This is a genomic window from Nocardia sp. CWNU-33, from assembly GCF_046764895.1.
Classification (GTDB): Bacteria; Actinomycetota; Actinomycetes; order Mycobacteriales; family Mycobacteriaceae; genus Nocardia.
Genome location: NZ_JBKOQN010000040.1, coordinates 1 through 54,957 on the forward strand (window position 1 = coordinate 1; position 54,957 = coordinate 54,957).

Annotated in this window: 54 protein-coding genes and 1 pseudogene; 24 read left to right on the forward strand and 31 right to left on the reverse strand. The window is 65.3% G+C overall.

The annotated features are described in order from the left end of the window. Together ACLMAL_RS33825 and ACLMAL_RS33830 are read left to right on the forward strand one after the other, a co-directional pair. Positions 1-505, forward strand: a 505-nt coding sequence (locus ACLMAL_RS33825) for a hypothetical protein (protein WP_412002787.1), incomplete at its 5' end; no start/stop codon positions are given. Continuing rightward, complete coding sequence (locus ACLMAL_RS33830; RefSeq protein WP_412002788.1) at positions 502-1,839, forward strand: hypothetical protein; 1,338 nt, start codon at positions 502-504, stop codon at positions 1,837-1,839. The genes ACLMAL_RS33825 and ACLMAL_RS33830, both read left to right, overlap by 4 nt. Positions 1,840-1,883: 44 nt before the next feature. Here ACLMAL_RS33830 and ACLMAL_RS33835 read toward each other — a convergent pair whose 3' ends face one another. Then, positions 1,884-2,189 (reverse strand): hypothetical protein, encoded by a 306-nt coding sequence (locus tag ACLMAL_RS33835; RefSeq protein ID WP_328399402.1) that lies wholly within the window; start codon positions 2,187-2,189, stop codon positions 1,884-1,886. 322 nt (positions 2,190-2,511) lie between these two features. Between ACLMAL_RS33835 and ACLMAL_RS33840 the strand changes: the two genes are divergently transcribed. Beyond that, positions 2,512-2,808: a hypothetical protein gene (locus ACLMAL_RS33840; protein WP_328399400.1), complete on the forward strand. Its 297-nt coding sequence runs from the start codon at positions 2,512-2,514 to the stop codon at positions 2,806-2,808. 58 nt (positions 2,809-2,866) lie between these two features. Here ACLMAL_RS33840 and ACLMAL_RS33845 read toward each other — a convergent pair whose 3' ends face one another. Next, on the reverse strand, positions 2,867-3,544 hold the full coding sequence (locus ACLMAL_RS33845) for a GNAT family N-acetyltransferase (protein ID WP_412002789.1): 678 nt from the start codon (positions 3,542-3,544) through the stop codon (positions 2,867-2,869). A gap of 62 nt (positions 3,545-3,606) precedes the next feature. Here ACLMAL_RS33845 and ACLMAL_RS33850 point away from each other — a divergent pair, with 62 nt between their 5' ends. The 6 genes from ACLMAL_RS33850 to eutC all read left to right on the forward strand — a co-directional run bounded on the left by ACLMAL_RS33850 (position 3,607) and on the right by eutC (position 10,743). After that, the gene (locus tag ACLMAL_RS33850; protein ID WP_412002790.1) at positions 3,607-4,914 is read left to right on the forward strand and encodes a transcriptional regulator; all 1,308 of its coding nucleotides are present in this window, start codon (positions 3,607-3,609) and stop codon (positions 4,912-4,914) included. Between the two features lie 92 nt (positions 4,915-5,006). Then, entirely contained in the window at positions 5,007-6,530 is a 1,524-nt protein-coding gene (gene adh / locus ACLMAL_RS33855; RefSeq protein WP_328399394.1) for an aldehyde dehydrogenase, read from the forward strand. Beyond that, entirely contained in the window at positions 6,530-7,087 is a 558-nt protein-coding gene (locus tag ACLMAL_RS33860) for a DUF779 domain-containing protein (RefSeq protein WP_412002791.1), read from the forward strand. The genes adh and ACLMAL_RS33860 overlap by 1 nt, the downstream gene beginning before the upstream one ends. 25 nt (positions 7,088-7,112) lie before the next feature. Further along, positions 7,113-8,546, forward strand: a complete 1,434-nt coding sequence (eat, locus tag ACLMAL_RS33865; protein WP_328399390.1) for an ethanolamine permease — start codon at positions 7,113-7,115, stop codon at positions 8,544-8,546. Then, positions 8,543-9,955: an ethanolamine ammonia-lyase subunit EutB gene (locus tag ACLMAL_RS33870; protein ID WP_412002792.1), complete on the forward strand. Its 1,413-nt coding sequence runs from the start codon at positions 8,543-8,545 to the stop codon at positions 9,953-9,955. The genes eat and ACLMAL_RS33870 overlap by 4 nt, the downstream gene beginning before the upstream one ends. Then, on the forward strand, positions 9,952-10,743 hold the full coding sequence (gene eutC / locus ACLMAL_RS33875; protein WP_412002793.1) for an ethanolamine ammonia-lyase subunit EutC: 792 nt from the start codon (positions 9,952-9,954) through the stop codon (positions 10,741-10,743). Before ACLMAL_RS33870 ends, eutC begins: the two co-directional genes overlap by 4 nt. A gap of 772 nt (positions 10,744-11,515) precedes the next feature. On the opposite strand, the gene ACLMAL_RS33880 is transcribed toward eutC, so the two are convergent. The 3 genes from ACLMAL_RS33880 to ACLMAL_RS33890 form a co-directional block, all read right to left on the reverse strand. Continuing rightward, the gene (locus tag ACLMAL_RS33880; RefSeq protein ID WP_328412425.1) at positions 11,516-11,710 is read right to left on the reverse strand and encodes a hypothetical protein; all 195 of its coding nucleotides are present in this window, start codon (positions 11,708-11,710) and stop codon (positions 11,516-11,518) included. 578 nt (positions 11,711-12,288) lie between these two features. Beyond that, the gene (locus ACLMAL_RS33885; protein WP_412002794.1) at positions 12,289-13,014 is read right to left on the reverse strand and encodes a hypothetical protein; all 726 of its coding nucleotides are present in this window, start codon (positions 13,012-13,014) and stop codon (positions 12,289-12,291) included. Between the two features lie 84 nt (positions 13,015-13,098). After that, positions 13,099-13,476 carry a PepSY domain-containing protein gene (locus ACLMAL_RS33890; protein ID WP_412002795.1) on the reverse strand — a complete coding sequence of 126 codons (378 nt, stop codon included), beginning with the start codon at positions 13,474-13,476 and terminating at the stop codon, positions 13,099-13,101. Between the two features lie 120 nt (positions 13,477-13,596). Here ACLMAL_RS33890 and ACLMAL_RS33895 point away from each other — a divergent pair, with 120 nt between their 5' ends. Further along, positions 13,597-14,274 carry a response regulator transcription factor gene (locus ACLMAL_RS33895; RefSeq protein ID WP_328412419.1) on the forward strand — a complete coding sequence of 226 codons (678 nt, stop codon included), beginning with the start codon at positions 13,597-13,599 and terminating at the stop codon, positions 14,272-14,274. Beyond that, the gene (locus ACLMAL_RS33900) at positions 14,267-15,706 is read left to right on the forward strand and encodes a sensor histidine kinase (protein ID WP_412002796.1); all 1,440 of its coding nucleotides are present in this window, start codon (positions 14,267-14,269) and stop codon (positions 15,704-15,706) included. The genes ACLMAL_RS33895 and ACLMAL_RS33900 overlap by 8 nt, the downstream gene beginning before the upstream one ends. 83 nt (positions 15,707-15,789) lie before the next feature. Here the strand turns inward: ACLMAL_RS33900 and ACLMAL_RS33905 are convergent, their stop codons facing one another. The 5 genes from ACLMAL_RS33905 to ACLMAL_RS33925 form a co-directional block, all read right to left on the reverse strand. Continuing rightward, complete coding sequence (locus tag ACLMAL_RS33905) at positions 15,790-16,182, reverse strand: rhodanese-like domain-containing protein (RefSeq protein ID WP_412002797.1); 393 nt, start codon at positions 16,180-16,182, stop codon at positions 15,790-15,792. Continuing rightward, complete coding sequence (locus ACLMAL_RS33910) at positions 16,179-16,703, reverse strand: cysteine dioxygenase family protein (protein ID WP_328412413.1); 525 nt, start codon at positions 16,701-16,703, stop codon at positions 16,179-16,181. The genes ACLMAL_RS33905 and ACLMAL_RS33910 overlap by 4 nt, the downstream gene beginning before the upstream one ends. Before the next feature lie 541 nt (positions 16,704-17,244). After that, entirely contained in the window at positions 17,245-18,210 is a 966-nt protein-coding gene (locus tag ACLMAL_RS33915; RefSeq protein WP_412002798.1) for an alpha/beta hydrolase, read from the reverse strand. A gap of 55 nt (positions 18,211-18,265) precedes the next feature. Further along, complete coding sequence (locus ACLMAL_RS33920) at positions 18,266-18,982, reverse strand: alpha/beta fold hydrolase (RefSeq protein WP_412002799.1); 717 nt, start codon at positions 18,980-18,982, stop codon at positions 18,266-18,268. Between the two features lie 109 nt (positions 18,983-19,091). Beyond that, positions 19,092-20,108, reverse strand: a complete 1,017-nt coding sequence (locus ACLMAL_RS33925; RefSeq protein WP_412002829.1) for a GlxA family transcriptional regulator — start codon at positions 20,106-20,108, stop codon at positions 19,092-19,094. A 78-nt stretch (positions 20,109-20,186) separates the two neighbouring features. Between ACLMAL_RS33925 and ACLMAL_RS33930 the strand changes: the two genes are divergently transcribed. Then, positions 20,187-20,801, forward strand: a complete 615-nt coding sequence (locus ACLMAL_RS33930) for a TetR/AcrR family transcriptional regulator (RefSeq protein WP_412002800.1) — start codon at positions 20,187-20,189, stop codon at positions 20,799-20,801. A 4-nt stretch (positions 20,802-20,805) separates the two neighbouring features. Here the strand turns inward: ACLMAL_RS33930 and ACLMAL_RS33935 are convergent, their stop codons facing one another. Continuing rightward, positions 20,806-21,702 carry a LysR family transcriptional regulator gene (locus ACLMAL_RS33935; protein ID WP_412002801.1) on the reverse strand — a complete coding sequence of 299 codons (897 nt, stop codon included), beginning with the start codon at positions 21,700-21,702 and terminating at the stop codon, positions 20,806-20,808. Positions 21,703-21,949: 247 nt separating this feature from the next. Between ACLMAL_RS33935 and ACLMAL_RS33940 the strand changes: the two genes are divergently transcribed. Both ACLMAL_RS33940 and katG read left to right on the forward strand, forming a co-directional pair. Beyond that, entirely contained in the window at positions 21,950-22,366 is a 417-nt protein-coding gene (locus ACLMAL_RS33940) for a Fur family transcriptional regulator (protein WP_412002830.1), read from the forward strand. A 37-nt stretch (positions 22,367-22,403) separates the two neighbouring features. After that, positions 22,404-24,635 (forward strand): catalase/peroxidase HPI, encoded by a 2,232-nt coding sequence (gene katG / locus ACLMAL_RS33945; protein ID WP_412002802.1) that lies wholly within the window; start codon positions 22,404-22,406, stop codon positions 24,633-24,635. A 221-nt stretch (positions 24,636-24,856) separates the two neighbouring features. Here katG and ACLMAL_RS33950 read toward each other — a convergent pair whose 3' ends face one another. From ACLMAL_RS33950 to ACLMAL_RS33960, 3 genes are read right to left on the reverse strand one after another with little or no spacing between them, the layout of a single operon-like run. Further along, complete coding sequence (locus tag ACLMAL_RS33950; RefSeq protein WP_412002803.1) at positions 24,857-25,597, reverse strand: helix-turn-helix domain-containing protein; 741 nt, start codon at positions 25,595-25,597, stop codon at positions 24,857-24,859. A gap of 29 nt (positions 25,598-25,626) precedes the next feature. After that, complete coding sequence (locus ACLMAL_RS33955) at positions 25,627-25,992, reverse strand: DUF4345 domain-containing protein (protein WP_412002804.1); 366 nt, start codon at positions 25,990-25,992, stop codon at positions 25,627-25,629. Next, complete coding sequence (locus tag ACLMAL_RS33960) at positions 25,992-26,396, reverse strand: hypothetical protein (RefSeq protein ID WP_412002805.1); 405 nt, start codon at positions 26,394-26,396, stop codon at positions 25,992-25,994. The genes ACLMAL_RS33955 and ACLMAL_RS33960 overlap by 1 nt, the downstream gene beginning before the upstream one ends. Before the next feature lie 173 nt (positions 26,397-26,569). Between ACLMAL_RS33960 and ACLMAL_RS33965 the strand changes: the two genes are divergently transcribed. Next, positions 26,570-27,535 (forward strand): CPBP family intramembrane glutamic endopeptidase, encoded by a 966-nt coding sequence (locus ACLMAL_RS33965; protein WP_412002806.1) that lies wholly within the window; start codon positions 26,570-26,572, stop codon positions 27,533-27,535. A gap of 24 nt (positions 27,536-27,559) precedes the next feature. On the opposite strand, the gene ACLMAL_RS33970 is transcribed toward ACLMAL_RS33965, so the two are convergent. After that, a complete protein-coding gene (locus ACLMAL_RS33970) occupies positions 27,560-28,210 on the reverse strand; it encodes a TetR/AcrR family transcriptional regulator (RefSeq protein WP_412002807.1) in 651 nt (216 codons plus the stop codon). A gap of 167 nt (positions 28,211-28,377) precedes the next feature. Between ACLMAL_RS33970 and ACLMAL_RS33975 the strand changes: the two genes are divergently transcribed. The 3 genes from ACLMAL_RS33975 to msrA all read left to right on the forward strand — a co-directional run bounded on the left by ACLMAL_RS33975 (position 28,378) and on the right by msrA (position 30,597). Continuing rightward, complete coding sequence (locus tag ACLMAL_RS33975; protein WP_412002808.1) at positions 28,378-29,397, forward strand: crotonase/enoyl-CoA hydratase family protein; 1,020 nt, start codon at positions 28,378-28,380, stop codon at positions 29,395-29,397. Positions 29,398-29,629: 232 nt separating this feature from the next. Beyond that, positions 29,630-30,085: a peptide-methionine (R)-S-oxide reductase MsrB gene (gene msrB, locus ACLMAL_RS33980; RefSeq protein ID WP_412002809.1), complete on the forward strand. Its 456-nt coding sequence runs from the start codon at positions 29,630-29,632 to the stop codon at positions 30,083-30,085. 44 nt (positions 30,086-30,129) lie between these two features. Further along, positions 30,130-30,597, forward strand: a complete 468-nt coding sequence (gene msrA, locus ACLMAL_RS33985; protein WP_406239463.1) for a peptide-methionine (S)-S-oxide reductase MsrA — start codon at positions 30,130-30,132, stop codon at positions 30,595-30,597. Between the two features lie 105 nt (positions 30,598-30,702). Here the strand turns inward: msrA and ACLMAL_RS33990 are convergent, their stop codons facing one another. The 5 genes from ACLMAL_RS33990 to arsM form a co-directional block, all read right to left on the reverse strand. Further along, positions 30,703-31,179, reverse strand: a complete 477-nt coding sequence (locus tag ACLMAL_RS33990) for a hypothetical protein (RefSeq protein ID WP_412002810.1) — start codon at positions 31,177-31,179, stop codon at positions 30,703-30,705. A gap of 57 nt (positions 31,180-31,236) precedes the next feature. After that, positions 31,237-31,659, reverse strand: a complete 423-nt coding sequence (locus ACLMAL_RS33995; RefSeq protein WP_412002811.1) for a hypothetical protein — start codon at positions 31,657-31,659, stop codon at positions 31,237-31,239. A 424-nt stretch (positions 31,660-32,083) separates the two neighbouring features. After that, the gene (locus ACLMAL_RS34000; RefSeq protein WP_412002812.1) at positions 32,084-32,239 is read right to left on the reverse strand and encodes a hypothetical protein; all 156 of its coding nucleotides are present in this window, start codon (positions 32,237-32,239) and stop codon (positions 32,084-32,086) included. A gap of 265 nt (positions 32,240-32,504) precedes the next feature. Beyond that, complete coding sequence (locus tag ACLMAL_RS34005) at positions 32,505-32,999, reverse strand: hypothetical protein (RefSeq protein ID WP_412002813.1); 495 nt, start codon at positions 32,997-32,999, stop codon at positions 32,505-32,507. 248 nt (positions 33,000-33,247) lie between these two features. Further along, on the reverse strand, positions 33,248-34,114 hold the full coding sequence (arsM, locus tag ACLMAL_RS34010; protein WP_412002814.1) for an arsenite methyltransferase: 867 nt from the start codon (positions 34,112-34,114) through the stop codon (positions 33,248-33,250). Between the two features lie 115 nt (positions 34,115-34,229). Here arsM and ACLMAL_RS34015 point away from each other — a divergent pair, with 115 nt between their 5' ends. The 4 genes from ACLMAL_RS34015 to ACLMAL_RS34030 all read left to right on the forward strand — a co-directional run bounded on the left by ACLMAL_RS34015 (position 34,230) and on the right by ACLMAL_RS34030 (position 37,223). Beyond that, complete coding sequence (locus ACLMAL_RS34015) at positions 34,230-34,604, forward strand: metalloregulator ArsR/SmtB family transcription factor (protein WP_412002815.1); 375 nt, start codon at positions 34,230-34,232, stop codon at positions 34,602-34,604. Continuing rightward, positions 34,601-35,344, forward strand: a complete 744-nt coding sequence (locus ACLMAL_RS34020) for an aquaporin (protein WP_412002816.1) — start codon at positions 34,601-34,603, stop codon at positions 35,342-35,344. The genes ACLMAL_RS34015 and ACLMAL_RS34020 overlap by 4 nt, the downstream gene beginning before the upstream one ends. 16 nt (positions 35,345-35,360) lie before the next feature. Continuing rightward, positions 35,361-35,765 carry an arsenate reductase ArsC gene (locus tag ACLMAL_RS34025; protein WP_412002817.1) on the forward strand — a complete coding sequence of 135 codons (405 nt, stop codon included), beginning with the start codon at positions 35,361-35,363 and terminating at the stop codon, positions 35,763-35,765. A gap of 261 nt (positions 35,766-36,026) precedes the next feature. Further along, the gene (locus ACLMAL_RS34030) at positions 36,027-37,223 is read left to right on the forward strand and encodes a glycosyltransferase (protein WP_412002818.1); all 1,197 of its coding nucleotides are present in this window, start codon (positions 36,027-36,029) and stop codon (positions 37,221-37,223) included. Positions 37,224-37,525: 302 nt separating this feature from the next. On the opposite strand, the gene ACLMAL_RS34035 is transcribed toward ACLMAL_RS34030, so the two are convergent. The 4 genes from ACLMAL_RS34035 to ACLMAL_RS34050 form a co-directional block, all read right to left on the reverse strand. Further along, positions 37,526-39,091 carry an APC family permease gene (locus tag ACLMAL_RS34035; protein WP_412002819.1) on the reverse strand — a complete coding sequence of 522 codons (1,566 nt, stop codon included), beginning with the start codon at positions 39,089-39,091 and terminating at the stop codon, positions 37,526-37,528. Positions 39,092-39,371: 280 nt separating this feature from the next. Next, positions 39,372-39,947 (reverse strand): TetR/AcrR family transcriptional regulator, encoded by a 576-nt coding sequence (locus tag ACLMAL_RS34040; protein WP_412002820.1) that lies wholly within the window; start codon positions 39,945-39,947, stop codon positions 39,372-39,374. Positions 39,948-40,046: 99 nt separating this feature from the next. Next, on the reverse strand, positions 40,047-41,063 hold the full coding sequence (locus ACLMAL_RS34045) for an agmatine/peptidylarginine deiminase (RefSeq protein WP_412002821.1): 1,017 nt from the start codon (positions 41,061-41,063) through the stop codon (positions 40,047-40,049). After that, on the reverse strand, positions 41,060-42,040 hold the full coding sequence (locus tag ACLMAL_RS34050) for a nitrilase-related carbon-nitrogen hydrolase (protein ID WP_412002822.1): 981 nt from the start codon (positions 42,038-42,040) through the stop codon (positions 41,060-41,062). Before ACLMAL_RS34050 ends, ACLMAL_RS34045 begins: the two co-directional genes overlap by 4 nt. A gap of 768 nt (positions 42,041-42,808) precedes the next feature. Here ACLMAL_RS34050 and ACLMAL_RS34055 point away from each other — a divergent pair. Beyond that, the gene (locus ACLMAL_RS34055; protein ID WP_412002823.1) at positions 42,809-43,438 is read left to right on the forward strand and encodes a hypothetical protein; all 630 of its coding nucleotides are present in this window, start codon (positions 42,809-42,811) and stop codon (positions 43,436-43,438) included. Positions 43,439-43,589: 151 nt separating this feature from the next. Here ACLMAL_RS34055 and ACLMAL_RS34060 read toward each other — a convergent pair whose 3' ends face one another. From ACLMAL_RS34060 to ACLMAL_RS34070, 3 genes are all read right to left on the reverse strand, one after another. Next, positions 43,590-44,762: an alkane 1-monooxygenase gene (locus ACLMAL_RS34060; RefSeq protein WP_412002831.1), complete on the reverse strand. Its 1,173-nt coding sequence runs from the start codon at positions 44,760-44,762 to the stop codon at positions 43,590-43,592. Positions 44,763-45,419: 657 nt separating this feature from the next. Beyond that, the gene (locus tag ACLMAL_RS34065; protein WP_412002824.1) at positions 45,420-46,709 is read right to left on the reverse strand and encodes a lipase family protein; all 1,290 of its coding nucleotides are present in this window, start codon (positions 46,707-46,709) and stop codon (positions 45,420-45,422) included. 247 nt (positions 46,710-46,956) lie between these two features. Further along, complete coding sequence (locus ACLMAL_RS34070) at positions 46,957-48,420, reverse strand: MDR family MFS transporter (protein WP_412002825.1); 1,464 nt, start codon at positions 48,418-48,420, stop codon at positions 46,957-46,959. Between the two features lie 789 nt (positions 48,421-49,209). Between ACLMAL_RS34070 and ACLMAL_RS34075 the strand changes: the two genes are divergently transcribed. Further along, positions 49,210-50,628 carry an MFS transporter gene (locus tag ACLMAL_RS34075; RefSeq protein ID WP_412002826.1) on the forward strand — a complete coding sequence of 473 codons (1,419 nt, stop codon included), beginning with the start codon at positions 49,210-49,212 and terminating at the stop codon, positions 50,626-50,628. A gap of 252 nt (positions 50,629-50,880) precedes the next feature. On the opposite strand, the gene ACLMAL_RS34080 is transcribed toward ACLMAL_RS34075, so the two are convergent. From ACLMAL_RS34080 to ACLMAL_RS34095, 4 genes and pseudogenes are all read right to left on the reverse strand, one after another. Next, positions 50,881-51,621 (reverse strand): polysaccharide deacetylase family protein, encoded by a 741-nt coding sequence (locus ACLMAL_RS34080; RefSeq protein ID WP_412002827.1) that lies wholly within the window; start codon positions 51,619-51,621, stop codon positions 50,881-50,883. A gap of 69 nt (positions 51,622-51,690) precedes the next feature. After that, the gene (locus ACLMAL_RS34085; RefSeq protein WP_412002828.1) at positions 51,691-52,584 is read right to left on the reverse strand and encodes a zinc-binding dehydrogenase; all 894 of its coding nucleotides are present in this window, start codon (positions 52,582-52,584) and stop codon (positions 51,691-51,693) included. 779 nt (positions 52,585-53,363) lie between these two features. Continuing rightward, positions 53,364-54,269, reverse strand: coding sequence for an alpha/beta hydrolase (locus ACLMAL_RS34090; RefSeq protein WP_328412350.1), 906 nt, complete (start codon positions 54,267-54,269; stop codon positions 53,364-53,366). A 110-nt stretch (positions 54,270-54,379) separates the two neighbouring features. Beyond that, a pseudogene (locus ACLMAL_RS34095) lies at positions 54,380-54,957 on the reverse strand (L-asparagine permease); the annotation flags it as partial.

Sequence of the window (54,957 nt, forward strand, 5' to 3'; positions counted from 1 at the left end):
TCCAGAACGGCAGGGCGGCCACTCCTTCGAAACCACCCAGCGGCAAGAACTGATCAGCCACACCCCGCCGCCCTGGGCATTCAAGGCACCCGGCCCTGAACACCTACAACCTTATGGAGAACTGATGCGCGACGCCGGAGAAATGCTTGCCGCGATCATTGCCGGGTCGGCGATCGTCGCCGCTTGTTCGACGACTCCCGATCCGGACCGAGCGTCACCGGCCGTGCCCCCTGACGCAGAGGTCGGCATCGCGGTGCGAATCGCCGGAGGGACGGTCACTCCCACGAACACGCGGACCGAAGCGAGGGTGTTTCAGCCGATCGTCCTTCGCGTCGACAGCGACACCACCGAGGAACTGCATGTGCACTCCGAGCCGGGCTACACCTTTCCTGTCGAACCCCGGGCCGGGCAGGAATTCCGATTCACGGTCGTTGTGCCCGGTCGTGTCGAGGTGGAACTGCACCATGCCGGTAAGACCGTGACCACGCTGCTGATTCGCCAGTGACACCGCTGGCGCACGGTATCGACGGCGCAGCCGATCTGCCGATTCCGTTGTCCTACGCACTGATCGGCGCCGCGTGGACGCTGACGTTCTCGTTCGCGGTGCTGCTGGTGGTGTGGCGGCGGCCCCGGCTGGACCCGCACTCACCCGGCGTGCTGTTGCCCACCATCGTCGGGTCGGTGGTCGATTCTCGGGTGGTTCGGGCACTGATCGCGGTGGCGAGCGTTGGTGCCGCGAGCGTGGTCGGACTGATCGTGGTATCGGGTTCGCCTTCGCCGCACCGCAATCCGGTCCCCGGTGTGGTGTACATCTACCTGTGGGTCGGGGTGATGCTGGCGTCACTGCTGCTCGGGCCGGTCTGGAAGGTGATCTCACCAGTGCGGGCAGTGCACCGGTTCGGCTGTCGAATATCGGGTCGCAGTCCTGAAGACGGCTTCTTCGGGTACCCGTCGTCGTGGGGATGCCGGCCTGCGGTGCTGGGATTGTTCACCTTCGTCTGGCTGGAACTTGCGACACCCGATCCCGGTTCGGTTGCGGCCGTTGGCTGGTGGCTGCTCGGGTATGTGCTGATCACGGGCGCGGGTACTGTTCTTTTCGGCACGGTGTGGGCCGAGCGCGCCGACCCCTTCGAGGTCTACAGCAGTTTGCTGGCCCGACTCGGCCCGCTGGGACGCCGCCGTCCGTCGGGCGCTCTGGTCTTGCGCGCACCGCTGAACAACCTGGCCGGGACCCCGGTGCTGCCCGGGTCCGTTGCGCTTGCGGCGACGCTGTTGGGTTCCACTGCCTTCGACAGCCTCTCCGCGCTGCCCGCCTGGCGGAATCTCCGCGACTCGCTCGGCGGCGATTCGGTGGTGGTTGCCACGATGATTCGCACAGTCGGACTGCTTACCGTAATCCTGGTCGTGGGAACAGTTTTCAGCCTGGCGGCCCGCGCGACCGGCGGTCTCGACCGCGTCGAGCGGGCTCGGCTGCCCGGCCTGCTCGCCCACAGCATCACACCGATCATCGCGGGCTACGTGATCGCGCACTACCTGACCTTTCTAGTCGAGAAAGGTCAGAACACGCTGTTGCTCTTCGAAGATCCGTGGCAGCGTGGCTGGAACCTGCTCGGGCTCGCGGGCCACCGCGTGCACTACGTGCTGTCGAACCATCCCTCCGTGCTGGCCACCACCAAGGTGCTCGCTGTCCTCACCGGTCACGTACTCGGCGTCACCGCCGCCCACGACCGCTGCCTGCGCCTGCTACCGCCCGCCCATCGCGCTACCGGCCAGCTCGCCCTCATGCTGACAATGGTCGGATTCACCTTCACCGGGTTGTATCTGCTGTTCGGCGGATGAATCGACCGCGGGACCGGTAGACGCACTACCGAAATGGTCGTTGTTCAGCCCTCGATGGTCCAGACCTTGGCCGCCGCTTCCCCGGTGAGCTTCGCGAGCAGTACGCATCGCGGAATCGTCTGGCCGGCAAAATGATCGAGCGACGGCACCACCACATGGTGCGCGTCGGCCCGCTTGAGCTCCTGCGTGAGCTCGGCGAACGCGGTACCGTCACCTGAAGTCGATTCATGGAACGTTGCGGCGAAGCAGAGGCCCGCCTCGCGGGCGAGGGTGCTCATTGCATCCTCTAGCTCTGCACTGCGACCATCGGCCAAATCTTCACGCAAGTACCCATAGATCAACGCCTCCACCCGAACCTCCGTTGGATTGGATCGGTGTTCTTTTGGTATGGAACACCCCGCCTTCCGTGGCGTACGGTACTCCTGCAAGGACAGATGTACTTGCAAAAGCAATATGGCGACCTTCCCACACCGACATCCAGTATTGCGAACTCCACACTGCGAATGCAGCTGTCAACCCGCGGACACCTGGATGCCCTGGCCCGCCCTCGGCGACGCTACGGTGCTTGGCTATTGGGCCGCACACCACTTGCCGAAACGATTTATCACGATATCGACGAACCTCCGCCGATTCGAGCTGACTCGAGTTCACTTCTGGCTATCCTCATGCGCCATGGACGAGATCGAACTGCAACCGCCGACAGTCGCGTCCCCACGCCACACGGGACTCATCGTGGATGTCGCCGACGTCGGCCTCGGCAACCCAATGGCCGCAACGGGCGAACCGACCCGCCCTTACATTCGCTGCACCGACAGCACCCTGCTACAGCTGCCCGAACAACTGCACGACTGGGCGATCACCGTCATCGCAACCACCCACGCCCACTTGGCCACTCGTCATCCGACGATGTTCCCCCGCCAGATCGAGTTCGGCGTCCTCGACGGCGCCATGTACGCCGAACTGCTATAGACACCCGCCGACCGCGCGCGGCAGGCAGAGGCACGTGCCGGTGGCAGGATGGGAGCGGTCAGGATCCTTGGAGCCGAGGTGCCTGCTCCCATTCATGGTTCAGCATCGCGTAGACCGCGGTATCGCTCCACTCGTTCTTGGACCACAGGTCTTGCGCATGCAAAGCTTCGCGACGCATTCCGATCCGCTCCAGAACACGGGCGGAGGCATGATTGCGCGCATCCAGCCTTGCGGTAATACGGTGCAACGACAGCCCTTCGAACCCCAATCGCAAGAGCACGCTCGCCGCCTCGGTGGCATAACCGCGCCCTGCCGCATCCGGCGAAAACACGAATCCGATCTCACCGGTGCGGTTCTCGGCATCACGCCAGAACAAGACGACATCGCCGAGCAGCCGACCGGACGTCGCCTCCTCGACGCACAGATTGAGCGCCTGACCGACTTCGGTGAGCTCAGTTCTGGCCCACACCCCCGAGACCCGCTCGGCCACCTCGACGCGAGACATCGGTTCGTACGGCAAATACCGACAGACTTCGGGCCGAGACTTATACGCATGCATGTCGTCGATGTCCGCGACGGTTGCCGGTCGAAGTAGGAGTCGCTCGGTCACTATCGGGTAGTCCGGTTGCAGCACGCCTTCCGACCCTAGCGGCCGCCGACCTTCGGCGGCGCCGCCACCGCGATTCACAAGCGGCTTGTGTACAGGTCGTGCATCGGTCCGCCCCAACTCCGTCACCCCTGAATAAACGATATGTGACCAGCGTTACAGTGGTTGCGAGCAAACACGAAGGAAACCGATTGAACACAGCAGCGCGCGGCAACCCCTGGGTCGCCGTCAGACCGGATGACGACCTCACGCAGTTGGCGCAACGAGTGTCGTCCGCGCACCGCTCCTTCCTCGAAGGCGTCGACCGTCCGCCGACGCCACGCCCCGATGGCGGCTCGGTGCGTCCGGTGGTTCTCGATTCCTGGCGGCGCAGCCGCAACAACGGTGTGAACCCGGACGGCTTCGGCGATGCGGTGGATCTCGACGGTCTGGAACTGCAGCGGTATCGGGCCGCGCATCCGACGGCGCTCATCCGGCCGGTGGTGCGAAAACTGCTGGTCGAGGACGCCGCCGAGGCCGGACTGCTCGTGGCGATCAGTGACGCCGAGGGCCGATTGCTCTGGGTCGAGGGCGATTCGAGGGTCAAGGACCGGGCCCTTGCGATGAACTTCGTGGAGGGCGCGGACTGGAGTGAGGACAGGGTCGGCACCAATGCCCCTGGTACCGCACTCGCCCTCGATCACCACGTGCAGATCTTCGGGGCCGAACACTTCAGCCGCGTCGCGCACGAGTGGAGCTGCTCGGCCGCCCCCGTGCACGATCCGCTCACCGGCCAAATCATCGGAGCCATCGACATCACCGGCGGCCCGCGCGTCGCCGCGGTGGAGGCATTGTCGCTGATCAGGGCAACTGTGCTGGCCGCGGAATCCGAGCTGCGGTTGCACCTGCTCAACTCGCCCAAGCCGCTCGATGCGGCGACGCCGCGACTGCGGGTGCTCGGCTCGGACCGTCCGTCGCTGACCCGTGACGGTGAGCGCATCCGGATGTCGCAGCGGCATGCCGAGATCCTGTTGCTGCTGGCCGACCACCCGGAGGGACTGAGCGCCGACCACCTCGCGATGCTGCTCGACGAATCGGAGCTGGATCCGGTGACGGTGCGGGCGGAGCTGTCCCGAGTGCGAAAGCTATTGGGCGCCAACGGTCTCGCCTCGCGACCGTATCGACTACTGATGGAGCTCGACACCGATGTCGACGAGGTCCGACGGGCACTCGCGCGCGGCGATACGACGGCGGCGTTGCGCGCCTATCCGGGCCCGATCCTGCCCCGCTCGCTGGCGCCCGGCATCACCGAGCGGCGCGCCGAGTTGCGTGGTCGACTGCGTGCCGCCCTGCTGACGGCGGGTGATCGCAGGCTGCTCGGCCGGTGGACCAGTTCGGTCGACGGGCGCGACGACGTTGCCGCGTGGACCGCCTACCTCGCTTCCCTCGACCGCCAGTCCTCGATGTATGCCCAGGTCAAATCCCAGCTGACGCTGCTCGACCACAAATTGGGCATTTGACCAGTTTTTTGCAACTGTCGTGCAACATGGACGCTCGTAGTGTTCCGGGTCACACCTGCCGCAGGAAATGTCACAAGACCGAGGAGCATTCGATGACCGTCTTCGCCCGCCCAGGAACGCCCGACGCCGCCATGTCGTTCCAGGCCCGCTACGACAACTGGATCGGCGGCGAATGGGTAGCGCCCGTCAAGGGGCAATACTTCGAGAATCCGACACCGGTCACGGGTCAGCCGTTCTGCGAGGTCGCCCGCGGCACCGCCGAGGACATCGAACTCGCCCTCGATGCCGCCCACGCCGCCGCGCCGGCCTGGGGCAAGACCTCGGTTGCCGAACGCGCGATCATCCTCAACAAGATCGCCGACCGGATGGAACAGCACCTCGAGGCGATCGCCCTCGCGGAGACCTGGGACAACGGCAAGCCGATCCGCGAAACCCTGGCCGCCGACATCCCGCTCGCGATCGACCACTTCCGCTACTTCGCCGGCGCCATCCGCGCCCAGGAGGGCTCGCTGTCGGAGATCGATGTCGACACGGTCGCCTACCACTTCCACGAGCCGCTCGGCGTGGTCGGCCAGATCATTCCGTGGAACTTCCCGATTCTGATGGCCACCTGGAAGCTCGCACCCGCCCTCGCCGCGGGTAATGCCGTCGTCCTCAAGCCTGCCGAGCAGACCCCGGCCTCGATCCTGTTCCTGATCAGCCTCATCGGCGATCTGCTGCCGCCCGGCGTCCTCAATATCGTCAACGGCTTCGGCGTCGAGGCGGGCAAACCACTGGCATCGAGCCCGCGGATCAAGAAGATCGCATTCACCGGCGAGACCACCACCGGCCGCCTGATCATGCAGTACGCCTCCCAGAATCTGATTCCGGTCACCCTGGAGCTCGGCGGCAAGAGCCCGAACATCTTCTTCTCCGATGTGCTCGCCGCGAATGACGACTACCAGGACAAGGCCCTGGAAGGCTTCACCATGTTCGCGCTCAATCAGGGCGAGGTCTGCACCTGCCCGTCGCGCGCACTTATCCAGGCCGATATCTACGACGAATTCCTGGCCTCGGCCGTGGTGCGCACCAAGGCTGTGCGGCAGGGCGATCCGCTCGACACCGAGACCATGATCGGCGCGCAGGCCAGCAACGATCAGCTCGAAAAGATCCTTTCCTACATCGAGATCGGCAAGGGCGAGGGCGCCACACTGCTCACCGGCGGCGAGCGCGCCGACCTCGGCGGCGACCTGTCCGGCGGCTACTACGTGCAGCCAACGGTCTTCGCGGGACACAACGCGATGCGGATCTTCCAGGAAGAAATCTTCGGCCCCGTCGTCTCGGTCACCTCGTTCGCCGACTACGACGACGCCATCAAGATCGCCAACGACACCCTCTATGGACTCGGCGCGGGTGTGTGGTCGCGCGACGGCGCGGTGGCCTACCGGGCCGGCCGCGACATCCAGGCCGGGCGGGTGTGGACCAATACCTACCATCAGTACCCCGCGCACGCGGCGTTCGGCGGCTACAAGCAGTCCGGGATCGGCCGCGAGAACCACCACATGATGCTCGACCACTACCAGCAGACGAAGAACCTCTTGGTCGGCTACGCGTCGAAGGCGCAAGGCTTCTTCTGATGGTCGATGCCGCTGCGGCAATCCCCCGGCGGGTGCGTGCCACCGCGGCGGCGATGGATCTGCTCCGTCGCCTCCGCGGTCTGCACGGGCCGCTGATGCTGCACCAGTCCGGCGGCTGCTGTGACGGCTCGGCTCCGATGTGCTATCCCGCAGGCGAATTCGTGGTCGGCGACCGCGATGTGTTGCTCGGACTGCTGGATCTGCGGTTGCTGGTGGACGAACTGCCCGACACTGCGCCCGAACCGGACGATATCGCGCCGGTGTGGATCTCGGGCCCGCAGTTCGCCGCCTGGCAGCACACCCAGCTCGTCCTCGACGTCGTGCCGGGACGTGGTTCCGGATTCAGCCTGGAATCGCCGGAAGGGTTCCGATTCCTCAGTCGCGGAAGAGTTTTCGAGCAAGCCGAACTGCTCGCGCTGGCCACGGTCGACACTGTGACCGGCGCGGGCTGGGAGCGCGGCGAGCGTCCCGCACCACCAACCCAACCCCAGGTCGTCGCCGAAGCGGCCGATGCCTGCCCTGTTCCCGGCCGCGGAACATCCCAGAACACCCTGTGATTCATCCAGCAAGAAGGAGGTCGCAATGGCGATCCCCACCAATAAGCCCACCCACGAGGACTTCCACACCGAGGACAGTGCCTACCTCGCGAAGCGAACCCTGAAGTCGGGGTCCGCGGGCTGGTTACTCCTCGCCGGTCTCGGCATCAGCTACGTGATCTCCGGCGACTACGCCGGCTGGAACAACGGCCTGGCGCAAGGCGGTTTCGGCGGACTGCTCATCGCCACCGTGGTAATCGCAGGCATGTACCTGGCCATGGTGCTCGGCATGGCCGAGATGTCCTCGGCGTTGCCCGCCGCGGGTGGCGGCTACACCTTCGCCCGGCGCGCGCTCGGGCCATGGGGCGGCTTCGCCACCGGCGCAGCCGTTCTCATCGAGTACGCCATCGCGCCCGCCGCCATCGCGACGTTCATCGGCGCCTATGTCGAATCGCTGAACCTGTTCGGCATCACCGACGGCTGGTGGGTCTATCTGGCGGTGTATGCGTTGTTCATCGGCATTCATCTCACCGGTGCCGGTGAGGCGCTGAAGGCGATGTTCGTCATCACCGCGATCGCGTTGGTCGGTTTGGCTGTCTTCGCGGTGTCGGCCTGGGGATTGTTCGACGCGGGAAAGCTGACCGACATCCCGGCCGATCCCGCGGCTGTGGGCAGTTCGTCGTTCCTGCCGTTCGGATACTTCGGGATCTGGGCCGCGGTCCCCTTCGCGATCTGGTTCTTCCTGGCCGTCGAGGGTGTGCCGCTGGCTGCCGAAGAAGCGCGGGAGCCGGAGAAGAACGTGCCCAAGGGCATCATCATCAGCATGCTGGTGCTGATCGTCACCGGCGCGGCCGTACTCTTCCTCGCCACCGGCGCGCTCGGCGCCGAGGCGATTTCGACCTCGGGCAACCCGCTGGTCGAGGCGCTCGGCGATTCCGGCGCCGCCAAGCTCGTCAACTACATCGGTCTGGCCGGATTGGTCGCAAGCTTCTTCTCGATCGTCTATGCCTACTCGCGCCAGACCTTCGCGCTCTCGCGGGCCGGATACCTGCCGACGAGCCTGTCGGTCACCAACGCGCGCAAAGCGCCGATGCTCGCGCTGATCGTGCCCGGCATCATCGGATTCGCACTCTCGCTGACCGGTGAGGGCGCGATGCTGCTGAACATGGCCGTCTTCGGCGCGGCGGTGAGCTACGTGCTCATGATGATCAGCCATATCGTGCTGCGCGTCCGCGAGCCGAACATGCCGCGGCCCTACCGCACCCCGGGCGGCATTCTCACCACGGCCTTCGCCCTCGTGATCGCCTGCGCCGCCGTCATCGCCACCTTCCTCGTCGACCGCACGGCCGCGACCTGGACCCTGCTCGCCTTCGCCGGGTTCATGGCCTACTTCGGCCTCTACAGTCGCCATCACCTGGTCGCCAACTCGCCCGACGAGGAGTTCGCCGCCCTGGCCAAGGCGGAGGAGGAGCTCGAATGACGATCTATCACCAGCAGATCGGCGGCGCCAACTACACCTTCGACAGCCTTGTCGAATTGATGGCCAAGGCGACGCCGCGGCGTGGCGGCGACGAATTGGCCGGCTGCGCGGCGGCATCCGACGCCGAGCGGGCGGCCGCGCAGTGGGCGCTGGCGGAGGTGCCGCTCGAATGGTTCCTCCGCGAACTCTTGGTGCCCTACGAAGACGACGAGGTCACCCGGCTGATCATCGACTCGCACGATCGCGTTGCCTTCCAGGCGATCTCGCATCTGACCGTCGGCGGCCTGCGGGACTGGCTGATGGAGACATCGGCCCGCGATGACGCCGCCACCAGGCTGCGTGCGGTGTCCCCGGGGCTGACACCGGAAATGGTGGCCGCGGTCAGCAAGATCATGCGCAATCAGGACCTCATCGCGGTCGCCCGTGCCGCCGAGGTGACGGCGGGCTTCCGCACGACGATCGGGCTGCCCGGACGACTGAGCACCCGCTTGCAACCCAACCATCCGACCGACGACCCGCGCGGTATCGCCGCCGCAACCCTCGATGGCCTACTGCTCGGCTGCGGCGACGCCGTGATCGGCATCAATCCGGCAACCGATTCGCCGCATGCCACCGCGGATCTGCTGCACCTGCTCGACGAGATCCGGCAGCGCTTCGCCATTCCGACCCAGTCGTGTGTGCTCTCGCATGTGACCACCACGATCGAGCTGATCGAGCAGGGCGTTCCGGTGGATCTGGTCTTCCAATCCATCGCGGGCACCGAAGGTGCGAATACCGGCTTCGGGGTGAACATCTCGCTGCTGCGCGAAGGCAACGAAGCGGGGCGATCGCTGCATCGCGGCACCGTCGGCGACAACGTGATGTACCTGGAAACCGGGCAGGGATCGGCGTTGTCCGCGGGCGCGCACCTGGGCACCGGCGGCAAACCCGTCGACCAGCAGACCCTGGAGGCCCGCGCCTACGCGGTGGCAAGAGACCTGCAGCCGCTCTTGGTGAATACGGTCGTCGGCTTCATCGGCCCCGAATATCTCTACGACGGCAAACAGATCATCCGGGCCGGTCTCGAAGACCACTTCTGCGGCAAATTGCTCGGCCTGCCCATGGGCGTCGACGTCTGCTACACCAACCACGCCGAAGCAGACCAGGACGACATGGACACCCTGCTCACCCTCCTGGGTGCGGCCGGAGCGGCGTTCGTCATCGCAGTGCCCGGCGCCGACGACGTGATGCTCGGCTACCAGAGCCTCAGCTTCCACGACGCCCTGTACGCGCGGCGGGTACTGGGCCTGCGGGCCGCGCCGGAATTCGAGACGTGGCTGCAAGGACTCGGCATGGCCGATGCGGCGGGCCGGATACTTCCGGTCGAAATCGCCTCCTCCCCGCTGCGCGAATTGACCGGAGCGCTATGAGCATCGAGCGCAGACACCAAGCGCCACAAGACTTCTGGGACACGCTGCGCCCGAGCACGCAGTCCAGGATCGGTTTGGGCCGGGTCGGCGATGCGCTGCCGACCGCGAGTGTGCTCGAATTCCGCTCGGCCCATGCCGCGGCCCGCGACGCGGTACACCTGCCACTCGACGTGTCCGCCTTGGCAACTCGGGTCGAAGCCGTCGGCCTCGGCGCCCCCGTGACCGTCGGCAGCCGGGCCACCTCCCGACCCGAATACCTGCGCCGCCCCGACCTCGGCCGACTCCCCGCCGACCTGACCGCTGTCCCCCACACCGGTGCCGACCTCGGCTTCGTCCTCGGCGACGGACTGTCCCCACGCGCGCTCATGGACCACGGCGCACCGCTACTTGCCGCCCTCGCGGAAGAACTCGCCGACAGCTATTCGATCGCGCCTCCGGTCATTGCCACCCAAGCCCGCGTCGCCCTCGGCGATCACATCGCCACCGCGATGGGCGTGCGCACCCTGGTCGTGCTCATCGGCGAACGCCCGGGCCTCTCGGTGGCCGACAGCCTCGGCATCTACCTCACCCACCTGCCGAAGCCCGGCCGGACCGACGCCGACCGCAACTGCATCTCCAATATTCATCCGCCCGAAGGCCTCGGCTACCACCAGGCGGCAAAGGTGGTGTCCAGCTTGATCTCCGGCGCACGGAAGCTGGGCAGATCCGGCGTGGACCTCAAGGACACCTCCCGCACCGAAGAGCTGGTTTCCACCGCGGTGCTGACGATTCCGGGGCCGGTCGAATAACACGTTGAATAATCGACGACAATTGTGTGCCAACCGTTTGACGGCTCCGCCTCGCAGTGCGGTGATAGTGGTATTCCTGCAGCCCGCCGCCGCGAGAATGACGGCATCGCACTCCAGCGAGGTACGTACGTATACCGACCGATCCGGGAGCCCTCATGTTCGGCCGCAGCCACGTCGTCGGCCACAAGAACCGTCAACGCGAACTGTGACCTGCGGCTCGGCGACCCGGCAGGCAGGGTAATCCATTCGGGCCTCTTAGCGCGGCCGCCCGTGGGTCTTGCCATCGACTACCTACGCAACACAGAGGGAGCACATACGGCGAGCTACCGATGCGCAACGTCGGCCGCTCGGCCATGCTCATCATGTCGACCGACGCAGTCCGCAGGCCGTGTGGCAACTATCCACCCGCACTATTGATCATTCAGGAAGTACCTCAGATGACCGAACAATCGGTGCAAATAAGGCCCGTTCGCCCGTGTGGCATTGCGGTAGATCGCATCGGCGCAAAGAGCGCAGCGACCAGAGGTCGGCCTGGTCGGAACACACAGGGCAAAGTCAGTCTGGTCGATGTCGCCATGGAGTGCGGGATCGCGGCCATTCAGCAACGGATTGCCGATCTACGTTCCGACGGCCATTACACGGCAGCGCTGTGTATCGAGCGAGAACTCGCTCAGTTGCTGCCGGACTCGCTGCCGTGATGCCCTGAGGGTCGCAGTGCAGGGCTGACTCGTCCACCGCGAGCAAGCAGTTGCGGTCATGTCGAGTCGCTGACTCAATCCCACAGCCGCGAGCAGGGGAGCTCAGGCAGCACGGCGGAGATGTCGCTATCGATGGTCACCTGCAGTGCGGGTGACCATTTCGCCAGTGCCGCAGTGAAATTGCGAGCCTGCTCCACGGTCGCTCGGAACGCGAGGGCCAGCGCTCCGGATCCGATCCGGAGGCGGCATTCGACGGGTTGCTTCTTCATGGTGCTCTCCGGGTGATCGAAGGTCGGATGCGCGCAGACAGACCGTCTGGCCGAGCCTGCCGAAGAGGCGGACGAACGGTGCGGCCCACACCATGGGCCTCGAGCTGCCTGAAGTCCTTCATCGCATCGCCTTCCTCTCATCTCTGATCCTTCGATTGTGGCCTGGGCAGGGAGCATGTCTGTCGGGGCAGACTGAGTTCATGGCAGCAATTCCGCCCACCCTTCGTGGACATTGGCATGACGCCCTACCGCTATTGGGGTGTATGCAGGCTGACCAACCCGATGAACGCGAACCTGCGGCGCCTGGGTGACGTGGCTGGGCGGTCTACTGCCCAGCCAAAGGGGCAAGCCGAACCGACGGAACGTCCGCGGCACTACATCCGAGAGCACCCCACCGACGATCGGCAGGTTGCTCAGCCACTCCAAGCTTCACGCGATGGCGGCGACGGTGTCACGGCCAGTCTCACCTACCAGGACACGCTGCCGGTGCCGAGACCCGTACCGCACGGTCTCGGCACTGGCGCCAGACCGTCACAACCCTGGTCATAGCGCCGGAAATCCCGGTTACACGCGCTGGATCACCTATTTTCTCTGGTCGGGTCATTCGCCTGGAAAGGGGAATTTATCGTGGTGAAGTATTGGACAATCGCACCGACGGCAATAGGGGCCGTGACGAGAAGTTGACCGGCGAGGGTGCCGAGTGCGCCCACCGCAATGATGCCGCCGATACAGCCGACGGCGGCAGCGGGGATGAACGGCCCGAACATGCCGATGATGGTGGCAGCGGCCACGGTCGCACCGGCGATGCCACCGAGTACACAGCCGACGATACCGCCGCCGACACCGCCGACCGTGGTGCCGATGGCGGCACCCGTCGCAATAGTGTCCTTCAGCCGAGTGAAGGCCGCGACTTCACGTTCGTACGGCGTTCGCCACAGCGCCTGGTCTTCGAAGGGGAGGGCAACCGGCTGGTAATTCGCATGCTCGATGTCGAATTGCGGCGTGAACGTTGCTGTCCGGCCCTCGATTACGGCGGCAATGGGAAACACGAAATCGTCGACGCGGAACTCCAGCGGAGTGCCTGCGAGAACGGTTCCGTCGACTGCTCGGACTTCGAATGTTCCGTTCTCGACCGCCATCGAACCCGAATCGATCTGTATGACCGCGTTGTCTTCGGAAGCCGTGGTCGTGTAATTGATTACGCCGCTGTCGGTGGTCTGCGGAGCCGCGCTCGCGGTTCCCGCCGTGATGCCGACAACCGCGATGGCCAGTGTCGATACTGTAGAAATTTTGCTCAGAAACATGTTCCCGGAACCTAACTCAGTCGTGTGGATGGTGCGAATACCTGTCGTTCGGAGCCGGATCGCCGGCTCCGAACGCCCGGTGTGTCAATCCTGTTGCGCCCTGCCGAGCACAGCGCCGGTGTTCGAGTCGACCGTCACCTCGTACTCGATGCCGTCGGGCGCTCTGAGTTCGACCTCCCAGACCGTGGTGCCCTTCTCGGCGTCGAGCTCTGCGGAGATCACCGTGCTGCCCGGCACCACCCCGAGCGCCTTGTCGATGGCCTGCTGCCGGTCGATCGTCGGGGCCGCGGTGAGCACCCAGTCGTGGTCCGGCGGGAACAAAGCGACAGTGTGCCTGTCGTGCCACCGGCTATCGGTGCTCGCACCCATGGCCACAGCGCCGCCGACGAAGAGAGCCGCCACCGCCGCGCCGACGAGCAGCCAGCGCAGGCCTGCGAGAACGCGGCGAAGAATGGGATCCATGATGAAACCTCCTGCGAGAGTGGTTGTCTCGATGCTGATGAGCACAATCGCAGCGTGTGGCTGAAGGCAGCCTGAAGGCACCTGAAATCCGTTTCAGGAACGGTCTGCCAGGCTGTGCGCATGCGTTTGCTGATCGTGGAAGACGAGCAGCGCCTGGCCGAGACCTTGGCCAAGGGGCTTGCAGCAGAAGGTTTTGCGGTGGATGTCGTCCATAACGGAATCGACGGCCTACATCGCGCGAGGACCGGCGACTACGACCTGGTCCTCCTGGACATCATGCTGCCCGGCATGAACGGTTACCGAGTGTGTGCCGAACTGCGCGCCACAGGCGACGAGACACCGGTGCTGATGCTCACCGCGAAGGATGGCGAATACGACGAAGCGGAAGGGCTGGACACCGGCGCCGACGACTATCTCAGCAAGCCGTTTTCCTATGTGGTGCTGCTGGCTCGTATTCGCGCCCTGCTGCGCCGCAGAACCCGCGGCGGCGCACCGGTGTTGAGCGTCGGCGACCTGACAGTCGATCCGAATACCCACACCTGCCGACGAGGGACGCAGGAGGTGACATTGACAGCGAAGGAGCTCGCGGTCCTGGAGTACCTCGCCGTGCACGCCGGGGCGATAGTGTCGAAATCGGATATCCTCCAGCATGTCTGGGATTTCGCCTACGACGGCGACCCCAACATTGTCGAGGTGTACATCAGCACGCTGCGGCGAAAGATCGACGCGCCGTTCGGGCGTCGGTCGATCACCACCGTGCGTGGCGCCGGATACCGCTTGGTGGCCGATCGTGGCTGACCGATCACGGTGGTGGAGTTCGGTCCGCGCCCGCACCACCGCGATGGCCACCGCCGTCGTCGCGATCGCTCTGGTGGCCGCCGGGCTGGCCGTACTTGCAGTGCTGCGGCACAACCTGGTCGACAGCGCAGGTCTGCAGGCGGAGTCGACCGCACGACACGTCGCCGCCCAGCTCGCCGCCGGGACCGACTTCCCGAATCTGGAGCTGCCCGACGCGGACAGTCAACCGGTGCAGGTGGTTTCGGCCGACGGGCGGGTCTTGGCGGCCGATGACGATCTACTCGGCCACGGGCCCATGGCCGAATTCTCCCCTACCGCCGAATCGGAGTCCGAAGACGACGAAGACGATGAGGACGACGAAGAGCCCGAGCCGGTATCCGCACCTGGCTCGGACACCATCGCATTCCGCGATATGCGACTGCCGGTGGCCCACGAGGACACCGGAAGCCACGACTTCCGGGTCGCCGCGCTCGACGCCGACATCCCGCGCGGACAGCACATCACCATCTATGCCGGCGCTTCCCTCGCCATCGCCGACAACGCCGTCGCCGGCGTCAGCCGTGCCATGTCGATCGGTCTGATTCCGTTGCTCGCCCTCGTCGCGGGCGTGACCTGGCTGGTCACCAGACGTGCTCTGCGCCCGGTGGAGGCGATCAGGAGCGAACTCACCGAAATCATGGGCGGCGACCTCTCCCGCCGGGTGCCGGTGCCCGCCTCGCACGACGAAATCGCCCGGCTCGCAACCACAACCAACACCACGCTGACCGCTTTGGAGGAATCCGCGCAGCGCCAGCGCCGCTTCATCGCCGACGCCGCACACGAGTTGCGCAGCCCCATCGCGAGCCTGCGCACCCAACTCGAGGTCGCCCAGGCCCATCCGCAACTACTCGAATTGGATGGACTGATCGCCGATTCCGTGCGACTGGAACATCTCGCCGCCGATCTCCTGCTGCTGGCCCGCCTCGACGCCGGCGAACAACCCCGCAGGGACCAAGTGGACCTCGCCGCGCTGGCTCGTGATGAATTGGCCCACCGCAACGGCGACCGCCACCCGGTCCAGGTGCACATACCCGACGACTGTGTCGCCGTGCGGGGCAGCCGGATTCAGCTCAGCCGCGTGCTGGCCAACCTGGTCGACAACGCGCAGCGCCACGCCGCCACCGCAGTGCGCGTCACGCTGACTCGCACCGACGGGATGGTGGTTTTGGCGGTCAGCGACGATGGCAGCGGTGTGCCGGAGTCCGATCGGGACCGGATCTTCCAACGGTTCGTCCGGCTCGACGAGGCTCGCAGCCGCGACGACGGCGGCGCGGGACTCGGTCTCGCCATTGTCCGCGACGTCGTCCAGCGTCACGGCGGCGAGATCCAGGTGGGTGCGAGCGCCGAAGGCGGCGCCCGCTTCGCGGTCACCCTGCCTCCTGCCGATCAATGAAGTGAGGTACCGAACGCGAGCGATCGCACCCTACCCGCCTACCCATCACACGCGGCTCATCAACCGAGTCCTGGCTCTGGACGCTATGGCACAGCCGGTGTTCCTCCAGCAATCACCGGCAAACCGGCCGCTTTCCACGCACGGAACCCACCGATGAGGTCCGTAGCGTTTCGCAACCCCAACTCGCGTGCGTCGCGGGCGGCCAGACTCGAGGCGTAACCCTCGTTGCACAGGATCACCACGGCGGAATCCTCGGTGAGGCCGGGCAGGCGGTGCTCGCCGAGTGGGTCCAGACGCCATTCGAGCACGATCCGCTCGACCACCACCGAGCCCGGGATCTCGCCCTCGGCGGAGCGATTCGCGAACGGCCTGATGTCCACTACGAACGCTCCGGCCGTTCGCAACGCCTCGGCCTGTTCCGGATCGACACGGACCAGGTGCTCACGGGCTCGCGCGAGCAATTCCTCGGCGCTCATACGCCTGCGAAATCCGTCAGGGCGCGGTACTCGCGCATCGGCCGCAGAGGTGGGGAATAAGCGTGCACCGTCGCGGTCTGCTCCCCCGCTACGTTGCGGAGCAGGTGCGCCCTGTTGGGCCCGAACGCGACAGTGGCGCCCGCCCGCCGCTCGGCGGTCCGCACCCGGTCGTTCGGGAACGCGAATTCCTCGTGCAGTTCGCCGCGCAATACTGTGAAGGAACCGGATGCGCCGCCGTGGTCGTGTGGTTCGGTGCCCTGTCCGGTGGTCCAGGACAACAGCCACAGTTCGACACCCATGGTCAGCGCGAGCCGCGTCCACCAGCGCTGACGAGAGTCGAATCGCACGATGCCGAGCAGCGGTTCGGCCAGCTCGCGTGTCACCGCGCTGGTCAGCTCGTGCAGTTCGTCCGGCGTCCACAGTGGTCGTTCCGCACGGACGAGATCGCTGAGTAGTGGAAAATCAATATCGGGATGGATGTCCTTGGTGTGCTTGAGGTTCACCGGAAGGGACGTCGTCACAGTGCGCTCCTGGCATCGTGGTGCGGTGGAAGATATGCAGCGTCACCGGCAACACGCACAGGCCACGACGCGAAGCAGGTCGACAACCCGATTTCGCGTGAGAAGCAGCCTTGGCACGTCGGACACCTTACACACCCCGTCGGCGACCTCCCAGCACGGGCAACCGCGAGGGCTCGCCGGTGAGATCCATTCCCCATCTTGACAATTCACCGAACGCGCCTCGCAAGAACCCCTTCCGACCCCAGCCGGAAGGGGTTTGCACCCACGGAGGTATGTCTACTTGTTCGCCGCCAACGCGATCAGATCACTGACCTCGCCCAGGTGGGAGACACTGACCGCATGTGAGGCAGCGACCTCGACGGTGTGGGCGGTAGCCCGCTCGACCTAAACCGTTGCGCCTGCACAGGGATGTTCTTGTCCTCGGTGGTGAGCAGGGCGAACGTGGAAATAGTTCGCCACGCTGCCGCTTCCTGTAGCGCGGCCAGAGCAACGGGCCGCTGGGTCGCGGCCGGCAACTCAGCGGTGTGGGTCATCGCGCGGGTCACGCTGGATGCAAGGCGGCCCGCAGCACCGCAACAGCTTGGGCGACAGCGGCTTTGGCGGCGGAGGTGTCGTGCATCGAGTTGACCATCACGAAGTCGTGGATGATGCCCCCGTAGCGGGCCTGGATCACCGGGACACCCGCGGCGCGCAGCTTGCCCGCGAATGCCTCGCCCTCGTCACGCAGCACGTCCGCTTCGGCGGTGATGACCAGTGCGGGTGGCAGGCCCGACAGTTGCTCGGTAGTCGCGCGCAATGGCGACGCGGTGATCTGCGCCCGGTCTGCCTCGCTGGTGGTGTATTGATCCCAGAACCACCGCATGCCCTCACGGGTGAGGAAGTACCCTTCGGCGAACCGCTGGTAGGAGCCGGTGTCGAAGTTGGCATCGGTGACCGGATAGAACAGCACCTGCTGCGCGAAGGAGACGTCGCCACGCTCCTTGGCCATCAGCGTCAGCGCGATGGCCATATTGCCGCCGACCGAATCACCCGCGATCGCAATCCGGGACGGGTCGAGCGCCTTCTCGGCACCGTGGGTGGTGACCCACTGGGCGACCCGGTAGGACTGCTCGTTGGCCACCGGGTATCGCACCTCCGGCGAGCGGTCGTATTCGGGGAAAACCACCGCCGCGTGTACGCCGACGGCGAGATCCCGAACCAAGCGGTCGTGGGTGTGCGCGTCACCGAACACCCAACCGGCGCCATGGGTGTAGATGAGCACGGGCAGGGTCTCGGTGACGCCCTGCGGCTTGACGATCCTGGCCCGCACCGAGCCCGTCGGGCCGCCCTCGATGGTGATCCACTCCTCGTCGATCTCCGGCTTGTCGATCGCCGAGTCCTGCACCGAATCCACAGCCTTGCGGCCTTCTTCCGGGGGCAACTGGTAGAGGAACGGAGGCTGGGAGGTCGCGTCGACGAACTCTTGCGCTGCCTGCTCGAGCGCGATTCCCAAGGGGTTTCCGGTCATCGTCGTTCCTTCCGGTAGGAATTGAATGTGTTGTGGTACTGCCGGTTTCGAAAGATCACGCGAGTTCGGCGAGCGCGTCGGTGAGGACGGTGACAACCTCGTCGGGGTGGGTTTGCATGACGAGGTGCGGTGCGTCGATCTCGACGACCGATCGCAGCCCGGCCCGCTGGTATCCGAACCGTTCGACGTCTGGGTTGATGGTGCGGTCAGCGCTCGACACGATTCCCCAGCTGGGCTTGGTCTTCCATGCTGCCACCGACGCGGGTTCATTGAAGGCGATTGCCGACAACGGCCGCTGGGAGACTGCGAGCACCTTCGCCCGCGCGGTGTCGAGGCCTGCAGCGAATACGTCGCTGAAGGCTTCGATGTCGACCGATACGTCGGTTTCCGGCTCGCCGTTGGCGGTCGGATAGGACGCGTAGACGAGGTTGGCGGCCAGCTCCGAGTCCGGGAAACCGCCTTGCAGCTGCCCCAAACTTTCGCCCTCTTCCAGGGCATAGCCCGAGACGAAGACGAGACCGACGACGTTGTCGGCCACCCCGGCGACGGTGATAACCGCGCCGCCGTAGGAGTGCCCTGCCAGGAGCACCGGACCCTCGATCTGCTCGACGAAAGACCTGATGTAGGCAGCGTCCGCCGACAGGCTGCGGTTGAACACCGGCGGAGCAACGACCCGGTACCCCTTGGCCAGCAGCCGTGCGGTGACCGGATGCCAGCTGGAGGCATCGGCGAAAGCACCGTGCACGAGAACAATGGTTGCCGCGAAGGACATGGAGTTCCTTTCTCGATCGCTCGGATCGATGTGGATGGCGTCGTGCCGCACTAGCTTCCGCTGAGCGTTCCCGGCCGCGCCCCTCTCTACGGGCCGCAAAAACCCCCGATCAGGACACGGCGGCCGCAACCGGCGATTCGAGAGCGGCGCCCGAGCCGGTGGAACGGAAACGCCGCTGGTACTTGCGCGGCGAGATGCCGAGCCTGGCCACGAAGGCGCGGCGCAACGCTTCACTGCTGCCGTAGCCTGCGGCCATCGCGGCCTCAGTGACGGTGTGCCCGGCATGCAACATATCCCTCGCGACACCGAATCGGATGAAAGCGACGTACTCGGCGGGCGATCGTTCGAGTTCAGCCCGGAACAGCCGCGTCAGGTGCCGGACGCTGACCCGGGCATGGTCGGCCAAAGTCTGAACCGTATGCGGGAAGGCGGGGTCTGCGCAGATCAGATCGACGGCCTTGCGGACAACGGGGCTGCGCGGCACCGGCCCACTCAGCGAGGCGGAGAATTGCGATTGTCCACCGGCTCGCTGCATGTACACCACCAGTAACTGGGCAACCCGGCGGGCGATGTCCGCGCCGTAGTCCTCTTCGACGAGTGCCAGCGCGAGGTCGACGCCTGCCGCGACACCGGCCGAGCTGTACAGGTTGCCGTCGCGCGCGAAGATCGCATCCGGTTCCACCACCACCGAGGGATACCGCCGCGCGAGTTCGGCGGCGAATTTCCAGTGGGTCGTCGCGCGTCTGCCATCGAAGAGGCCGAGGTCGGCCAGGACAAAAGCGCCACTGCAGATCGAGGCCAGCCGCCGCGTGTTGCAGGACAGGTGCCGCGCCGCCGCAATCACCTCGGGCGTCACGAACTTCGTCGGGGGCAGCTCGCTACCGGGAATCACGATGGTGTCGAAACGACCGGCGTCGGCGGCCGCGCCGCTCACCTCGATCCGCGCGCCGATCGAGGTCTGCACGTTTTCGCCATCGGCCGAGATCAGGACGAGCTCGTAACCGGGCACCGTCTGGTTGGCCTCCACGAAAACCTCGGCCGGGCCGACGAAGTCGAGCATCTTGACACCATCGAAGACCAGAATGCCGATGCGCCGACGGGGCGGCTCTGCAAAATTAGGGGCCATGTCAACCATTATTATGGAGGGACGCCTCCAGAACAAGTGACGTGGGCCGCCTCGCACCACGATTGGTACGGTGAGCGCATGGGCAGGCCGCGGCAGTTCGATGAATCGAACTTGCTCGACGCCGCCACGGAGTTGTTCTGGTCGCGAGGATTCGACGAAACCTCGGTGGAGGACGTCTCGCGCGCGACCGGCGTCGGGAACGGCAGCATCTACGCCGCCTACGGCAACAAACGAGGCTTGTTCCTCGCGGCGTTCGAACGCTACTGCGAGCGTCGCGCCCGATTCGTTCGCGAGGTCATCGGGTCCGCGCCCGGCTCGGCACGCGCCGCGGTGCAGACGCTTTTTCAAGCGATCATCGACGACTGCGCCGCACACCCGGATCGGCGCGGCTGCCTGATGATCAACAGCATCGCGCAGCTCGCCACCCGAATCCCCGATGTCGCCGCCATCAGCACCCGGACCACCACAGCCATGGAGCAGGGCGTCGCCGAGCGGCTGCACGACGCTGCCCGCCTCGGCGGGGACACCATCGACGAGGCCGTGCTCTCGGCACACAGCGCCAATATCGTGGTGGTGACACAGGGCCTGATCCAACTGAGCCGCTTAGGAATTCCACCGGAGCGGTTACGTGAAATCGCTGACGTGTCGAGCCGGTCGCTGCCTTCGGCGTGGGCCGATCACGTCGTCCACTGACTGTTCAGCTCTGATCGAGCTGTCCCAGCTCCCGGATGACTCGGGCAAAGGCACGGACCTGCTCGGTTTCCCTATCGCTGCGCCAGACCGGCGCCCATCGCACCAAGACGGAATCGGTGATGGGTAGATAGGTGATGCCAGGGCGGTTGTAATAGCGGGCGATGTGGCTCATGCCGCTGGTGAGGATACCGCCGGTGCTGGCGGTGGTAAGGATGTCTTCGAGCGTCGAGATCGGGGCGACACGGTGGATGGGTCTGCCCGAAGGAGTCTGGAAGGGGCTGACGGCGTCCTCCCAGTAGTCGGGCAGCGGTGCGCTGGGTTCGAGCACGCCACGGTCGCCGAAAACCTCCAGTGACACCCATTTCTCACCCGCGAGTTCGTGATGGTCGGGCATCACTGCCACCATCGGCTCCACAGAGATGATCGGCCCGACGGTCACGCCCGGTTCTTCGACGGGCAACCACGCGATGATGATGTCGGCTTCGTCGCGATGCAGCGGTCCGAACTGATCGCTGAACTCGCTGCTGCGGATCTGCAGCTCCCAAGACGGGTGCCTGCTGCGGAAAACATCCCAGAACGGCTGGTAGTCATAGGGGTTGTAGCCGATCATGGCAACGCGGAGCACACCGGAAATACCCCTGGCGGCCTGGCGGGCGTGTTCGATCGCCTGAACGACGCCGTGATAGGCCGGCTGCAGTTCGGCAAGCAGTTGGCGGCCGAGCAGCGTGAGCTGGACGTTGCGGGGGTTGGACCGGTCGACCAGTCGGCCGCCGATCCTACGTTCCTGACTCTTGATCGACTGACTGACGCGGGCCTGCGAGATATGTAGCCGCCAAGCGGTTCTCCCGAAATGCAGCTCTTCGGCCAGCGTCAGAAAGATCTCTATATCTCGCAGTTCCACCGGGATGCTCCTGACAAGCCGTGCTCCATGACGACCGAAGACTACGATGTTTTCGCTGTTCGCGCGGCAGGTACCCCCGACGTCCCCTGCTCCGCGCCGACCAACCCCGCCGACCGCGGCGATCACCGCTCGCCCGCTGAACGAGCCACTGCCCCGTTTCGGAACAAAATTTTCCCCGAATCGCCCCCGACCAATACTTGAATGAGTAATACTTCGGAATGTGTCCACCAAATCGGATTTCGAGCGCATGCTGCGCGGGGCTGCACTGCGCGTGACGGCGCCGCGGCTGGCGGTGCTGACCGCGGTGCACAACCATCCACACTCCGACACGGACTCGATCCTCGGTCGAGTGCGCGAGACCCTCGGTGCGGTGTCCCATCAGGCCGTGTACGACGTGCTGCGGGCACTGACCGCCGCAGGTCTGCTGCGGCGCATCCAGCCGATGGGCACGGTGGCGCGCTACGAAACGCGCGTCGGTGACAACCACCATCACCTCGTGTGCCGGTCGTGCGGCGTCATCACCGACGTCGACTGCGCCGTCGGCGAGGCGCCCTGCCTGACCGCCTCGGACCACAACGGTTTCGTCCTCGACGAGGCCGAGGTCATCTATTGGGGCATGTGCCCCGACTGCTCCGCGAAACAGACGTCACCAACACCCCAGTGATCACAGCCCGATTCACTCACTCCCGAAAGGAATTGCCGTGCCCCAGGAACACCCGCCCATCGGAGAGGCGCAAACCGAACCCACCGCGAGTGGTTGCCCCGTCACGTCAGGTCGCCTCAAGTATCCGAGCGAGGGCGGCAGCAACCGTGACTGGTGGCCCAACCAGCTCAACCTGAAAATCCTCCAGAAGAATCCCGCCGTGGCCAATCCCATGGGCGAGGACTTCGACTATGCCGCGGAATTCAAGACCCTCGATCTGGCCGCGGTGAAGCAGGACATCGAGGAGGTGATGACAACCTCGCAAGAGTGGTGGCCCGCCGACTACGGCCACTACGGCCCGTTGTTCATTCGGATGGCCTGGCATGCCGCAGGCACCTACCGCATCAACGACGGTCGCGGTGGAGCGGGCGCAGGCATGCAGCGGTTCGCGCCGCTCAACAGCTGGCCCGACAACGCCAGCCTCGACAAAGCGCGCCGCCTGCTGTGGCCGGTCAAACAGAAGTACGGCAAGAAGCTCTCCTGGGCCGACCTGATCGTCTACGCGGGCAATGTTGCACTGGAGTCGATGGGCTTCGACACCTTCGGCTTCGGCGGCGGCCGCGTCGACCAGTGGGAGCCAGAGGAGGACGTCTACTGGGGTCCTGAGCACACCTGGCTCGACGACGAGCGATACACCGGCACCCGGGATCTCGAGAACCCCCTCGCCGCAGTTCAGATGGGCCTGATCTACGTGAACCCGGAGGGGCCCAACGGCAACCCGGACCCGCTCCTCGCGGCCACCGACATCCGTGAGACGTTCCGTCGCATGGCCATGAACGATGTCGAGACGGCGGCGCTCATCGTCGGCGGCCACACCTTCGGCAAGACGCACGGTGCGGGCGATGCTGACCTCGTCGGCCCCGAGCCGGAGGCCGCTCCCCTGGAAGAACAGGGCCTCGGCTGGAAGAGCTCCTTCGGCACCGGTGTCGGCAAGGACGCGATCACCAGTGGTCTGGAAGGCACTTGGACGCCTACACCGACCAAGTGGGACAACAGCTTCCTCGAAACCCTCTACGGCTACGAGTGGGAGAAGACCAAGAGCCCCGCCGGCGCGTGGCAGTACATCCCCAAGGACGGCGCCGGGGCGGGCACCGTGGCCGACGCCCACGACCCGTCGAAGAGCCACACCCCGGTGATGCTGACAACGGACCTCTCGCTGCGGGTCGACCCCGTCTACGAGCAGATCACCCGGCGTTGGCTCGACCACCCCGAAGAGCTCGCGGACGAGTTCGCCAAGGCCTGGTACAAGCTGACCCACCGCGATATGGGGCCGATCGTCCGCTACCTCGGGCCGCTGGTCCCGCAGGAGGCGCTGCTGTGGCAGGACCCTGTCCCCGCGGTGACGCACGATCTCATCGGGGCAGCCGACATCGCCGCCCTCCGGAGCCAGATCCTGTCGTCGGGTCTGTCTGTCTCGCAGCTTGTTTCGACCGCGTGGGCGGCGGCGTCGTCGTTCCGCGGCAGTGACAAGCGTGGCGGCGCGAACGGCGGACGTATCCGCCTCCAGCCGCAGAGCGGGTGGGAGGTCAACAACCCCGACGAGCTCGCACAGGTGGTGCGGACTCTGGAGGGGATCCAGGAGTCCTTCAACGCGACCCAGACCGGGAACACGCGGGTGTCGTTCGCCGATCTCGTAGTGCTCGCCGGGTCCGCGGCCGTCGAGCAGGCCGCCAGGAACGCCGGCCACGACGTCGAGGTGCCGTTCACGCCGGGACGCACGGACGCCACGCAGGAGCAGACCGATGTGGAGTCCTTCTCGGCGCTGGAGCCGAATGCGGACGGCTTCCGCAACTACCTCGGCAAGGCCAGTAGGCTCCCGGCCGAGTACCTGCTGATCGACAAGGCGAACTTGCTGACCCTGAGCGGTCCGGAAATGACCGTCCTCGTCGGCGGCCTGCGCGTGCTCGGCGCGAACTACAAGCAGTCGCCGCTGGGCGTGTTCACCGCGACCCCCGAGTCGTTGACCAACGACTTCTTCGTGAACCTGCTCGACATGGGCACGAAGTGGGAGCCGACGTCGCCCGACGACGGGACCTACGAGGGCAAGGATCGCAACAGCGGCGAGGTGAAGTGGACAGGTAGCCGCGCCGACCTGGTCTTCGGGTCGAATTCGCAGCTGCGCGCTCTGGCAGAGGTCTACGCGACCGACGATGTGAAGCAGAAGTTCGTCGAGGACTTCGTCGCCGCGTGGACCAAGGTGATGAACCTGGACCGGTTCGACCTCGCCTGATCACGGCGCGACGACCGGCCGACGGGCCGGTCGTCGCGGCCTCGTACGGCACCCCGCGAGCAGATACCGCTCGCGGGGTGTCGTGCGCTTATTCTTCAGTGGCAGTGGCGGTTTCGTGGACCCGGCGCCACTGGTTGCGATAGTCGACAATGCTCGGTATCCCCGTGACCGTGCGGCGGGTCCCGCCGGCTCGGGATGTGCAGGCATAGCGGCGGTTTCGTTCACGAGTCCGCGGCGACGATGTGCACGCCGCTCGCGATCACGGCGGTCGCGGTCAGGCCGAAGATGGCGTGGAATGTGTCGCTGAAGTGGCTGGGGGAAGCGAACCCGGCCTCGGTGGCGGCCCGGGTGAGGTCCATCCCTTTGCCTACGGCAGTGGCGACGTACAGCATTCGTGCCCACACACGGTATCGGCGGAAACTGGTGCCCGCGTGTACCGAGAAGAGATGGAGAAATCGGGAGGTGGATAGCCCCGCCGCGGCGGCGAGTTCGGCCGCGGTGGGATTGCGGGCCGGTTGATCTCTGATCGTGAGCATGGCGGCGCGGATGCGTCCGTCGATGATCGGAGGTTCCGGTGCACCGAGCACACGTTCGAGCAGCGGCCCGGAATCCGGCGCCTGCGAGTCACGCAGATAACCGCCGATCGCAGACTCGGCTCGATGGTGGAAACAGATGCTCGGTGACTGGTCGAGCATCGCGGCGCGGAGGTTCCGACTGCGTGCCGCGCCGGGGTCGAGATACAAGAACAGCATTCGACCATCGCCGGAGACGATCTGATGCCTGGTCCGCGCGGGGATCAACGCGCTGCAGACGTGGCGTTCACCGCATTCCGACGCGTGCAGCGTGAACGGGGCATCCACCCCCATGGCGAAACAATCCACGGCAGTGGTGTGTGCGTCGAGATGAAATGACGGTCCGAGGTACGCGGCATGCCCGGGCCACAGCCAGATCGTCGGAGTCATACGCCTCATGATCGCACCGCGGGAACGCCTCATGCGATCGCGATCAACAATCCCGCACCGACCGCTTCGACGCAGAAATAGAACCAGATCGGATAGAACGGTGTCGCGGTGTCGAGTAGCCGCGACACCAATCGGCCACAGGCCATGCCCGCCAACGCGATACCGACAGCAATCACGATTCCGGCGTGGCGGTCGGTGCTGCCCGCGGCCGCCCACCACAGCATGGCCGCCACCGCGATGCCGAATCCGCCGTATACGGCTCGGATTTCGGAACGGCTCTGCGGCGTCTGGAGTCGGATGCCGAACGGCCGGGCCAGCGCGGCCGGAGCGATCAGCGCGAACACGCCCATGGCACAGAACATCACACCGATAGCGACGACGGTTGCGGTCCTCATCACGACGCCGCCACCCGGGTCGATGCAGGATCGGACGCCTTGCGCGTCACGAGCGCGAACCCGACGGCGAGCGCGATCAATCCCGCGACATCGAACCACGCGATCCGCACGAGCGACGAGTTTCCCGAAGGCTGGGCCAGCACCAGAATGATGAAGCCTGCGAAACTCGTCGCATTCGCCGTCACCGCGGCATTGCGCAGATGCGGCCGAAAAACGGCGACGAGCAATCCGACGCCGACTATCCCGAACAGCAACCCCCGATGCCGCAGCAGCACCTCGACATCACTGCTCACCGCATCGATGCCATATGCCGAGCGGGCCCACTGCGTCGATACCGCGCCGAGCATCGGCACCATATTGAGTAATCCGGCTGCAACGAGCAGCCCCAGTCCCCACCGTCGCACACCCATATCTCCTCCGATTTCCGTCGCTGCGATCATGACGGGCACACGGCACCGTCCGCTTCCAGAAACGTGTCGCGGCGCAAGCGGGTCCTCCTTTAGGAGGTTGTGGCTCGGAGTCGGTGTCGCCGAGGCTGGATCGCAACCGATTCAGTGCTTCGAAGGAGACCGCTCCGTTGCCCAGGCTCGACGTTCGCAATGCCGACACCACAGCGGCCGGTTTGTCCGCCCTGCGCCGGGGCGCACAAACCAGGGGTGGCCTGGTTCTTGCGGGTGGGTTGGCGGTATTCGTCGGTGCCGTGGTCGGCCTGCTCGTCAGCGGTCACGACTCGATCGTCCCGTCCACGGACTCCGATGATCGGCTGCCGCTGGCGGGTGCGTTGTTGCCGGTCGCCGCGGGGCTGCTACTGGTGCGACTGGTGCCGCTGCGCGCGGCCGTGCTCGCGCCCGAGGTCATCGGAGACCGGCGGGTGCTGGTCAGGGAGACCGTGGTGATCGCCTGGGTGGCGGTGCTGATCCCGACGGTGTTGTTCGCGCTTATCGTCGCGGGGACGTCGAGTGATGGCGTCCAAACCCTATGGGCCCTCGGCAAGCCGATATTCTTTCTGATCCTGCCCTGGCTCGCATTCCGGGCATTCCGCTCGGCGCACGACATATCGGCGCCACATCGGGAACAGCACGTGTGGTGGCCGCGGCGCGGGTGGCGCTGGCTCGCACCGATTCCCGCGCTACTGGCCTTCGGCTACCTCAGTTCGGTCGGGCCGTTCTCCGGTCCGCTCCCGAGTGCGGAGGATTATCCGGATCCGGTGGTGCTGGTCATCGGCGCCACGGTGACCGTGTTGACCGCCAATATCTGCGAGGAAGTGTTCTACCGCGTCATGCTGCAGACCCGGCTGGAAGCGCTGCTCGGCCGCTGGCCGGCAATCGTGCTCGCCGCGTTGCTGTTTGCCTGGCTGCACCTCCCGACACATGGACAGGGTTCGGCCGCACTGAGCGGATTGCCACTCACGTTGGGAGCCATCGTGGCATTCCAAGGCACCTACGCGCTGTTCGCCGGCTACCTCTGGGCTCGGTATCGCAATGTGTGGGTGTTGGTGGCGGCGCACACCATCATCAATACCGTTCCGTTGCTACTGATGTAGGCCGATGGGCAGGCAAGTACCGATCTAACGCCTCCCGCCGACCCCGCCCGATCGATCCCGGCCGTCCGCAGCCGAGGGCGCGGCGTCGAAGGCCAGCAGCACGCGGATGGCGTCGGCCCAATGACGCAGCGTCGTTTCGACCGATTTGTCGGAGGTGTGCAGCACTCTGGCGATCGCTGTGCCGCGCAGCATCGTGATGGTGAGGTCGCGGACCACCGGATACCTCGGGTGTGCGGTGATCAGCGGGCCGAACAGGTCATCGACAACGCGGAACAGATCGCGGCCCGCCGCGCGCTCGGCCGCGAGCAGCACCACCGCCAAGTCGGGGTCGGTGCGCGCGGCCGCCCACAACTCGGACTCCGCCTGCGCAGGCGGTCGCGTCATCGTCTCGTGCAGTGCCGTCAACGCGCGTTGCACCGGGTCGGCGGAGTCCCCGAGCCGTGCAGCGGCGGCGCGCGCAGCCTGCTCGTTCAGCTCGACCAGATTGGCGATCAGCGCCTTCGACAGATCATGGATGGTCGGGAAGTGGTGCAGGAGCGCGCCGCGGCTGAGACCGGCCGCGTGCTGGACAGCGACCGTGGTCAGGGCCGAGTAGCCGCGCTCGACCAATAGCTGGGTGGCCACGTCGAGGATGCGAGCTCGGGTGGCTCGCTTCTGTGCGTCGCGTGTGGTCAATGCCGGCCTTTCGCTGTGTTCGGCCATCGATGCCCGAGAATTTCACAGTCACTATTGACTGTCAATGCCGCGATCGGTCAAGCTCCATACAAACGCCCGACTTCGGCGGGCCCGGCCCGGACGCGGCGGCACCCGCCGTACTTCCGCCCCCAGCGAAGGGAAAAACCTTGACCGACAACAACACTCATTCCGGTCAGCGCCCGGCAGCGTGGTATGAGAACTGGACGGAGGTGCCCGATTCCCCCTGGCAGAATCGGCCCGAGCCCGGCGGCGACCGCGAATACCGGACGCTCACTTACGAGCGCGACGGACGCATCGCACGAATCACCTTCAATCGTCCGGAGAAGGGCAACACCATCACGCCCGACACCCCGATCGATCTGGCGCACGCGGTCGAGCGCGCCGATCTGGATCCGCGAGTGCACGTGATCGTGGTGTCGGGGCGCGGCAAGGGTTTCTGCGGCGGCTACGACCTGGACATGTTCGCCGAACAAGGCTTCGGCAGCGCCGACGCCGCCGTCGATACCACGGGCACCGTTGCCGACCCGGCGGTGCAGGCGGTCAACCACAACCCCTGGGGCACCTGGGATCCGATGATCGACTACGCGATGATGAGCCGGTTCAATCGCGGCTTCGCCAGCCTCATGCACGCCAACAAGCCCACCGTGGCCAAACTCCATGGCTTCGCCATCGCGGGCGGCACCGATATCGCGCTGTACGCCGACCAGATCATCTGCGCCGACGACACCAAGATCGGCTACCCGCCCACCCGAGTCTGGGGCATCCCCGCCGCAGGTATGTGGGCACACCGGCTCGGCGACCAGCGCGCCAAACGACTGCTCTTCACCGGCGACTGCCTCAGCGGCAAACAGGCCGAGGAATGGGGCCTCGCGATCGAATCGTGGCCCGCCGACGAACTCGACGCACGCACCGAAGCCCTCGTCGAGCGGATCGCACGCATGCCGGTCAATCAACTGATGATGGCCAAACTCGCCCTCAATTCGGCACTGCAGTCCCAGGGTGTCGCCAACTCCGCCATGATCAGCACCGTCTTCGACGGCATTTCCCGCCACACTCGCGAGGGCTACGCCTTCCAACTGCGTTCGGCCACTGTCGGTTTCCGCGAGGCTGTCCGCGAACGCGACGCGCCCTACGGCGACCACAAGCGCGCCCAGTTCGACCGCTGACCACCTGCCCGACAGACGGCGAACAACAGACCCGTCTCGGAGGGCCGACCGGGACGTTGGATGCCGCACCGATCCGTGTGTGCAAGGCCGTGGTGCTGATGATGCCCTGACGAAACAGCGATGACGCGCGGCCGACCCGAGCGATTTGTGACCCGAAATGTGACGCCGCCGCGGGGTGGGACTTTCCGGACCGCAGCCAGGGTTGTACGTGGCGTCGATATGAGGAGGTCATGTGGCACCGGAATACAACAGGAATCCCGCCGCGGTCACTGCGCTGTCGCCGGAGCAGTATCACGTCACGCAGGAGAACGGGACCGAGCGAGCATTCACGGGCGAGTACTGGGACAATCACGAGCCGGGTATCTATGTGGATGTGGTGTCCGGTGAGCCGTTGTTCGCCTCGGTCGACAAGTTCGACAGTGGCTCGGGATGGCCGAGTTTCACCAAACCGATCGACGCCGCGAATGTGGTCGAGAAGCGGGACTTCAGTCATCTGATGATCCGCACCGAGGCGCGTTCGGCGCACGGTGACAGCCATCTCGGGCATGTGTTCACCGACGGGCCGGCCGCGGCGGGCGGCCTGCGGTACTGCATCAATTCGGCGGCGCTGCGGTTCATCCACCTCGACGACCTCGAGGCGGCAGGTTATGGGCAGTACCGAACTCTCTTCGCGAAGGAGCAAGCGTGACCGACACGCGGAAGGCGATTCTGGCAGGCGGATGCTTCTGGGGCATGGAGGACCTGATCCGCAAGCAGCCAGGGGTGGTGTCGACGCGGGTCGGCTATACCGGCGGACGCAACGACCACCCCACCTATCGCAATCACCCAGGCCACGCGGAGGCGGTGGAGATTGTCTATGACCCGACGCGGACGGACTACCGGACGCTGTTGGAGTTCTTCTTCCAGATCCACGATCCGTCGACGAAGGACCGTCAGGGCAACGACATCGGCACCAGCTACCGTTCGGCGATCTTCTATCTCGACGACGATCAGCACCGTGTCGCGCTCGACACCATCGCCGATGTCGACGTCTCGGGCCTGTGGCCGGGCAAAGTGGTCACCGAAGTGACCCCGGCGAGCGAGTTCTGGGAGGCCGAGCCCGAGCACCAGGACTACCTGCAGCGCTACCCGGACGGCTACACCTGCCACTTCCCGCGACCGGGCTGGAAGCTGCCGAAACGGCAGACCACCGCACAGTAGGCACGGCACGCCGCGCCGCCCCGGACGGAGCCGCTGAGGCCATTCGAACGCGGGGCGGCCGGATTCGTTTGCCGAGCAGCGTGGAAGATGCGGACCGTGACCTGTTCATCGCGGGTCTCGGTCAATCGGACTGGTCGGCCCGAGAGCTTGCGCCGCTGTTCTGAGCTGCTCGGCTTCGGGCTTCCTGCCCAGATCCTCCAAACGTTCTGCCTGGCGGGTCATGGCGTCGACGAGAACGTTGGTCATGGAAGCCTTGGCTTCGATGACGCTGTCGCCCAGTGCGGCGAGGATGCGCCGGTCCAGGGCGATCTGCTCGGTAGCGACGGCAACGGCGGCGTCGGTTCGGCCCGAGAGGTCGAGGAAGTACGTTTCGAGCGTGAGCGAATCGGCGAAACGGCCGAGGTAGGGGCGACCAAGAACGGTTCGGGTGATGCGCCGGCGCAGCGCCGCCGATTCGGCACTGTGCGTGACGGCCTGCGCGAGTTCGCCTGCGGCGCCGAGCTTTCTGGCAGTTTCCAGCTGGAACTCCGCGACGTCGTCGAGTATCTGATGGTAGTCGAGGACGAACGGAGGCACCCGCACCCCGATCAGCTCCCTGGCGGTGGGGAGCGTGACAGACAGGGAGTGGGCGGCGTCGAATTACGAGGTGTTCGGCTTCACCAGTTCGGTATGAATCGTGAACCGCAGCAATGGCCCCTGCAACCACGCACGACCGACCTCGGTCGCCACCGCCCTGGCCATGATCACCGCCCCGATCAGACCCACACCGATGGCCGCGAGCCACACCCCGGGCGATTCGTGCAGGACTTTCACCACCGCGGCAACCGCCTCGAGCACGCCGAGCGCGATGAACACCCCTCCGCTCACCGCGATCACCCAGCGCCGTTTCGCACCGAGCACGATCTCGACCATGCCCTGGAATGTTCCGACCAACCCGATACCGGGTAGCAGCGCGAGGATGAAGTATTCGTTTCCGGTCAGCAGGATCAGCGGAACGACGATCGCCAGGATGACGACCGTTCCGATCAGAACCGCGCTGAGCCTGGGAAGCTCGTCACCCACGCGACCACTCTCGCACGAGACCCGCTACCGGACAGGGGTTTTCACCCGTTACGACACCGGAATCCCGGCGCGCAGGAAAGGTCGGACTAAACCCGAGGTCGATGACTCCACAGCACCGAAACGCGGCAAGTGCCCGCGGCGGACTCGAGTGGCGATCCCCCATTTTGCGGGCAAGAGCTCGTGTCATTGTGCACCGACGTCGGCTCCCTCTACCTCACCGAGCTGGTCCGATCCAACCGGATGTGATCTGCACCGACGCGATTCCGTTGCGCGGCACCGATGGCGTGCTGCGATTGTTCAAGGGCAGCGTCCAGCTCTTCCGCACCGCCGCGCACCTGCGCCACCACCACCGTCGGATGCCACGTGGAGTGATGATCTCGGTGAACGGACCAGGACATGAGGCCTGGACGGCGCAGCCGAGGTCTCAGGTGGACGGGCCGAAGCGGCGTGCGAATTCTTCGGCGAGGCTACCTCCTGCGGCGGCGACGATGGCGCCGACCGCGGGGTGGCCGATCAATCCGGTGATGGCACCGGCCAGCTCGGGCAGTCGGCGCGCGAACCAGTTTCGTACATATTCCATGGTGGAAAGGTCCGGTTCGGTCGCGGTGGCGGCCTCTTCGAGTTCGTCGAGCCGTTCGTGAGCTTGGTCGCCTAGTGGGCCCTCGGCTGGCAACTGCACACGGACGCGGGCGAACTCGGCCTGCAGTGCCGAGAGGTCGGCGCCAATGTTCAGGCTGGAGTCACGACCGGCATCGACACGGCTGACCGTGTTGTGGTTGACTGCGGAATGGGCATGCGCCGCGCCCGATCAATTCTCCAGGTACGACAGTTCGATTTCGCCGCACTCAGGGGTTGTCTTCTTCGCCGCGGCCGACCGCCACCACCTCCACTACCGGCACCACCGGTACGTCCGGCACATCCTGGGGAATCGATTCCAGTTCCCCGAATTGTGGCTCCGCGGGAAGAGTGACCGGAATGCCTTCCAGCAGCCCTCCCCCGGGGATGTTCTCCCACCGTGCTCGGTACGTACCAGCGACAGTGCCGAACAGCGATTGAATCACAATCGAATAGATGGCCGCAGGCACCGCATCGAATCTAATCTCCACCGACGCACCCGCAACAAACGAGACTGCAGAGCTTTTCACCAATTCGGGTCCTCCACCTGGTGTACGAAGTACCAGCCCGAGAAAAAACCCACCGTCGTTCTGATCGACCTGCAGTCCGAGGACAACATCAACAGTCCTATCGAGGACGAACTCGGTCAGTTTACTAGGAATGGGGGAACTACTTGTAAATGATCCCGCATCGAATTCCACTCCCATTGCGGTCACCGCCTTCAACAAAATAGATGGTTTGCTCTGGCCACACCGAAGCTGCGACTTCGGGTCGTTAACACGGGTAGTAGCGTCACACCATCGCATTTGCTTGTATCGAGTAGTGGCCTACTCGACTCGGCGTCGCAGCCGGCCGGCTCCCCGGCTGAATGACGCCACCTCGCGGATCGCCTGTGAATCACGGTATGCGACTGGTGTCTCCCAATAGCTCGAGCCATTCGCCGACCAGCGCCAGTACGAAATCCGATGCAAGGCTAGTGCTGGCATGCCGCATCGGGTGGCGACGGCTCGCCATCGGGAGAGCAACAGCCTGGCGCGCAGCACGAGTCCACGGCGGCCGGATCTTGGGATTCGGCCGCCGTCTCGGCGCCGGGTTTGACGGCTTTGATGATCGCGGAGTGCATGCCGTCGGCGACCTGATGGGTCGAGGTGATCTCGATGTCGGTGAATCCGGCTGCAGTGAGGTGGTTTCGGTACTCGGTGAACGACAGCGCCCCTGCGATACAGCCGACATAGTCGCCTCGTTCGGCGCGCTGGGGTGGGGTCAATTCGTCCTCCGCGACGACATCGGCGATACCGATGCGCCCACCCAAGGTCAGGACTCGGGCCATCTCGGCGAAAACGGCGGGTTTGTCGACCGACAGGTTGATCACACAGTTGGAGATCACCACATCGATGGTGTTGGCGGGCAACGGAATCGCCTCGATGTTTCCCTCGAGAAATTCCACGTTGCGCGCTGCGGCCTTGGCGGTGTTCTCGAGTGCCAGGGCCAGCATTTCCTCGGTCATGTCGAGGCCGTATGCCTTGCCGGTCGGCCCGACACGGCGCGCGGAGAGCAGCACGTCGATCCCGCCACCGGATCCGAGGTCGAGGACGCGTTCGCCTTCGCGCAGTTCAGCAACCGCGGTCGGGTTGCCGCACCCCAATGATGCTGCGCCTGCTCGGATCGGGAGCTGGTCGCGGTCGGTAGCCCCGTACAGGCTTGCGCCGAAGGTTTGATCGACCGCGATGGGGTCGGTCCCGCAACAATCCTCGGCGACCCCGCCCGCGGCAACAGTTCTGGCCGCGTGCGCATACCGGGCTCGCACGGTTTCACGGAGTTCGATCTGCTGGTCTGTCATGACATCACGTCCCTGATTGGTTGGAATCCAGGCCGGAGCAGGTAACCGACCCAACTGTATTGATGAATGTCTATACAGCTTGCGCCGCTGAATAGAAGTCTGTCAATATAGATATGTGTCTAAACAGGATCTGCCAGTCATCGCCTCCACCGACTGCTGCAACAGCACCCTCGCAGCCCCGCTGGACCACGAGGTGGCCGTGGAGTTGGCGAGCGCGTTCAAGGCGCTGGCCGATCCGGTGCGGCTGCGGTTGCTGTCGCTGATCGCCTCCCGGCCCGGCGAGGAAGTGTGCGTCTGCGAGCTGACCCCGCAGTTCGAGCTATCCCAGCCCACCATCTCCCACCACCTCAAAGTGCTGCGCGAAGCCGGGTTGATCGACTGCCAGCGGCGCGGCACCTGGGTTTACTACTGGGCGATTCCCACAGCGCTGCACCGACTTTCCGATGTCTTGGTCACTACCGGTGCCGACCGGGTCGAAGCACCCGCATGACCGACGTCGCTTTCACGCCCGCAGCACTGAAGCGTCGACTGCTGGCGGAGTTCACCGGGACTGCGCTGCTGGTGACCATCGTGGTCGGCTCGGGCATCGCGGCCAGCGAGCTTTCTCCCAACGATGTCGGGTTGCAGCTGCTCGAGAACTCCACCACCACCGCCCTCGGGCTCGCGGTGTTGATCCTGGTCTTCGGGCCCGTCTCCGGCGCCCACTTCAACCCGGCTGTCTCGGCTGCCGACTGGCTGCTGGGTCGCCGCCACGGCACCGGCCTGACCGGCGGCTATGTCGCCGCCTACCTGATCGCGCAGATCGCAGGAGGCGTGCTGGGCGCGATGCTCGCGAACATCATGTTCGATCACGAGCTGGTGCAGATCGCGACCCATCACCGCGCCACCGGCGGGCATCTGGTCGGCGAAATAGTTGCTACTGCAGGGCTGATCGCTGTCATTTTCGCCCTCGCGCGCACCGGCCGCGCCAGCTACTCCGCAGCTGCGGTCGGCGCCTACATCGGAGCCGCCTACTGGTTTACCAGCTCCACATCCTTCGCCAACCCCGCGGTCACCCTCGGGCGGATGTTCTCCGACACCTTCGCCGGGATCGCTCCCGCCTCAACCCTCGGATTCATCGCCGCTCAAGTCCTCGGCGCGCTGATCGGGCTCGGCCTGGTCACCATCCTGTATCCGCATACCACTACCGCCGACAACACCGTCGTCGCGCACAACGTCTCCGCTGACTGAAAGGCGCTGTCCGCCAATGCCATCCAAGCCCAGCGTCTTGTTCGTTTGCGTCCACAACGCCGGCCGCTCGCAAATGGCCGCCGGATTTCTCACCCACCTCGCAGGTGCGGCCGTCGAAGTCCGATCCGCCGGAACCGCGCCCGCCGGAACCATCAACCCTGTCGCCGTCGAAGCGATGGCCGAGATCGGCATCGACATCGCTGATCAGACTCCGAAAGTCCTCACCTCGGACACTGTGGAAACCTCCACCGTCGTCATCACAATGGGCTGCGGTGACACCTGCCCATTCTTTCCCGGCGTCACCTACCTCGACTGGAAGCTCGACGACCCCGCAGGCCAAGCCCTCGACGCCGTCCGGTCCATCCGCGACGAGATCGGACAAAGAGTCCGCAACCTACTCACCGAACTCGGCATCGACTGACAACATCGGACCACCTGGTCAGCGGCATCGCGATCTCCGCTAGTACTGCAACGGCACTCGGGTGGTGGACGAGGTGAGCAGTGCAGCATCTGCTCGGTGGTTCCGGGACACATTCGGGCCGCGCGAAGTCACTCGTCACAGCCACAGCCACAGCGAGCCTGGACGAGTCATCACGCCGAAGCCGTCGTCACCGGTGGGGACACTCTGATCGCCGGACTTCCTATGGCCGACTATGGTCCACGCCGGAACAAAGGAGTGACGTTGCGGGTGCTGTTGTCGACGAGCGGGACGCGCGGCGATATCGAGCCGGCCTTGGGGCTCGCGCTGCAGTTGCGGGAGCTCGGAGCCCAGGTACGGGTGTGCGCGCCACCGGACTTCGAGAGGCGCTTCACCGAGCTGGGCGTGCCACTGGTGCCGTTGGGGCCGCCGATGCCAGGTTCGCATGGCGCAAAAGCCTCGCTGGCTGATCGGCTGGACTACTCAGACCGGTGGCCCGCATTTCAGTTCGACACGATCTCCACAGCAGCCACAGGATGCGATGCGGTAATCGCAACCGGCATTACGGAGATCGCCGCCCGGTCGGTCGCTGAGAAGCTGGGAATCCACTACCAGTACGCGAGCTACCAGCCGACCAGCCTGCCCTCGCCGCATCATCCGCCGATGCCGCGGATGCCGGGCGATCGGCCTGCGCCAGCGGCCATTGGTAACCAACTGCAGTGGGAGATCGACGCCCAGGGGTGGAACGCGGAGTTCGGTGAGGCATTGGATACCCGCCGAGCAGCGCTCGGGCTGCCACCGGTGGGCAGTGTGCGCGACCATGTAATCACCGACCGCCCGTGGTTGGCAGCGGACCCGGTTCTGGGGCCATGGCCAGAATCGCCCGGTCTGGACGTCGTACAGACCGGTGCCTGGATCGTGCCCGACGAACGCCCCCTCCCGGCCGAATTGGAGGCGTTCTTGGACGCGGGTACACCCCCGGTGTATATCGGCTTCGGCAGCATGCTGGTGCACAACGGCATCGCCCGGGTCGCGATCGAAGCAATCCGCGCGCACAACCGCCGTGCGCTCCTCGCCCGTGGCTGGGCCGAGTTGGCCGTGATCGACGACCTCCCCGACTGCATGGCCGTTGGAGAGGTCAACCATCAAGCGCTGTTCACTCGGGTCGCCGCTGTCATCCACCACGGCGGCGCGGGCACGACAACGACCGCCGCCCGGGCCGGCGTGCCTCAAGTGGTGGTACCCCAGATGATGGACCAGTCGTACTGGGCGCGCCGGGTGGTCGGTCTCGGCATCGGCACGGCGTGTGAGGACGCTGGTCCCGATACAGCGTCATTGTCCGCCGCTCTCGACGTCGCATTGACGTCCACCACCCGAGCGCGCGCAAGCGTAGTGGCCGGCATGATCCGCGCCGACGGGGCGACGGTGGCAGCTAAGTTGCTGATCGACGCGATCAGTTAGGGAAGCTGTCGGAATGCTCCTGCAACGACACTCAGGTGAGTGGGTGGCCGCGGCGCCGGTAGTGCGTAGAACACGTCGCATGCTTCCAGCCAATCGCGCAGGTAACCGGCTTGGCCGTAAGCCTCATCGGCGGTGAACTACGCGAAGGGCGTCCCTGCGGCCATGGCTCGCTCGAGCATCATGATCATCAGCCGCGGCTTCTCGGCGAACCCGACTTCGCCGGGGATCCCGGCGGCGCAGCAGTCACGGTCCACGAGACCGGAACATACAGTGCACGATCGATCAGGCATGTCGTTGCAGTACTAGGCGTCCGCCGTGATCAGAACGGGCACAGGCTCTTCGGTTACCGGAGTCGTGTGGGCGTCGAGGCCGCGGCGGAAGAAGTCGGGGTTGCGCCGGCGTGCTACCAGCATCAGCACGGCACCGAGCAGCAGGATGCCGAAGCCCATGTAGAACACGAGTCCGATGCCGCCGATCGAGGCACCACTACCGTTGTCCGGGTCCATGCTTTCACGGACCGACACCAGGAACACCGCCAGCAGCATTGCGCCGCCGAGCAGCGGGAACAGGAATTTGAAGACGACGTTGCGGGCGCTGGTGAACAGCTCCTTGCGGAAGTACCAGACGCAGGCGAAGGCCGTGATGCCGTAATACCAGCAGATCATGATGCCCAGTGCCGCAACGGTATCCAGCAGCGATCGCTCGGAAAGCAGGCACACGATGGCGTAGAAGGCTCCGGTCACCACGCCGGCGACGACGGTGCTGAAGGTCGGCACCAGGTAGCGCGGGCTCACCTTGCTGAACTTCTTCGGGAACGCGCCGTAGGCGCCCATTGCGAGCATGGTGCGGGCCGCGGGCAGGAAGGTTGTCTGCAGGCTCGCGGCCGAGGAGGCGAGGATCGCGAGCAGCAGCAGCGGGCCCGCCCAGCCGAGCACCGGGTCGGCGAGCGCACCGAAGACATTGTCGGCGTTCTCCTCGTTGCCGAGGCCGAGCCCGGTGTCGCCGACACCGGCGTACATCATCACGGCGACCGCGACGAGCAAGTAGGTCAGCAGGATCGAGAGCACGCAGAGCAGTCCGGCCCGGCCGGGCACCCGCTTCGGGTCCTTGGATTCCTCGCCCAGGGTCAGGCAGGTGTCCCAACCCCAGAAGGCGAAGATGGAGCCGGTCACCCCGATCATGAACGCGCTCAACGTGAGTCCGGTGAACGGGTCGAACCAGTCGAGATCGAAACTCAGCTGGGTGGGCGAACCGTGGCGGGCCACGTGTACCAGCGCGGTGACCGCGAAGGCCAGCAGAATGATCATCTGGAACCCGACGAGTACGTACTGCACCCGCTCACTTGTGGTGATGCCGCGGCCGGCGACCAGGGTCGCGATCGCAACGAACACCAGCGTGGTGGCGATGTTGATGCCCTTGTGGTCGGCCAGCTCGGCAATGCCTGGACTACTGAAGATCCGCCCGAGGAACAGGTAGAAGAACTCCACCGCAATCGCGGCCAGGTTGGAGAGCACGATGACCGTCGCCATCACCATGCCCCAGCCACACATCCAGCCGACATAGGGCCCGAAGGCCTTGGTGGACCACGTGAACGAGGCTCCGCAGTCGGGCATCCGTGCGTTCAGCTCGCGGTAGGCGTAGGCAGTCAAGAACATCGGGACGAAGCCGACGAGGAGAATGGCCGGCATCTTCAATCCGACCGCCGCGACGATCAGACCGATGCTGGCGGTCAGCGTGTAGCCGGGCGCGACTGTCGAGATCCCGAGGACCGCACCGGAGAAGGTGCCGATGGTGCCTGCGGCAAGCCCCTTGTCGACCGGCCGCTCGCTGGTTTGTGCGGCGGGCGGGAGCTCACTGAGGATGCTCATTCGTTTCCTCCTTCGGAAACCACGACCATTGGCACCTGGCGGACTCCGAGCAACGTCACGGCCGTAGCGGATAACGCTGCGAATTCGCCGTCGACGTAGTTCTGGAGTGCGGGACCGGTCATCGATTCACCGCCCGCTGGACGGGCGTTGTCTGAAATTTGCGTGGCCTTCAGTGTGCGCTGCGACACAGCCGACGACCTGCGCCGAGTTGGACACTGGGTCGACTTTTCTTCGACAATCTGTACAACCGCGCGCTGACCCCGCGGCTGTTAGCTGAGCGCTACCCAGACCTCGGCAGCAGCGTCTCCAATGCGCTGCGCAGGTGCGCGCGGGCCTCTTCGGCGGCGAGCTCCCCCGATAGCCACCGCGCGGCCAAGCCCTCGGTCAGCGCTGTGATGATGAGCCCGACCTGTGGTGCGTCCACGGCACGGGACACATCATCGACCGCCTGGGCTACCCGAATAGCATCGGCGATCTCGTCGATCCACTGCCGCGAAGTGCGGGCCAGCGGCTCACGCAAGGGCGGTTCATAGACCGCGCTTGCTCGCAATTCGTTCCAGGCCAAGGAGTTCTCGACCATCTCCGGCGTGTTCTCGAGCTCCGCCAGCAGTTGACCGATGAGCTGCTCGCGCGGTGACCCGGAGTCGTCCGCCGCCTTCCGGTACACACGGGACCGGTCGTTGATGTAGGTCAACGCGGCGGCGAGCAGTCCGTCACGGTCTTTGAAGTAGTAGTAGAGCAGCCCGGGTGACACCCCGGCCACCTGTGCGACATCACCCACGCGCAGACCACGCACTCCGCGCTCGGCGATTGCGGCGGCGCTGGCCCGCAGGATTGCCTCCCGCCGGCTTGTCATGCCACGCACTTGCCTTCCCGCCCTTCATCATTCGCAGCTGTCATGATATCCCGCAACGGCCGCCGCTCACCGGCCCGCGGGCCGCCGTGCTCGGCAGCGCTACGCGGGCTGCTGCTGGGTGATGCAGTGGATACCTCCACCACGCGCGAATATCTCGCGAGCGTCGACGGACACCACGCGTCGACCCGGGTAGGCATCGGCGAGGATGTCACGTGCCGCGGCATCGTGCGGATCGTCGAAGGAACAGCAGATGACGCCATCGTTCACGACGAGGTGATTGATGTAGCTGTAGTCCACCCAGCTCTCGTCGTCGCGCAGCACCTGCGGCGCGGGCACTTCGACTATCTCCCAGGGCTTTCCGTCGACATCGTGACTGTCGCGCAACACCGCCATTATCTCGTCGGTCACCCGCGCATCGGGGTGGGAGCGGTCGGACTGAGAGTGCACGAGCAGCCGCCCCGGTGCGGAGATGGCGGCGACGATATCGACGTGACCGCGGGTGCCGAACCGCTCGCTGTCGCGCGTGAGCCCGCACGGCAGCCAGATGACATGTTCGGCGCCGATGGTGCGGGCCAATTCGGCTTCCACCGCGGCCTTGTCCAGCCTGGGATTGCGGCCAGGATCGAGCTGGACGGTCTCGGTGAGCAGTACCGTGCCCTGTCCGTCGACCTGGATTCCACCGCCCTCGTTGACCAGATTCGAGGCAATGACCTCGGCCCCGGCCAGTGCGCCGACGGTCGCCCCGATGTGGCGGTCGTCGGCCCAGCGGGCCCAGGCCTGTCCGCCCCAGCCGTTGAACACCCAGTCGACCGCGCCGAGGCGTCCGCTTTCGTCGCGGACGAAGGTCGGGCCGATATCGCGCATCCAGGCGTCGTCCAGTGGGGCCTCGACGATCTCGACGGCCTGCGACAGGTACCGGCGCGCGGCATCCCGGTCGGCGGGATCGACCACCATGGTGACGGGTTCGAAGTCGAGGATGGCGTGTGCGACGGCGGACCACGCGAGCCGGGCGGCGTGCGCGGACTCGGGAGTCGCCGAAATAGACGCGCCCAGCGGCGGGAACGCCATCCAGATCCGTTCCTGCGGTGCGGTTTCCGACGGCATCTTCCAGCTCATGCCTCCTCCCCGTACGGGCGGGCAGCATCGACCGGTGCGGTGAGGCGGGCGTAGGTGTCGGGCCTGCGAGTGGTCAGGAAGGGAAACAGGCCGAGCCAGTCACGGCGCTGCTCCAGGTCGAGATCGGCCACCAGCACCGCCGCGGTGTCGCGTGGAGCGCGAACCAGCACGCGGCCGTAGGGGTCGGAGATGAACGATGAACCGTAGAAGCTCACGCTGCCCTCGTCGCCGAACCGGTTCGGCACGATCATGAAAGTGCCTGCGGTGATGCCATTTCCGACGATGACGTGGTGCCACAGTGGTTGAGTGTCGAAGTCCGGGAACGACGGCTCCGATCCGATCGCCGTGGGGTAGACGAGGATCTCCGCACCACCGAGCGAGTAGGCCCTCGACACTTCGGGGAACCATTCGTCCCAGCAGGTCGGCAAGCCGATCGCGGCGCCGTCGAGCGCTGCAGGCCGGTATACCGGGTAGGGGTCGTCGGCAGGCCCGGGGCGGAAGTAGGTGTCTTCGTAGTAGCCGTCGGTCACCGGGATGTGCAGCTTGCGGGTTCGGCCGATGAGTTCGCCGTCGGGCGAGACCAAGATCGCCGTGTTGAACCCGAGGCCGTCGGCAGCCTCCGCGCGCTCGTAGAGCGAGGCATGGACAGCGACACCATTCGCCTTCGCAGCCTCGGCGGTGAAGGCGAAGGTCGGACCCGAAAGCAGCTCCTCCGCAGCGCCGCCCGGATTCGCGCCGGCCCGCACGTCCGCCGGATAACGCGACAGGGTCAACTCGGGAAGAAACACCGCCTGCGCGCCCTGTTCGGCTGCGATCCGGATGCCCGCGGCAAGCTGAGCACGCAGTTCGGCGGGGTCGGCCAGCCAGCGGTGCTGCACGACACCGACTCGGACGGGTCGACGCAGTGCAGCGGTCGTCCGCGCGAATGAGGGCGGTGGTGCGAACGCGGTCTCGAGGACGAACGTCGATCCATTCATGGCTTCGATACCTCCTGGAATCGATGAACTGAAAATTCAGTCAATGCAATCGGCAGTCGAAGCCGACACCGGCGCACGGCCGACGTGTCCGAACCACTCGGGGACCAGATCGCCTCGAACGCCACTTCCGTCGCAGCCCTGCGGGGTGTCCACGATGAGCAACGGCAGATACCGCACAGAAAACATTGCGAAATCGATACTGTCAACCGCAAAGGACAACTGATTTCGTTGTATGAGCATGATATTTAAGGCGAAGTGTGCTGTGACTTCTGTTCTGAACGGAGCCACTGGCCGTTCACGCCGCGCCCTCGAACAAGGAGCGGCCCTCACCCCTTCGCCATCAATGACGCCGACGGCGTGGTCGACTGCGCGATCGCGACGACCTTCTGCGCGAGGCGGTCTGGGTCGATGACGATGCACTGTCGGACGCGATCGCCACTTGTCTACGCACGTGACCGGCATGCAGTACACACAGGTCCGCAGCTGCCCGAGTCAGCGCCGCACACCCACCGGTCGATGGTCAACGAAATTCGCAGCCGTGTCCGGAAAGAAATATGCCCTCGCCGTATCAGCTGCCGCGCGAGTCGCTCGATCGATGGCCCGCGATAGTTCGCCACCATCAAGACTGATCGATCGGTTCGAGCGGTCGAGTGACAGCCGCGCCGCGGTGCTGGTTTCAGGGCCGGGCTCCGACAGCACCGAGTCGGTACAGTCCAAGTGTGGGCATCGCCGAGCGCGGATCCGCAACCTTGGGTCACGATCGTCGAGATGAGGAGGCCCTCGATCGAGACATCACGTGTGCACGGTGCGCAAACCGAGCTCGAACAGGACGCCGCCACCGCACCCGGTTTCGCGGTCCTGACGAGCGCAGCCCTTGGTGTGGCTGTTCTCTTGTGCGTCCACTTCGACCGGGCTCCGTTCATCGGCAACTCGACCGACGCCGATCAGTTCGTTGGTCTGGTGATCGGCGGGATTCTGCTGGGCACTTCCCTGCTGGTGTGGGCGATCAAGACCCTGTACCTGGTCGGCAGGGAGCACCGGTGGTCATGGAAGGTCGCCGCCGTGCCTGCCGTTGCCCTCGCGGGGATGGTGGCCGGGATGGCCTTTCGGCCCGACGGCTTCGACTCCGCACGTCCGGCAATCGAAGACGTCGCGGTCGAGATGCAGCGCGCAGATGGACCGACCAGCCGCCGAGACCTGAGCCTCGGCGGGCTCGATATCAGCTTGGCTCAACGCGAATCCGATGGGCGCGTCTACTTCTACGACGCCGACGGGTTCATGGGCTCCACCGTCCGCGGCTGGGTGTATTCGCCTGGCACCGAGCCGGTAGGGGGTAACGCCCGGCTGTTCGAAAAGCTGTACGGAGACTGGTACACGTTCGTCTTCAGCACCGAATGAGACCGCAGGCGGCTCAGCGCCAGAGCGGGTCGGACCATGCCGAAGACGGCCCGCAGCGGAAGAAATGGCCAGCACGGCAATACCGAATCACCGCGCCATGGGCTGCGCACGACCCCTCGTCACGGGGGCGGATCAAACCGTCCCGGCGATCCTATTCGTCACTGTTTGCCGAAGAGTTGCCAGTAGATACGGTACCCATTCGGTCAGTGGAGGACGGACCACCGAGGCGCGTCAGGAAGTGATAACTCCTCCTGACACCGGGCTTCCTGTTGACGAGCGTGATGTCGCCACCGTAGTGGGCCATCACCCGGTGATTCATGACCGCGCGCCACAGCGGGGGCACGGCGGCCAGGACGACCATAGTGGCGTAGCCGGCAGGCAACTGAGGTGCCTCCTGGCTGCTGCGTAGGGTCTGGTAGCGACGCCCCGGGTTCGCGTGGTGGTCGCTGTGACGTTGGAGGTGGAACAGGAAGACATTCGTGATCAGACGGTCGCTGTTCCAACTGTCGCGCGGTGAGCACCGCACGTAGTTGCCGTTGGCGCGGCGCGCGCGCAGCAATCCGTAGTGCTCGACGTAGTTCACTGTCTCCAACAATCCGGCGCCGATCATCGCCTGCAGGAGCAAATACGGGATGACGGCGGGGCCGAAGACCAGAATCATCGTGCCGAACAGCACAACACTCATCGACCATGCTTGCAGGAGATAGTTATGTGGGCTGAACCAGCGTTTCCCTTTGCGGGACAGGCGTTCCCGTTCCAGGGCCAGCGCCGAGCGGAAGCCGCCGACTATGCTGCGCGGCAAGAACTCCCACAGTGACTCGCCGAATCGGGCGCTGGCCGCGTCCTCGGGCGTGGCGACGCGGACGTGGTGGCCGCGATTGTGTTCGACGAAGAAATGCCCGTATCCGGATTGCGCCAGAGCAACCTTTGCCAGCCAACGTTCGAGATGCTCGGCCCGGTGGCCGAGTTCGTGGGCGGCGTTGATGCCGATGCCCGACACGACCCCCATCGTCACAGCCAATCCCAGCTTGTCGGCGAGGCTCAGTTCCTGCCTGGCCCACAGGTATCCGGCGATCAGCAGGCCGATGAACTGGAGCGGCAGGAAGAGATAATTGCACCAACGATAGTATCGATCGTTGGACAACGACTCGTAGTCCTCATCGCGCGGATTGCTGCCGTCATCGCCCACCGCCAAGTCCAGCAGTGGAATTACCACGAACACAATGATCGGACCGATCCACCAAAACAGCTCCAGCCCGGTGTGGGCTACTAGTTGTGAGGGCAGTAGCGCACAACCCGGTGCGATCAAACCTAGAACCCACATATAACGTTTGGGGTCGCGCGCGTCTGTATTCTCAAAGATTGCCATAGTCGTCCCGTGATTCGACATACCCGGTTGAGAGTTTGGCCCGACGAAGACGGTTCCGTCTAATCTTGTTGATCTAGAATAAACGTTTTCTCGCCGCTTACCAGCGATCCGTTGAAATAGCCGCCTGACCGGCCGATTACCCAACCGATCCGGACCGCCGGAGATCGGTCGAGCCGAATTTTCGCCGAGAATCGTATGGGCGCACGGCTTCCCGCCTCGACGCACGAATAGTGGAACACCGCGAGGACTTTCGCCGCAGTACCACGCTTCGGCATCTCTACCGGCCGAGCACGGCGCCGCACAGGATGTGCCCGGCTCACCGGGTCCGCGGCCGGAACGCCAGGTTGGTCGCTACCGAGTCGCGGCGGGTGCACTCCGGCCACGAAAATCCGATGCGGCCGCACTGGTTCCGGCGGGCGCGGATCGTGCTTCTCGCTGTCGATCGGCTCGGTCCACCTGCTGCGGGTCGGCTCACAGGCCGACCCGCCACCCTGCATCGTGCACAGATCACCCACACTCAGGTGCGACGAGCCCGACAACGCGCGGGCATACACCGGACGCCGTGTATCCGATCGAAGTCCCCACGACACCGGAATTGCCGTGCGCCGGAAACTATGGCAATGCACCACAGTTGGACGGGGCTGGGATACCCGCCAACCGATCGGTGATCCATTGTTGCGAGGCCGCGAGCGACGGAAAAAAGGCCACCACGTGGGTGCCGACGACTCCGGAGAACGGGGGAATGTCCGCATTCGACTCCAGCTGAACCGGCACACCACGACTGCACCAGCTGGCGGCCATGTCCCGAATCGGCGTATACGGCGCACCCTCGTCGTTCCTGGCCGAGGCGATCAATACGGGAACAGACGGGGTGAGCCCGCCGACACGCTGCTCGTCGAATGCCGCTTTCAACACCGGGGACTGATCGATCACGTCGATGAGTGGTTGTCCGCTGGTGGTCCACTGGGATGTGTACTGATGGGCCTGGGCCAGCCCGACCGGGACGGCACATTTGTTCTGAGAGTCATCCAGGATCGCCTTGCCGATGTCGTTGAGTTCAGCATCGAGCACCGGTCGGGTGTTGGGATAGTTGGCGGCGATGCCGTTGAGAATCCACGCGTAGGTGGGTGCGACGGAGGGTCGGCCGTCGTTGTACCCGATGAAATACTCGTCATCCACCACCGGCCCCCCGACGTACGCGCCGCGCACATTCAGATCTGGAGCGTAGCTCGGTTGCAGCTCGGCAGCGCCTGCGGAGGCCATACCGCCCTGGGAGTACCCGTAGAGAATGACCGGTGAATTGGGGTTCAGGCTGCTCGGCAACCGCAATGCGGCACGCGCGGAATCCAGCACCGCGTGGGCTTGTGCCTTCCGGTTGAGATAGTCGTGAATATCGGGCGTGCCGAGGCCGTGGTAATCGGTCACCACTACCGCCATGCCACGCGACAGCAGGGAGAAGAGCCCTACCACGTCGTACTCGAAGATCACGTCGAGCGGCGGCTGGAAATGGACGAGATCCGGCAACAACTTCGAAGGCGCACACTGATCGCCCTGCCCCTTCGTGCCGACCCCGTACGCGATCAGCGGGCGCTCCCCCGGGCCGGGCCACGGCATGGCCGGCTCCAGATACGTGCCCACCACAGCGGTCGGCGCGTCCTGAGCATCGCTGCTGAGGTACATCATGCGTGTCGCCATCGCCGGGATTATTCCGGGCTGTCCTGGGGCCGACAGCGCCACCGGCGCCGGTTCGGTCCGGATGATGGTGCCCGGGTCTCCCGGCGGAAGCGGCACCGGCGGCAGGTAGAAGCCGCTGGCCTCCACGGCCGGAAGCATCCATGGGTCGGCTGCGGAAAACGCCCCGCTACCGACCGCGATGAAAGCTCCGGTCACAACTGCGGTCAAGCTGAGTATTCGACTCCTCACGAATCAATCCCTTCCTTCGATGGGGGATAGCCATGACTTCGAGAATCGGATACCGAGACTAGCTGCCTTAGAGCCTCCAGCCAGGCACAACGCGCCTCATGTTGATCACGACCGCATCGTCGGGCACCATCAGCCGCTTTCGGGCTCCCGATCCACGGGCCGGCGATGGCGAAGCCCCTGGCGTGCGCAGCAGGGCAGCCAGGGGCTCAGTCGCGCCGAATCGAGGTCAGCCCTTGACCAGTTCGGGGGCCACCGTTTCGGGCTCACCGGCCGCTTCCGGGGCGGCTGCCCGGCTCGGCAGGAGCACTGCCATCGCAATCACGATCAGCGCCAAGGCGGCGGAGACGACGAAGGCCAGGCGCATGCCGTCGAGGTGGGCGGTGACAGGGTCGGTGCCGTCGGCGACGAGCTCGGTGCTGCGGGCCGACATCACCGTCACCACCAGGGCGGTGCCGAAGGCCGCGGCGACCTGCTGCAAGGTGCCGAGCATGGAACTGCCGTGCGAGTACAGGTGCTGCGGGAGAGCACCGAGGCCGAGAGTGAAGACCGGGGTGAAGGTTGCCGCCAGCGACACCATCAGCAGCATGTGCAAGGCGATCAGCTGCCAGTACGGCATGGTCATCGAGATTTGGGTGAACCCGGCCAGCGACGCGGCGATCCCGATCGACCCTGGAATCACCAGCAAGCGTCCGCCGAACCGGTCGAACACGCGCCCGACGGTCGGTCCGAGTAGACCCATCGCCAACCCACCCGGCATCACCAGCAGGCCGGTCTGCAATGGGCTCAGGCCACGCAGGTTCTGCAGATACAACGGCAGCAGGATCATCGACCCGAGCATCGCCATAAACGCGATCGACATCAGCACCAACGCCTTCGAATAGGTGCCGGACCGCAAGACCCGCAGATCCAACAGCGGAGTGCCGGTACGCTGCATGCGCAGCTGACGGAACACGAACGCGGCGATGAGAGCCGAGCCCGCGGCGACGATCAGCGCCGGGCTGGTGAGGTTGCTGCTCTCGAACCGGCTGAGCCCGAACACCAGCCCACCGAATCCGAGTGCGGCCAACACCACGCTGGCCGAGTCGATCGCCCCGGCCTGCGGTTCACCGATGTTCTCCAGCCGGCGCAGGCCCAGCCAGGTAACTACCCCCGTGATCGGCAGCACCAGCACGAAAAGCCAACGCCACGAACCGATCTGCAACACCAACCCGGAAACCACGGGTCCCAACGCGGGCGCCACCGAAATGGCAAGGGTGACATTGCCCATCACGCGGCCGCGGTCCTGCTCGGGCACAACGGTCATCAACGTGGTCATCAGCAGCGGCATCATCACCGCGGTGCCGCCGGCCTGGATGATCCGCCCGAGCAGCAGCACCGCGAACGACGGCGCGACGGCCGACAGCGCGGTACCGGCCAAGAAGACCCCCATCGCCACGGCATACGCCTGCCGGGTCGACACCCGCTGCAGGAACCAGCCGGTGGTCGGGATGACGGCCGCCATCGTGAGCATGAACGCGGTGGACACCCACTGCGCCGCTCGTTCGGTGACCGCGAGGTCGTCCATCAGACGCGGGATCGCGTTGATCATGATGGTCTCGTTCAGGATCACCACGAAGGTCGCGAGTACGAGCACCCGGATGACGGTCGGTGTCCGCCTTCCCGAGGCGGGAGCGGATAGTTCGGCGGGCATCGGGTACCTCCGGAGGATGGTGCGTTGGCAGGAATATGTGTGGCCCGTTGCCGAGTCACCGGATCGCGTCCCGGCGCCACAGTGATTGAGACGGAATCGGCCACTCGAACTCATCGGGCGCGCGTCAGTATTGCGGTCGGCACCGACATCTCTCACCCGATTTTCCCGCCCATCGACCCGCGAGCTACCCGGAAACTACTGGTCAGCAGCCAATCTCACAGGTGCCGATATCGAATCGTGAGCCTGGTCACGTACCCCTGGGTGGCGTCGACACCACGCCACCCTGCCCATGACCTCCCCGCCGCCACCGGTACGGGCAAACTCGGCGCAAGTTAGATGTCACTGCGCGTCATGTTTTGTTGTGCCATCATTTATTGGCACGCTATATAACGAGTCGATGGTTACGCCGTCCCGGCGCGACCTGAGTTTCTACGGTCGGGGCGGTGAAGCGCGTTGCCAATGCGGGTATCGAGACTGCAGTCCAGACCTTTCGACGGACTCGCGCGGACCGGCCGCAGCGACCGATACGGAAATCCGTTGCCGGACTCGATGTTCGACGCCGACCCGAACGATCTCTCGGCAACTCCGGCCGAGCGGTTCGATGCACGGCCGGATCAGCCAGGCGGCAGCGAATATCCCCCTCTCAGCACCTCGGGCCGATGTCGGCCGGGGAACCAACCAATCTCCAATGATTGAGGTGATCACGAAATGTCAAGGCCACCTGTGGAAGTCGTTCGAAGCCTGGTCCCTGCTCGAATGGATCGGCTGCCGTGGACGAGATTTCACTCGTTGATAGTCATCGGACTCGGGGTGTCCTGGATCCTGGACGGGCTCGAGATCCAGATCGTCAGCAGCATGGGTGGTGTGTTGGAGAGCCCGAGCACCCTCCACCTCACCAGCGGGCAGGTCGGCGCGGCCGCATCGTGGTATCTGGCCGGACAGGTGGTCGGCGCACTGGTCTTCGGCAGAATCACCGACAAACTCGGACGCAAGAAACTCTTCATCCTCACGTTGGCGATCTATCTCGTTGGCAGCGGATTGGCCGGCCTGTCGTGGAGCGCCTGGTCACTGTACTTCTTCCGTTTCATTGCCGGCACCGGGATCGGCGGCGAGTACACGGCAATCAATTCGGCGATCGATGAGATCATGCCCTCGAAATACCGAGGGCGAGTCGACATCGCCATCAACGGTACTTATTGGGGTGGAGCCGCATTGGGTGCGGCGGCCAGTCTGGTTCTCTTCAATGAAGACATCGTCCCGCTGCACTGGGGCTGGCGGATCGGCTTCTTCATCGGCCCGGTTCTCGGCCTGATCATCATCTTCTTGCGCCGCCAGGTACCGGAGAGCCCGCGATGGCTCCTCACACACGGTCGGGCCGCCGAAGCCGAACGAACCGTAGATGAGATCGAGGAGCGCATCCGAAGCCGAGGTGTCGAACTGCCCCCGGTCGACAAAAGCAAGGCCTTGGACATCGTCGACGCGGGCCGGCTCTCTTATCTGCAGATGGCTCGTATCTTCTTCGGCAAGTATCCCTCCCGGTCTCTCCTCGGGTTCACGATGATGGCCACGCAGGCATTCTTGTACAACTCGATCTTCTTCACTCAAGGCATGGTGCTGATCTACTTCTACGACGTGCCGCTCGACCACACCGGGTACTACTTCTTCCCGTTCGCGGTCGGCAACCTGATCGGACCGTTGGTACTCGGGCCACTTTTCGACAGCATCGGACGCCGAAAAATGATCTGTGCCACCTACGTTGGCTCCGGCACACTTCTTCTCATCTCGGCCTGGGCGTTCAATGCGGGACTGCTGACTGCCGTCACCCAAACCGCACTCTGGTGTGTCATATTCTTCTTTGCCTCAGCGGGAGCATCCTCGGCCTATCTCACCGTCAGCGAGATCTTCCCGTTGGAGCTGCGCGGCCAAGCCATCTCGTTCTTCTTCGCGATCGCACAGGGCACCGGCGGCGTGGTCGCACCGTACTTCTTCAGTCGGCTGATCGGCGGCGCCGACAATGTCGACCTGGACCGGCTCCCACTGACCTGGGGGTACATAATCGGCGCCGGAACGATGGTCATCGGCGGCCTGGTCGCCTGGCGCTTCGGCGTGGACGCCGAAGGTAAATCGCTGGAGGACATCGCCGATCCGCTGAGCGCGGCACACCGCACCGACGAACAATCGACGCCGGAACCAACCCGGTCTATCTGACGCAGTTGCCGAGCCGGCGGTGGGTGCCACAAGCCCGCCGCCGCTCACGCCAGTTCCCTGCCCGGCGGGATCGAGACTCCACGGGCCGCGCTGTCCGGATCACGGCCCGCAACGGCAGGCGCACCGATGCTCCGACTGGGTTCGGTGACGACGTGGTCAGCACAGGAAAGCAGATCGAAGCAACAGGCAGTGCACTGGAATTCGGCCCGCCCGACGGTGACCGGGAGGTAACGGCCATGTGCCTTACGTCCTCTACTCACGCAACAACTGCGAAATGGTGACGAACCGATAGCCACCTGCCCTGAGCTTGTCGATCATCGGGGCGATGGCGTCTCGGGTCTGCTGGCGCCCGCCATACATGGCGTGCAGCAACACGATCGAACCCGGTCGCACCCGGGCAACCGTGTAGTCGGCGATCGCCGCCGCGCTGCTGTCGACCTCCGGATACGAATTGGGTTCGACGTCCCACAGAATCGTTTTCCGGTCGTGCTCATGCAAGTAATACGGCAATGTCAGCAGCTTCTTGCCATTAGGCGGACGAACCGTGATCTCGCCGGTGTACCCGGTGTTACGAATCAGCTCGTCCGTGCGCTCGATTTCGCCGGCCACAGTTCCAGGCGTCACGAAGACCATTCGCTGATGCGAGTAGGTGTGGTTGCCGATCTCGTGCCCCGCTTTCGCGATGGCCACACCGAGTTCCGGGTGACGTTCCAACTCCTGCCCGATCAAGAAGAACGTCGCGTGCACCCCCTTGTCGGCCAGCACATCCAGCACAGGTTGGGTGCCAGCGGGACCCGGTCCGTCATCGAATGTCAGCGCGACGACCTTCGATGTGGTGTCCACACGGTCGGTCAGACCACCGAAGAACTGGAAGGTTCGGGAGTTCACCACACGGAACAGGCCGAAGCCGCTGCCGAGCAGCACAACGAGCAGCATCGCCAGACAGATTGTCCATCTGCGGGTGCGGCGGGAGAGGTGGCGACGAAACAACATGCTTCTGAGCATGTCGGCTCGCATGCCCACGCGGAAGCGACGGAAGTACTCGGAGCTTCTGAACACGGCCTAATGCCGGACGCGGACGACGAGTTTGCCGGTGGCGCGATCGTGCTCCATGTCGTCGTGGGCCTGCGGCACCTGCTCCAAGCCGTCGTAGACGCGGTCTACGGGGAAGGCCAGCTCGCCGCCCGCGACCGCATCGAGGATCTCCTGGAAGGCTTCCCGAGGCAGGTCGGCGGCATCGCCGAAGTAGCCCGCCAGGCGCACGCCCCTGGGCAGGTACTCGTTCGGAGAGAAGTCCCGCACCGTCCACTGGTTGGACAGGCTGCCGCTGAAGCAGGCCGTGCCGTGCACGCGCACCGCGCGCAATGTGTCGGGCAGGGTCGGCGTGCCGACGAGATCAAGGGCGGCGTCGACGCCGTCCGGGTACAGCTCGCGCACGGCGGGCGCGACCTCGCCGGTGTCGAGCAGCGGATGGTCGATACCGTGCTCCTTCAGCGAAGCGAGACGGGTGGCCCGCCGGGTGGTGGACAGCACCGTGGCACCGCGCCATGTGGCCAGGGCGGCGGCGGCCAGGCCCACCGAGGAGGTGCCGCCGCGGATCAGCACGGACTGACCGGGCCTCAGGTCCAGGCCGATGGTGAGCGAGCCGTAGGCGGTCTGCACCATCTCCGGCAGGGCGCCCAGCACCTCCCAAGGCAGGTCGGTGTCGATGGGGATGACCTGGGACAGCGGCACCGAGGCGTATTCGGCATAGCCGCCGTCGAAAGTGCGCCCCATGTCCCCCATCATGGCGACAACCTTCTGCCCAACAGCCAGCCCGCTGCCGGCCGGAGCCGCGTCGACGGTGCCGGCCGCCTCGATACCCGGCACCCGGGGAAAACTGACGCCCACGCTCACACCCAGCCGAAGCTTCAGCTCCGAGCGGTTGAGGCCGAACGCTTCGACGCGGATGCGCACCCAACCGTCCTTTTCGGGCGGGAGAGGCAGAGTGGTCAGCCGCAAGTTCTCGATGGGGCCGGGGGCGGAGAGTCGGACGGCGCGCATAGTGGTCGGAGATGGCGTCATGGCCTGCCTTCTTCCTAGGTAGGAGGGTCGGTCAGCGGTGATCAACATGCAGCCGATACTGCTTCATTCCCGACTCGCTATGGGACATAGGCCGTACGCGTTTAGCCCGAACTTGCGTATGAAACATCTGGTCCGGCTTATATCTTCCGCGAGTTCGCCGTTCACCCCGCCCATCAGGGACACGGATACGCACGAATCATCCACGATGCGTTGCTATCCGGCCGCCCGGAACCGTTGGCCTATCTGCTGGTCCGAGTCGGCAACCCAGCCAGAGCCGCGTACGAGTCATGGGGTTGGCGAGCGATCGGGCAAGACCAGCCGTTTCCAGATTCGCCGGCGACGGACGAGATGGCCGAGCTCACGCGTTGAATCGCGCGACAGAGGTTGGGCTGCGTCGGTTTCCACGAGATGTGTGACGGTGCCGGCCCAAATCCGGGGGACTCAACGGCATACGACCAACGTATGCCGCAAACCCCTAAATGAACCTGTCCAACGTCAACCAACCCGGTCCCAACCCCGCCCAACAAGGGCAGCACCCACCAGGGCAATTCGCCCCTGTCGATGCCTCTCCTCTGAACCTGAGTCGTATCCGGTCGACTACCGGCGCCGGAGGAGTAGGCACGGCCAGGCGAAGTCGGACGATGGTGTCGCATGCCGACCCGGGGCAAGCGCTATTCGCTCAGCTTCGTGAGCAGGAAATCCCTGGCGACGCAGGATGCTTGCTGGAACTGCTCCTCGTACACAGCGAAGTGGGTGCCCGGGATCAGCGACAGTTGTTTGGGTTCCAGCGCCTCGGCGTAGCTCTGCAGAGCGATATCGCTGGGCGTCAAGGTGTCCTGATCGGCGATCACCATCAGCAGTGGCGTCGGGGACACGCGGCGCAGGAACGCCTCCGGGGTGTAGGACTGGAACTTATCGACGCTGGAGAGGGTGACCTCGTTGCGCCAGGTAGGGACCTGCGGGCCGTTGGCCATCAACCAGTTGTAGACCTCGATACCAGGCATAGCGACAAGTTCGGTGGGATCATCGGAGGCCGCCTTGATCGTCTCGTGCGGTTTGCCGGAAGCGCGGGCTCGGCGGTCCGCGGCGATGGCCGCGTGAACGGCAGGCAGCATGATGGAGGGAACCAGGCTGCGGAAGTTGGCCCAGCCGTTGGTGATCGGCACCTGCGAGACGACGGCGCGCACGCGCCGGTCGGTCGCCGCGACGACCAAGACGTGGCCGCCCGCGTAGCTGGTTCCCCAAATGCCGATGCGTTCCGGGTCGATGCCGTCCAGGGTCTGGGCGAAGGTGATCGCATCGCGGTAGCCCTCGATCTGGGCGGTGGGGTCGACCTCGTAGCGGGGTTCGCCATCGGAGGTCCCGAACCCAGGGTGGTCGTAGACAAGACAGGCCAGGCCTGCGGCGCTGAACACTTCGGCAAATGGCGCGACCCATTCCTTGACGCCCGCGAAGCCGTGTGTCATCACCACCAGCGGGGTGCTGCCCGACGTCCGTTCCGGCCGATAGAGCCAGCCCCGCAAGGTTACTGCGCCACTGGTGAATTCGACATCGACGCGCATCGCGATCCTTTCCATGACATCCGTCCTGCAATCAAACTACGGCGTGCGTGGTCTGACCACTCGTGGTCGCGACGCGAATCTGCTCCCAGCGCATCGCGACGCCCTGGGAGCAGTCCACGCCGCCGCTATTCGCGTTCGTCGTGAACCATGACCTGATCGCTCGCCTCGTGATCAGGCGACGGACGCTCGGCGAGCACCGGGAACTGACCGGTGTAACCCTCACGCTGCAGCGCGATGCTCGCTACCCGCTTGCGGGCGAGAAACCACCCGACGACCAGCATCGGAACCACGACGACGCCCACGGCAATTACCGCACCACGCTGCAACTCGTCATCGCTGAAGGCCATCAGCGCGACCACCGTCGCCAGGAACACCAGCGTCGCGTAGCTCGTGTAGGGCGCGCCCATCAGCCGGAACTTCGGCCGCTCCACCTTGCCGTCACGCGCCCAGCGCCACAACTGCAACTGGCAGACCACGATCGCCGTCCACGCCACGATGGTGCCCAGTGCCGACATGTTCAGCACGATCTCGAATGCTTTGTCGGGCACCACCACGTTCAAGCCGACACCGAGCAAGGCGATCGCACCGGTGGCCAGGATGCCGACATAGGGCACACCGCCGCTGGACATCCGCGAAGCGATAGCAGGCGCACTGCCGTTCATCGACATCGACCGCAGGATCCGGCCGGTCGAGTACAAACCGG

Coding starts and splice junctions, on each gene's coding strand:
- ACLMAL_RS33840 (WP_328399400.1), top strand. CDS start 2,512: ATGGACGAGATCGAACTGCAACCGCCGACAGTCGCGTCCCCACGCCAC.
- adh (WP_328399394.1), top strand. CDS start 5,007: ATGACCGTCTTCGCCCGCCCAGGAACGCCCGACGCCGCCATGTCGTTC.
- ACLMAL_RS33860 (WP_412002791.1), top strand. CDS start 6,530: ATGGTCGATGCCGCTGCGGCAATCCCCCGGCGGGTGCGTGCCACCGCG.
- eat (WP_328399390.1), top strand. CDS start 7,113: ATGGCGATCCCCACCAATAAGCCCACCCACGAGGACTTCCACACCGAG.
- ACLMAL_RS33870 (WP_412002792.1), top strand. CDS start 8,543: ATGACGATCTATCACCAGCAGATCGGCGGCGCCAACTACACCTTCGAC.
- eutC (WP_412002793.1), top strand. CDS start 9,952: ATGAGCATCGAGCGCAGACACCAAGCGCCACAAGACTTCTGGGACACG.
- ACLMAL_RS33880 (WP_328412425.1), bottom strand. CDS start 11,710: ATGAAGAAGCAACCCGTCGAATGCCGCCTCCGGATCGGATCCGGAGCG.
- ACLMAL_RS33885 (WP_412002794.1), bottom strand. CDS start 13,014: ATGTTTCTGAGCAAAATTTCTACAGTATCGACACTGGCCATCGCGGTT.
- ACLMAL_RS33890 (WP_412002795.1), bottom strand. CDS start 13,476: ATGGATCCCATTCTTCGCCGCGTTCTCGCAGGCCTGCGCTGGCTGCTC.
- ACLMAL_RS33895 (WP_328412419.1), top strand. CDS start 13,597: ATGCGTTTGCTGATCGTGGAAGACGAGCAGCGCCTGGCCGAGACCTTG.
- ACLMAL_RS33905 (WP_412002797.1), bottom strand. CDS start 16,182: ATGAGCGCCGAGGAATTGCTCGCGCGAGCCCGTGAGCACCTGGTCCGT.
- ACLMAL_RS33915 (WP_412002798.1), bottom strand. CDS start 18,210: ATGACCGGAAACCCCTTGGGAATCGCGCTCGAGCAGGCAGCGCAAGAG.
- ACLMAL_RS33920 (WP_412002799.1), bottom strand. CDS start 18,982: ATGTCCTTCGCGGCAACCATTGTTCTCGTGCACGGTGCTTTCGCCGAT.
- ACLMAL_RS33925 (WP_412002829.1), bottom strand. CDS start 20,108: ATGGCCCCTAATTTTGCAGAGCCGCCCCGTCGGCGCATCGGCATTCTG.
- ACLMAL_RS33930 (WP_412002800.1), top strand. CDS start 20,187: ATGGGCAGGCCGCGGCAGTTCGATGAATCGAACTTGCTCGACGCCGCC.
- ACLMAL_RS33940 (WP_412002830.1), top strand. CDS start 21,950: ATGCTGCGCGGGGCTGCACTGCGCGTGACGGCGCCGCGGCTGGCGGTG.
- ACLMAL_RS33950 (WP_412002803.1), bottom strand. CDS start 25,597: ATGACTCCGACGATCTGGCTGTGGCCCGGGCATGCCGCGTACCTCGGA.
- ACLMAL_RS33955 (WP_412002804.1), bottom strand. CDS start 25,992: ATGAGGACCGCAACCGTCGTCGCTATCGGTGTGATGTTCTGTGCCATG.
- msrA (WP_406239463.1), top strand. CDS start 30,130: ATGGAGGACCTGATCCGCAAGCAGCCAGGGGTGGTGTCGACGCGGGTC.
- ACLMAL_RS34000 (WP_412002812.1), bottom strand. CDS start 32,239: ATGGAATATGTACGAAACTGGTTCGCGCGCCGACTGCCCGAGCTGGCC.
- arsM (WP_412002814.1), bottom strand. CDS start 34,114: ATGACAGACCAGCAGATCGAACTCCGTGAAACCGTGCGAGCCCGGTAT.
- ACLMAL_RS34020 (WP_412002816.1), top strand. CDS start 34,601: ATGACCGACGTCGCTTTCACGCCCGCAGCACTGAAGCGTCGACTGCTG.
- ACLMAL_RS34025 (WP_412002817.1), top strand. CDS start 35,361: ATGCCATCCAAGCCCAGCGTCTTGTTCGTTTGCGTCCACAACGCCGGC.
- ACLMAL_RS34035 (WP_412002819.1), bottom strand. CDS start 39,091: ATGAGCATCCTCAGTGAGCTCCCGCCCGCCGCACAAACCAGCGAGCGG.
- ACLMAL_RS34040 (WP_412002820.1), bottom strand. CDS start 39,947: ATGACAAGCCGGCGGGAGGCAATCCTGCGGGCCAGCGCCGCCGCAATC.
- ACLMAL_RS34045 (WP_412002821.1), bottom strand. CDS start 41,063: ATGAGCTGGAAGATGCCGTCGGAAACCGCACCGCAGGAACGGATCTGG.
- ACLMAL_RS34050 (WP_412002822.1), bottom strand. CDS start 42,040: ATGAATGGATCGACGTTCGTCCTCGAGACCGCGTTCGCACCACCGCCC.
- ACLMAL_RS34055 (WP_412002823.1), top strand. CDS start 42,809: ATGAGGAGGCCCTCGATCGAGACATCACGTGTGCACGGTGCGCAAACC.
- ACLMAL_RS34060 (WP_412002831.1), bottom strand. CDS start 44,762: ATGTGGGTTCTAGGTTTGATCGCACCGGGTTGTGCGCTACTGCCCTCA.
- ACLMAL_RS34070 (WP_412002825.1), bottom strand. CDS start 48,420: ATGCCCGCCGAACTATCCGCTCCCGCCTCGGGAAGGCGGACACCGACC.
- ACLMAL_RS34080 (WP_412002827.1), bottom strand. CDS start 51,621: ATGTTGTTTCGTCGCCACCTCTCCCGCCGCACCCGCAGATGGACAATC.
- ACLMAL_RS34090 (WP_328412350.1), bottom strand. CDS start 54,269: ATGGAAAGGATCGCGATGCGCGTCGATGTCGAATTCACCAGTGGCGCA.